The 57,671-nt window shown below is 37.4% G+C and carries 55 protein-coding genes and 8 tRNA genes (2 of these 63 cut by a window edge); 48 read left to right on the forward strand and 15 right to left on the reverse strand.

Translation table 11 applies throughout. The annotated features are described in order from the left end of the window. The 14 genes from IGM04_RS01145 to IGM04_RS01210 all read left to right on the forward strand — a co-directional run. Positions 1–35: transfer RNA gene (locus tag IGM04_RS01145), tRNA-Ser, on the forward strand (it extends 55 nt beyond the left edge of the window). Between the two features lie 33 nt (positions 36–68). Continuing rightward, positions 69–142: transfer RNA gene (locus tag IGM04_RS01150), tRNA-Met, on the forward strand. Between the two features lie 48 nt (positions 143–190). Further along, positions 191–264, forward strand: a tRNA-Asp gene (locus IGM04_RS01155). A 5-nt stretch (positions 265–269) separates the two neighbouring features. Then, positions 270–342 (forward strand) — tRNA-Phe (locus IGM04_RS01160). Between the two features lie 14 nt (positions 343–356). Further along, positions 357–427: transfer RNA gene (locus IGM04_RS01165), tRNA-Gly, on the forward strand. 13 nt (positions 428–440) lie between these two features. After that, positions 441–514, forward strand: a tRNA-Ile gene (locus IGM04_RS01170). Positions 515–524: 10 nt separating this feature from the next. After that, a tRNA-Ser gene (locus tag IGM04_RS01175) sits at positions 525–612 on the forward strand. Positions 613–628: 16 nt separating this feature from the next. Then, positions 629–700, forward strand: a tRNA-Glu gene (locus IGM04_RS01180). Positions 701–942: 242 nt separating this feature from the next. Next, complete coding sequence (licT, locus tag IGM04_RS01185; protein WP_086317590.1) at positions 943–1,785, forward strand: BglG family transcription antiterminator LicT; 843 nt, start codon at positions 943–945, stop codon at positions 1,783–1,785. A 73-nt stretch (positions 1,786–1,858) separates the two neighbouring features. Further along, on the forward strand, positions 1,859–3,757 hold the full coding sequence (locus IGM04_RS01190) for a beta-glucoside-specific PTS transporter subunit IIABC (RefSeq protein ID WP_002361131.1): 1,899 nt from the start codon (positions 1,859–1,861) through the stop codon (positions 3,755–3,757). 23 nt (positions 3,758–3,780) lie between these two features. Next, positions 3,781–5,211, forward strand: a complete 1,431-nt coding sequence (locus IGM04_RS01195; protein WP_002355183.1) for a 6-phospho-beta-glucosidase — start codon at positions 3,781–3,783, stop codon at positions 5,209–5,211. 122 nt (positions 5,212–5,333) lie between these two features. Then, a complete protein-coding gene (locus IGM04_RS01200) occupies positions 5,334–6,800 on the forward strand; it encodes a glycoside hydrolase family 1 protein (protein ID WP_010711916.1) in 1,467 nt (488 codons plus the stop codon). Positions 6,801–6,820: 20 nt separating this feature from the next. After that, positions 6,821–7,639: a histidine phosphatase family protein gene (locus tag IGM04_RS01205; RefSeq protein WP_002358330.1), complete on the forward strand. Its 819-nt coding sequence runs from the start codon at positions 6,821–6,823 to the stop codon at positions 7,637–7,639. A 137-nt stretch (positions 7,640–7,776) separates the two neighbouring features. Further along, positions 7,777–8,520, forward strand: a complete 744-nt coding sequence (locus IGM04_RS01210) for an alpha/beta hydrolase (RefSeq protein ID WP_002385408.1) — start codon at positions 7,777–7,779, stop codon at positions 8,518–8,520. A gap of 17 nt (positions 8,521–8,537) precedes the next feature. Here IGM04_RS01210 and IGM04_RS01215 read toward each other — a convergent pair whose 3' ends face one another. Further along, complete coding sequence (locus IGM04_RS01215) at positions 8,538–9,131, reverse strand: bifunctional transcriptional activator/DNA repair enzyme AdaA (protein ID WP_002379037.1); 594 nt, start codon at positions 9,129–9,131, stop codon at positions 8,538–8,540. A 111-nt stretch (positions 9,132–9,242) separates the two neighbouring features. Between IGM04_RS01215 and IGM04_RS01220 the strand changes: the two genes are divergently transcribed. From IGM04_RS01220 to IGM04_RS01240, 5 genes are all read left to right on the forward strand, one after another. Continuing rightward, entirely contained in the window at positions 9,243–9,734 is a 492-nt protein-coding gene (locus IGM04_RS01220) for a methylated-DNA--[protein]-cysteine S-methyltransferase (protein WP_002389531.1), read from the forward strand. 12 nt (positions 9,735–9,746) lie between these two features. Next, positions 9,747–10,259, forward strand: a complete 513-nt coding sequence (locus IGM04_RS01225; RefSeq protein WP_002355189.1) for a DNA-3-methyladenine glycosylase I — start codon at positions 9,747–9,749, stop codon at positions 10,257–10,259. 12 nt (positions 10,260–10,271) lie between these two features. Then, positions 10,272–10,946, forward strand: a complete 675-nt coding sequence (locus IGM04_RS01230; protein WP_002389606.1) for an HD domain-containing protein — start codon at positions 10,272–10,274, stop codon at positions 10,944–10,946. A 142-nt stretch (positions 10,947–11,088) separates the two neighbouring features. Next, entirely contained in the window at positions 11,089–12,024 is a 936-nt protein-coding gene (locus IGM04_RS01235) for a cation diffusion facilitator family transporter (RefSeq protein WP_002355191.1), read from the forward strand. A 29-nt stretch (positions 12,025–12,053) separates the two neighbouring features. Then, on the forward strand, positions 12,054–12,467 hold the full coding sequence (locus IGM04_RS01240) for a DUF4809 family protein (protein WP_002389555.1): 414 nt from the start codon (positions 12,054–12,056) through the stop codon (positions 12,465–12,467). A 97-nt stretch (positions 12,468–12,564) separates the two neighbouring features. Here the strand turns inward: IGM04_RS01240 and fabI are convergent, their stop codons facing one another. Beyond that, entirely contained in the window at positions 12,565–13,317 is a 753-nt protein-coding gene (gene fabI, locus IGM04_RS01245) for an enoyl-ACP reductase FabI (RefSeq protein WP_002358338.1), read from the reverse strand. Positions 13,318–13,614: 297 nt separating this feature from the next. Between fabI and fabF the strand changes: the two genes are divergently transcribed. From fabF to IGM04_RS01260, 3 genes are all read left to right on the forward strand, one after another. Beyond that, complete coding sequence (fabF, locus tag IGM04_RS01250; RefSeq protein WP_002358339.1) at positions 13,615–14,853, forward strand: beta-ketoacyl-ACP synthase II; 1,239 nt, start codon at positions 13,615–13,617, stop codon at positions 14,851–14,853. 1 nt (position 14,854) lies between these two features. Further along, entirely contained in the window at positions 14,855–15,289 is a 435-nt protein-coding gene (gene fabZ, locus IGM04_RS01255) for a 3-hydroxyacyl-ACP dehydratase FabZ (protein WP_002355197.1), read from the forward strand. Between the two features lie 144 nt (positions 15,290–15,433). Further along, complete coding sequence (locus tag IGM04_RS01260; protein ID WP_002386045.1) at positions 15,434–16,402, forward strand: dihydroorotate oxidase; 969 nt, start codon at positions 15,434–15,436, stop codon at positions 16,400–16,402. A 38-nt stretch (positions 16,403–16,440) separates the two neighbouring features. On the opposite strand, the gene IGM04_RS01265 is transcribed toward IGM04_RS01260, so the two are convergent. Beyond that, positions 16,441–17,088, reverse strand: coding sequence for a FusB/FusC family EF-G-binding protein (locus IGM04_RS01265; RefSeq protein ID WP_002355200.1), 648 nt, complete (start codon positions 17,086–17,088; stop codon positions 16,441–16,443). 354 nt (positions 17,089–17,442) lie between these two features. On the opposite strand from IGM04_RS01265, the gene efp reads away from it, so the two are divergent. The 4 genes from efp (at position 17,443) to IGM04_RS01285 (ending at position 20,466) form a co-directional block, all read left to right on the forward strand. Further along, positions 17,443–18,003 carry an elongation factor P gene (gene efp / locus IGM04_RS01270; RefSeq protein ID WP_002355202.1) on the forward strand — a complete coding sequence of 187 codons (561 nt, stop codon included), beginning with the start codon at positions 17,443–17,445 and terminating at the stop codon, positions 18,001–18,003. A 168-nt stretch (positions 18,004–18,171) separates the two neighbouring features. Continuing rightward, complete coding sequence (locus tag IGM04_RS01275) at positions 18,172–18,309, forward strand: hypothetical protein (protein WP_002355203.1); 138 nt, start codon at positions 18,172–18,174, stop codon at positions 18,307–18,309. Between the two features lie 89 nt (positions 18,310–18,398). Continuing rightward, positions 18,399–19,316 (forward strand): PLP-dependent cysteine synthase family protein, encoded by a 918-nt coding sequence (locus IGM04_RS01280; RefSeq protein ID WP_086317591.1) that lies wholly within the window; start codon positions 18,399–18,401, stop codon positions 19,314–19,316. A gap of 13 nt (positions 19,317–19,329) precedes the next feature. Beyond that, a complete protein-coding gene (locus IGM04_RS01285) occupies positions 19,330–20,466 on the forward strand; it encodes a cystathionine gamma-synthase (RefSeq protein ID WP_002358342.1) in 1,137 nt (378 codons plus the stop codon). Between the two features lie 36 nt (positions 20,467–20,502). Here IGM04_RS01285 and genA read toward each other — a convergent pair whose 3' ends face one another. After that, positions 20,503–21,933, reverse strand: a complete 1,431-nt coding sequence (gene genA / locus IGM04_RS01290; protein WP_086317592.1) for a 6-phospho-beta-glucosidase GenA — start codon at positions 21,931–21,933, stop codon at positions 20,503–20,505. 26 nt (positions 21,934–21,959) lie between these two features. Next, on the reverse strand, positions 21,960–23,294 hold the full coding sequence (gene genB, locus IGM04_RS01295; RefSeq protein ID WP_086317593.1) for a PTS sugar transporter subunit IIC: 1,335 nt from the start codon (positions 23,292–23,294) through the stop codon (positions 21,960–21,962). Between the two features lie 720 nt (positions 23,295–24,014). On the opposite strand from genB, the gene IGM04_RS01300 reads away from it, so the two are divergent. From IGM04_RS01300 to IGM04_RS01310, 3 genes are read left to right on the forward strand one after another with little or no spacing between them, the layout of a single operon-like run. After that, entirely contained in the window at positions 24,015–25,418 is a 1,404-nt protein-coding gene (locus IGM04_RS01300) for an ABC-three component system protein (RefSeq protein ID WP_002358348.1), read from the forward strand. Beyond that, a complete protein-coding gene (locus IGM04_RS01305) occupies positions 25,415–26,122 on the forward strand; it encodes an ABC-three component system middle component 1 (protein ID WP_002358350.1) in 708 nt (235 codons plus the stop codon). The genes IGM04_RS01300 and IGM04_RS01305 overlap by 4 nt, the downstream gene beginning before the upstream one ends. Further along, positions 26,115–28,472 (forward strand): AAA family ATPase, encoded by a 2,358-nt coding sequence (locus IGM04_RS01310; RefSeq protein WP_002358351.1) that lies wholly within the window; start codon positions 26,115–26,117, stop codon positions 28,470–28,472. The genes IGM04_RS01305 and IGM04_RS01310 overlap by 8 nt, the downstream gene beginning before the upstream one ends. A gap of 159 nt (positions 28,473–28,631) precedes the next feature. Here the strand turns inward: IGM04_RS01310 and genR are convergent, their stop codons facing one another. Continuing rightward, complete coding sequence (genR, locus tag IGM04_RS01315; protein WP_002355208.1) at positions 28,632–29,393, reverse strand: MurR/RpiR family transcriptional regulator; 762 nt, start codon at positions 29,391–29,393, stop codon at positions 28,632–28,634. 198 nt (positions 29,394–29,591) lie between these two features. On the opposite strand from genR, the gene IGM04_RS01320 reads away from it, so the two are divergent. The 6 genes from IGM04_RS01320 to IGM04_RS01345 all read left to right on the forward strand — a co-directional run bounded on the left by IGM04_RS01320 (position 29,592) and on the right by IGM04_RS01345 (position 36,164). Next, complete coding sequence (locus IGM04_RS01320; RefSeq protein WP_002386047.1) at positions 29,592–30,182, forward strand: dihydrofolate reductase family protein; 591 nt, start codon at positions 29,592–29,594, stop codon at positions 30,180–30,182. A 131-nt stretch (positions 30,183–30,313) separates the two neighbouring features. Beyond that, positions 30,314–31,681: a TrkH family potassium uptake protein gene (locus IGM04_RS01325; protein WP_002379039.1), complete on the forward strand. Its 1,368-nt coding sequence runs from the start codon at positions 30,314–30,316 to the stop codon at positions 31,679–31,681. Positions 31,682–31,701: 20 nt separating this feature from the next. After that, positions 31,702–32,865 carry a cation:proton antiporter gene (locus IGM04_RS01330; RefSeq protein ID WP_002355211.1) on the forward strand — a complete coding sequence of 388 codons (1,164 nt, stop codon included), beginning with the start codon at positions 31,702–31,704 and terminating at the stop codon, positions 32,863–32,865. A gap of 128 nt (positions 32,866–32,993) precedes the next feature. Beyond that, positions 32,994–33,434 carry a CopY/TcrY family copper transport repressor gene (locus IGM04_RS01335; RefSeq protein ID WP_002355212.1) on the forward strand — a complete coding sequence of 147 codons (441 nt, stop codon included), beginning with the start codon at positions 32,994–32,996 and terminating at the stop codon, positions 33,432–33,434. A 15-nt stretch (positions 33,435–33,449) separates the two neighbouring features. Further along, entirely contained in the window at positions 33,450–35,936 is a 2,487-nt protein-coding gene (locus tag IGM04_RS01340) for a heavy metal translocating P-type ATPase (protein ID WP_086317594.1), read from the forward strand. A 21-nt stretch (positions 35,937–35,957) separates the two neighbouring features. Then, on the forward strand, positions 35,958–36,164 hold the full coding sequence (locus IGM04_RS01345; protein WP_002355215.1) for a heavy-metal-associated domain-containing protein: 207 nt from the start codon (positions 35,958–35,960) through the stop codon (positions 36,162–36,164). Positions 36,165–36,207: 43 nt separating this feature from the next. Here the strand turns inward: IGM04_RS01345 and IGM04_RS01350 are convergent, their stop codons facing one another. Together IGM04_RS01350 and IGM04_RS01355 are read right to left on the reverse strand one after the other, a co-directional pair. Then, complete coding sequence (locus IGM04_RS01350; RefSeq protein ID WP_086317595.1) at positions 36,208–37,578, reverse strand: PH domain-containing protein; 1,371 nt, start codon at positions 37,576–37,578, stop codon at positions 36,208–36,210. Further along, a complete protein-coding gene (locus tag IGM04_RS01355; RefSeq protein ID WP_002358356.1) occupies positions 37,578–37,967 on the reverse strand; it encodes a GntR family transcriptional regulator in 390 nt (129 codons plus the stop codon). Before IGM04_RS01355 ends, IGM04_RS01350 begins: the two co-directional genes overlap by 1 nt. Before the next feature lie 149 nt (positions 37,968–38,116). Here IGM04_RS01355 and IGM04_RS01360 point away from each other — a divergent pair, with 149 nt between their 5' ends. Further along, the gene (locus IGM04_RS01360) at positions 38,117–39,445 is read left to right on the forward strand and encodes an aminopeptidase C (protein ID WP_002358357.1); all 1,329 of its coding nucleotides are present in this window, start codon (positions 38,117–38,119) and stop codon (positions 39,443–39,445) included. Positions 39,446–39,489: 44 nt separating this feature from the next. Here the strand turns inward: IGM04_RS01360 and IGM04_RS01365 are convergent, their stop codons facing one another. Both IGM04_RS01365 and IGM04_RS01370 read right to left on the reverse strand, forming a co-directional pair. Beyond that, positions 39,490–40,110, reverse strand: coding sequence for a flavin reductase family protein (locus IGM04_RS01365; protein ID WP_086317596.1), 621 nt, complete (start codon positions 40,108–40,110; stop codon positions 39,490–39,492). Positions 40,111–40,131: 21 nt separating this feature from the next. Further along, on the reverse strand, positions 40,132–41,106 hold the full coding sequence (locus IGM04_RS01370; protein WP_002355221.1) for a ring-cleaving dioxygenase: 975 nt from the start codon (positions 41,104–41,106) through the stop codon (positions 40,132–40,134). 265 nt (positions 41,107–41,371) lie between these two features. Between IGM04_RS01370 and IGM04_RS01375 the strand changes: the two genes are divergently transcribed. Both IGM04_RS01375 and IGM04_RS01380 read left to right on the forward strand, forming a co-directional pair. Further along, a complete protein-coding gene (locus IGM04_RS01375; protein ID WP_002386054.1) occupies positions 41,372–41,728 on the forward strand; it encodes a DMT family transporter in 357 nt (118 codons plus the stop codon). Further along, on the forward strand, positions 41,725–42,036 hold the full coding sequence (locus IGM04_RS01380) for a DMT family transporter (RefSeq protein WP_002361148.1): 312 nt from the start codon (positions 41,725–41,727) through the stop codon (positions 42,034–42,036). Before IGM04_RS01375 ends, IGM04_RS01380 begins: the two co-directional genes overlap by 4 nt. Before the next feature lie 95 nt (positions 42,037–42,131). Here IGM04_RS01380 and IGM04_RS01385 read toward each other — a convergent pair whose 3' ends face one another. After that, complete coding sequence (locus IGM04_RS01385; protein ID WP_002364979.1) at positions 42,132–43,178, reverse strand: chitinase; 1,047 nt, start codon at positions 43,176–43,178, stop codon at positions 42,132–42,134. Between the two features lie 43 nt (positions 43,179–43,221). Continuing rightward, positions 43,222–43,806: a lytic polysaccharide monooxygenase gene (locus tag IGM04_RS01390; RefSeq protein WP_002355225.1), complete on the reverse strand. Its 585-nt coding sequence runs from the start codon at positions 43,804–43,806 to the stop codon at positions 43,222–43,224. Between the two features lie 274 nt (positions 43,807–44,080). Here IGM04_RS01390 and IGM04_RS01395 point away from each other — a divergent pair, with 274 nt between their 5' ends. The 3 genes from IGM04_RS01395 to IGM04_RS01405 are packed head-to-tail and all read left to right on the forward strand — an operon-like array spanning position 44,081 to position 46,252. Then, positions 44,081–44,815 carry an acyl-ACP thioesterase domain-containing protein gene (locus IGM04_RS01395; protein WP_010822458.1) on the forward strand — a complete coding sequence of 245 codons (735 nt, stop codon included), beginning with the start codon at positions 44,081–44,083 and terminating at the stop codon, positions 44,813–44,815. A 50-nt stretch (positions 44,816–44,865) separates the two neighbouring features. Next, complete coding sequence (locus IGM04_RS01400; protein ID WP_002358361.1) at positions 44,866–45,699, forward strand: DUF72 domain-containing protein; 834 nt, start codon at positions 44,866–44,868, stop codon at positions 45,697–45,699. A 16-nt stretch (positions 45,700–45,715) separates the two neighbouring features. Further along, positions 45,716–46,252 (forward strand): haloacid dehalogenase, encoded by a 537-nt coding sequence (locus IGM04_RS01405; protein WP_002355230.1) that lies wholly within the window; start codon positions 45,716–45,718, stop codon positions 46,250–46,252. 22 nt (positions 46,253–46,274) lie between these two features. Here IGM04_RS01405 and IGM04_RS01410 read toward each other — a convergent pair whose 3' ends face one another. Continuing rightward, positions 46,275–47,627, reverse strand: coding sequence for an aspartate kinase (locus IGM04_RS01410; protein WP_086317597.1), 1,353 nt, complete (start codon positions 47,625–47,627; stop codon positions 46,275–46,277). Positions 47,628–47,813: 186 nt separating this feature from the next. Here IGM04_RS01410 and IGM04_RS01415 point away from each other — a divergent pair, with 186 nt between their 5' ends. The 3 genes from IGM04_RS01415 to IGM04_RS01425 all read left to right on the forward strand — a co-directional run bounded on the left by IGM04_RS01415 (position 47,814) and on the right by IGM04_RS01425 (position 51,693). Next, a complete protein-coding gene (locus IGM04_RS01415) occupies positions 47,814–48,500 on the forward strand; it encodes an HAD family hydrolase (protein ID WP_002355232.1) in 687 nt (228 codons plus the stop codon). A gap of 185 nt (positions 48,501–48,685) precedes the next feature. Next, positions 48,686–50,422 carry a septation ring formation regulator EzrA gene (gene ezrA, locus IGM04_RS01420; protein ID WP_002355233.1) on the forward strand — a complete coding sequence of 579 codons (1,737 nt, stop codon included), beginning with the start codon at positions 48,686–48,688 and terminating at the stop codon, positions 50,420–50,422. Positions 50,423–50,547: 125 nt separating this feature from the next. Beyond that, positions 50,548–51,693 (forward strand): cysteine desulfurase family protein, encoded by a 1,146-nt coding sequence (locus IGM04_RS01425; RefSeq protein ID WP_002358363.1) that lies wholly within the window; start codon positions 50,548–50,550, stop codon positions 51,691–51,693. A 52-nt stretch (positions 51,694–51,745) separates the two neighbouring features. Here IGM04_RS01425 and IGM04_RS01430 read toward each other — a convergent pair whose 3' ends face one another. Next, positions 51,746–52,438, reverse strand: coding sequence for a response regulator transcription factor (locus IGM04_RS01430; protein ID WP_002355236.1), 693 nt, complete (start codon positions 52,436–52,438; stop codon positions 51,746–51,748). Next, complete coding sequence (locus IGM04_RS01435; RefSeq protein ID WP_025190950.1) at positions 52,435–53,778, reverse strand: sensor histidine kinase; 1,344 nt, start codon at positions 53,776–53,778, stop codon at positions 52,435–52,437. Before IGM04_RS01435 ends, IGM04_RS01430 begins: the two co-directional genes overlap by 4 nt. A 323-nt stretch (positions 53,779–54,101) precedes the next feature. Between IGM04_RS01435 and IGM04_RS01440 the strand changes: the two genes are divergently transcribed. The 4 genes from IGM04_RS01440 to IGM04_RS01455 all read left to right on the forward strand — a co-directional run. Continuing rightward, a complete protein-coding gene (locus IGM04_RS01440; protein ID WP_002380015.1) occupies positions 54,102–55,079 on the forward strand; it encodes a DUF4822 domain-containing protein in 978 nt (325 codons plus the stop codon). A gap of 184 nt (positions 55,080–55,263) precedes the next feature. Beyond that, on the forward strand, positions 55,264–56,229 hold the full coding sequence (locus IGM04_RS01445; RefSeq protein ID WP_086317598.1) for a DUF4822 domain-containing protein: 966 nt from the start codon (positions 55,264–55,266) through the stop codon (positions 56,227–56,229). A gap of 218 nt (positions 56,230–56,447) precedes the next feature. Then, positions 56,448–57,491, forward strand: a complete 1,044-nt coding sequence (locus IGM04_RS01450; protein ID WP_002387660.1) for a DUF4822 domain-containing protein — start codon at positions 56,448–56,450, stop codon at positions 57,489–57,491. A gap of 173 nt (positions 57,492–57,664) precedes the next feature. Beyond that, on the forward strand, positions 57,665–57,671 hold the start of the coding sequence (locus IGM04_RS01455) for an ankyrin repeat domain-containing protein (RefSeq protein WP_002373191.1). The gene runs 797 nt beyond the window's last position; 7 of the gene's 804 nt are visible here — the first part of the coding sequence; its start codon is at positions 57,665–57,667; its stop codon lies off the right edge, out of view.

The following is a 57,671-nucleotide window of genomic DNA, read 5'->3' on the forward strand; positions in this document are numbered from 1 at the left end:
AAAACCGTGCAAGGGTTCGAATCCCTTATCCTCCTTTCTTAGGAATTAAATTTCCTTAGTCTAATTATCGCGGGGTGGAGCAGTCAGGTAGCTCGTCGGGCTCATAACCCGAAGGTCGTAGGTTCAAATCCTGCCCCCGCAATTGCTTTTATTTTTTAAAGCATACATTTGCATAAAGCAAAAACGAATTGGTTTGGTAGTTCAGCTGGTTAGAATGCCTGCCTGTCACGCAGGAGGTCGCGGGTTCGAGTCCCGTCCAGACCGTTTTTGGCTCGGTAGCTCAGTTGGTAGAGCAATGGATTGAAGCTCCATGTGTCGGCAGTTCGATTCTGTCCCGCGCCATCCAAGAAAAATTTGCGGGTGTAGTTTAGTGGTAAAACCACAGCCTTCCAAGCTGTTGTCGCGAGTTCGATTCTCGTCACCCGCTTTTTTCTTATTTGGGGCCTATAGCTCAGCTGGTTAGAGCGCACGCCTGATAAGCGTGAGGTCGATGGTTCGAGTCCATTTAGGCCCATTTATTTCTTGGGGAAGTACTCAAGTGGCTGAAGAGGCGCCCCTGCTAAGGGTGTAGGTCGGGAAACCGGCGCGAGGGTTCAAATCCCTCCTTCTCCGTTTTTTCTTTTTTAATGGCCCGTTGGTCAAGCGGTTAAGACACCGCCCTTTCACGGCGGTAACACGGGTTCGAGTCCCGTACGGGTCATAGTGAAGCATACAAACAATGTTTGTATGCTTTTTTTATTTTTATTACAAAAAAATGTCGTTGAAAGCGTTGACATTTGTTGTAAATATGTTATTCTTTGGATGTAGGGATAAGTAAATAGATGGATAGTGATTGTTTAAAGACAAGCTAAACCTAATTTTTTCATGAAGCGACAGGTGTGTCGTTCTTTTTGAAGAAATTGGGTTTTTCTTTTTTCAACGAAACACAAAGGAGGTGGGGCATTGATTATTCACAAAATTTTAAACAATAATGTGGTTATTACATTAGATGATGATAAACGAGAGCAAATTGTTATGGGCAAAGGAATTGCTTTTAAGAAACGCATTGGGGATTGGGTTCCTGATGAAAGTATCGATCAAGTTTTTTATTTAGCCAATCAAGAAACATCACTTAAGTTTCAAGAATTGTTAGGAAATATTCCTTTAGAGATGATGAAACTCTCGGATGACATTATTGTTTATGCAAAATCAACGTTGAAAAAGAGTTTGAATGATACCATTTATATTTCTCTGACGGATCATTTGTACACAGCTTTAGAAAGAAAAAAACAAGGAATTGCAATTAAGAATTTATTATTATGGGATATTAAACGTTTTTTTCCTGAAGAGTACGAAGTAGGAATAAATGCTTTAAAAATGGTACAAAAGCGCGTAGGAATGGAATTGTCAACGGATGAGGCAGGTTTTATCGCATTGCACTTGGTGAATGCGGAGATGGAGGAAGAAGTCGGTAATATTTACGAATTGACAAAGTTGATGCAAGAGATTACAAATATCGTCAAATACTATTTTAAGGTAAGTTTTGATGAAGACTCTGTTTACTTTTATCGATTTAGCACACATTTAAAATTTTTCTGTTATCGCTTATTACACCAACGTGAAGTTGTCGAAAATGATGATGAAGAACTGTATGCGGTAATTAAAAAGAAATATCTCAACGCCTATCGTTGCGTGGAAAAGATCAGCTTGTATTTAAATGAGAACTATGACTATCAAGTTTCAAATGAAGAACGCTTGTACCTAACGATTCACATTGCACGAATTGTACAAACAACGGAACAATAAACGCACCACTTTGGATAGTGACATTCAGTTGGCTAAACCTTCAAATGAAAATAAATTTTTGGAGGAAAAAAAGATGGGAAAATATCATGAACTAGCAGAAAAAATTGTAAAAAATGTCGGTGGGCAAGAGAATATTAATAGTTTGACACATTGTATCACACGTCTTCGCTTCAAATTAAAAGATGAGAGTCAAGCGAATGATGATGTCTTAAAAAATATGGACGGTGTGGTAACTGTTATGAAAAGCGGTGGACAATACCAAGTCGTTATTGGAAATCATGTCCCAGCCGTTTATGAAGAAGTAGTTAGTATTGCAGGCTTGTCAGGAGAACGTGAAGAAGAAGCTTCCAGTGGGAATTTATTTGATCGCTTAATAGATATTTTAAGTGGTTGTTTCCAACCCTTTTTAGGGGCGTTAGCAGCGGCTGGGATGGTCAAAGGGTTAAATGCCTTATTGGTTTTCTTAAAGCTCTATACGGCTACGTCAGGGACTTATACCATGTTAAATGGGATTGGCGATGCAATTTTCTACTTTATGCCAGTTATTTTAGGTTATACAGCAGCTAAAAAATTCCGGTTGCATCCAATGGTAGGGATCGTGATTGGCGCAGCTTTATGTTACCCAACGATTCAAGGAAGTGCATTACAAACGGCCTTTGAAACAACAGCGGGTGCGGGAGCCGCAGCACCGTATAATTTATTCGGCTTACCTGCCTATGATACATTTATGGGGATTCCTTGGGTCGGTGCGAACTATACAAGTAGTGTCGTACCAATCATCTTCATTATTGCTTTTGCGGCACAAGTTCAAAAAGTGTTTAAACGGATTATTCCAGAAGTTGTTCAAACGTTCTTAGTACCGTTTTTCGTCTTGTTGATTGCCTTACCAATTGGTTTCTTAGTGATTGGGCCAATCGTTAGCATGCTAACAGATTTATTAAGCGCTGGCTTTACAGCATTAATGAGTTTCTCACCAGCTTTGTATGGTTTGATTCTTGGTTTCTTCTGGCAAGTCTTAGTTATTTTTGGTTTACATTGGAGCGTTGTGCCATTAGCTATTATGCAAGTGACACAAGAAGGTTCAAGCCAAGTATTAACGGGATCATTTGCAGCTAGTTTTGCGCAAACAGCGGTTGTTTTAGCGATGTTCTTCAAATTGAAAGATAAAAAGTTAAAAGCTTTGTGTCCGCCAGCAATTATCTCTGGTATTTTTGGTGTAACAGAGCCAGCAATTTATGGAATCACTTTACCAAAAAAATGGCCATTTATTTATTCAATGATTGGTGGCGCTGTCGGTGGTTTATATTTGATGATCAACAATGTGACAGCTTATACAATGGGTGGTTTAGGAATTTTCGGTGTGCTAAACTTTATCAATGGTGATGATGCAAGTGGGATGATTCAGTCCTTTATTGCAATTGCCATTGCAGCGGTCGTTGGTTTTGGTCTAACATTCTTCTTCTGGAAAGACAATACAGTTGAGGAAGAAGAAGTGATTATTGATAAAACAACGATAAAAAAAGAAAATATTACAAGTCCAGTCAAAGGACGAGTGTTATCTTTAAAAAATGCAGAGGATCCTGCTTTTGCAAATGGAGCATTAGGAAATGGGGTCGTGATTGAACCAACGGAAGGCAAAGTGGTTGCACCCTTTGATGGAACGATTGTCACACTATTCCCAACAAAACATGCATTAGGCTTGATTTCAGATAACGGCACAGAATTATTGATTCATATTGGGATTGATACAGTTCAATTAGAAGGTGAAGGCTTTGAAGCTTTTGTAAAACAAGGTGACCGCGTGAAAAAAGGTCAAACATTAGTAACCTTTGATTTAGAAGGAATTAAAAAAGCTGGGTTTAGTACACAAATCCCAATTGTTGTGACGAATACAGCGGATTATTTAGATATTTTGGAAGTCGGCAGTAATGAAGTTTCAACAAGCGATGATTTGCTGACCGCTTTAATATAAAAAGATGTGGAGGAAGAGAATTTATGGCATTTAGAAAAGACTTTTTATGGGGTGGCGCAACAGCAGCCAATCAATGTGAAGGTGGCTATAACGAAGGTGGACGCGGTTTGGCAAACGTCGATTTAGCGCCAACTGGTCCAGATCGTTTTCCAGTAATCACTGGTGAAAAGAAAATGTTTAACTTTGATGAAGAACATTTCTATCCTGCACAAGAGGCGATTGATATGTATCATCGCTATAAAGAAGACATCGCCTTGTTTGGTGAAATGGGTTTTAAAACATACCGTTTATCCATTGCTTGGAGTCGAATTTTTCCAATGGGAGATGAAACAGAGCCAAATGAAGAAGGCTTGAAGTTCTATGAAGACTTATTCAAAGAATGTCATAAATATGGGATTGAGCCACTAGTAACGATTACACACTTTGACTGCCCAATGCACTTAGTGGAAGAATATGGCGCTTGGCGTAGTCGTAAGTTAGTAGGTTTCTATGAAAATCTTTGCCGTGTAATTTTCAACCGATATAAAGGATTAGTCAAATATTGGTTAACATTTAACGAAATTAATATGATTTTACATGCACCATTTATGGGAGCAGGTCTATACTTTGAAGAAGGCGAAAACAAAGAACAAGTGAAATACCAAGCGGCTCATCATGAACTACTAGCAAGTGCAATTGCGACAAAAATTGCTCATGAGGTAGATCCTGAAAACCAAGTAGGTTGTATGTTAGCGGCTGGTTCCAACTACGCTTATACTTGTAAACCAGAAGATGTTTTCGCTGCTCGACAAGCAGATCGTGAAAATTATTTCTTTATTGATGTCCAATCACGTGGGGAATACCCTGCGTATGCTTTAAAAGAAATGGCCCGTAAAGGTATTCAAATTGAAATGGAAGAAGGCGACGAAGAACTTTTAAAAGAACATACGGTGGACTTCATTTCGTTCTCTTATTATTCTTCTCGTGTCACATCAACAGATCCAGAAATTAATGAACAAACAGCTGGTAACATCTTTGCCTCTGTGAAAAATCCTTATCTAAAAGCCAGTGAATGGGGTTGGCAAATTGATCCACTTGGTTTGAGAATTACGATGAATGACTTATATGATCGTTATCAAAAACCACTATTTATTGTTGAAAATGGCTTAGGAGCGGTAGACACACCAGACGAAAATGGTTATGTAGTCGATGATTATCGTATCGATTATTTGGCGGCGCATATTCAAGCGATGAAAGATGCCGTTGAACAAGATGGTGTCGACTTGTTAGGCTATACGACTTGGGGCTGTATTGATTTAGTATCAGCTGGAACAGGTGAAATGAAAAAACGCTATGGCTTTATCTATGTGGATCGCGATAACGAAGGAAATGGTACGTTAAAACGAAGCAAGAAGAAATCGTTTGATTGGTACAAAAAAGTAATCGCAACAAATGGTGAAGATTTAAGTAATTAATAAAATTAGCAACTATTAAAGGGCGTTTGACGTTGGCAGAAAAAACAAGGACTCTTCTACCAGCGTCAATTACCTTGATGGTTTCTTTGTGATGCCTAAAAACAGAGGAAAAGAGGGATTTTATGGGATTTCCAGAAAATTTTTTATGGGGCGGTGCAACAGCTGCTAACCAATATGAAGGTGGCTATCTTTCAGGAGGCAAAGGTCTGAGTACATTAGATGCAATTACTGGTGGTAGTCAAACAGAACCGCGACGGATTACGTATTTAACTAAAGAGGGCCAAAAAGCTTCGTGTACGCGCGATCAAGCATTACCCGAAGGAGCGATTGGCTATATCGATGAAGAGTTATACTATCCTAGTCATGTAGCGACGGACTTTTACCATCATTACGAAGAAGATATCGCCTTATTTGCAGAAATGGGTTTCAAATGTTTTCGGCTGTCTATCGCCTGGAGCCGGATTTGCCCAAATGGAACAAAAGAGATTAATGAAGAAGGCTTAGCCTTTTATGATAAAGTTTTTGATACTTTGCTGCGCCATGGAATTGAGCCTGTTGTGACGATTAACCATTTTGATATTCCAATGTATTTGGCCGATGAATATGATGGTTGGAAAAATCGTGAAGTGATTGATTTCTTTGTTTTCTTTTGCGAAACCATTTTTACACGTTATCAGGATAAAGTGAAGTATTGGATGACTTTTAATGAAATTAATTTTTTAAGAAGTTGGACGCAAATTGGGATTCACAATAATGATAAACAAAGTAAATATCAAGCAGCGCATCATCTATTTGTAGCAAGTGCGAAAGCAGTTGAATTAGGACATTCCATCAATCCAGATTTCCAAATTGGTATGATGGTGGCTTATATTCCAAGTTATCCTTTGTCCTGCAAACCTGAGGACGTGATGGCAGCTGTTCAATTTAACCGAGAGCAAGAATTTTATATGGATGTCCAGGCTAAGGGATATTATCCAGCGCATAAGCTCAAAGAATTTGAGCGTGAAGGAATGACAATTCAAATGGAGTCAGAGGATTTAGCGATTATTCAAAAAGGAACAGTTGATTATATCGGGTTTAGTTATTATATGTCGACTGTTTCGACTGCTTATCCCGAAGAAGTAAAATATGTCGGAGGCAACCAAATGCCTGCGGTTAAAAATCCTTATTTGCAAGAATCTGAATGGGGCTGGGCTGTCGATCCTTTAGGGTTAAGAATTTCATTGTGTCAGTTGTCAGATCGTTACAATATGCCATTGTTTGTGGTTGAAAACGGGTTTGGTGCGGTGGATACATTGCAAGAGGATGGCTCGATTGTCGACGATTACCGCATTGATTATTTTAAACAACATATTGAAGCCATGAGAACCGCAGTAGAAGAAGACGGGGTTAACTTAATTGGTTATACGCCATGGGGTTGTATTGACTTAGTTTCAGCAGGGACTGGCGAAATGAAAAAACGTTACGGCTTTATCTATGTAGACATGGATGACCAAGGTCAGGGAACCTTGAAACGAACTAAGAAAAAATCATTTAATTGGTACAAACAAGTTATCGCTAGTAATGGTGAAAACTTAACAACTGAGTAGAAAATGAGGGGAAATAAAAAATGAAAAAACGATTGACGATTGTGGGGATGCTTTTTCTGGCCATTTTAGTAATGGTTGGTTGTGGTAAAAATCAGCAAGCAACGACAAAAGAAAAAGAGACAAAACCTGAAGAACTAACTCTTTACATTGTGCGCCATGGAAAAACCATGTTAAATACGACGGACCGCGTACAAGGATGGTCAGATGCGGTCTTAACACCAGAAGGTGAAAAAGTTGTGACCGCAACTGGGATTGGTCTGAAAGATGTTGCCTTTCAAAATGCATATAGTAGTGATAGTGGCCGCGCCTTGCAAACTGCTCAACTTATTTTAGATCAAAATAAAGCAGGCAAAGACCTTGAAGTCGTGCGTGACCCAGATTTACGTGAATTTAATTTTGGTAGCTATGAAGGGGATTTAAACAAGACAATGTGGCAGGATATTGCTGATGATCAAGGTGTTTCCTTAGAAGAATTTATGAAAAACATGACCCCTGAATCTTTTGCCAACAGTGTAGCTAAACTGGATCAACAGCGCGAGGAAAGCAAGAATAACTGGCCTGCAGAAGACTATGCTACAATTACCAAACGTTTGAAAAAAGGCTTAGATAAAATTGTTGCCACAGAATCAGCCAATCCCGGAAATGGCAATGTTTTAGTGGTCTCTCATGGCTTGAGTATTTCAGCGTTGTTAGCAACTTTATTTGATGATTTTAAAGTCCCAGAAGGCGGGTTGAAGAATGCTAGTGTCACAACAATTCATTACAAAAATGGCGAATATACTTTGGATAAAGTCAATGATGTCAGCTACTTAGAAGCAGGCGAAAAAGAATCAAAATAATCCCTGGATTAGAGAAACAGTCTATTTAGGAGTTGGTGGAGCAAGAAAAGGGTTGCTTCACCAACTCCTATTGTTGTGTTCTTTTTTTATTAAAGGTAGAATCAGAAAGAAGAATTTTTTCATTGGGAGGAAATGAGATGAAAAATAGAACAAAATCACGCTGGAAAAAAATTGTCCTAGGACTTGGGCTTTTTTTAGTAATCTTAGTCATCGGTTTGACTATTTTTATTAAAAATAGTACGTATCAAGCAACCGATTCAGCCTTAAAAATAAGTCAAAGTGCCACGCAAGAAAAAAACTATGATTATTATACAAACGGGCAAAAAAATGATACAGCACTGATTTTTTATCCAGGTGCATTGGTTGCGCCCGCTAGTTATAGTGAATGGGCGCAAGAAGTTGCTACGAAAGGTTATGATGTCTATGTTGTTCATTTTCCTTTGAATTTAGCGGTTCTTGCACCAAATGCTGCAGAACAAATTATAAAGGATCATCCACAACAAAACTTCGTTTTGGCTGGGCATTCTCTGGGTGGTGTGATGGCTAGTCGTTTTGTAGCGGAAAATGAGCAACGAATCAAAGGCATGATTTATTTAGCCAGCTATCCTGACGAAAAAGGTGCACTAAACAAGCAAGATCTGCCGGTTCTGTCAATAACAGCCACAAACGATGGTGTTTTAAATTGGACTAGCTACCAAAAAGCCAAACAGTTTTTGCCAAAAGATACGCAGTATGTATCTATCGAAGGTGGGAATCATGCAGGGTTTGGTAATTACGGTGTCCAAAAAGGAGACAACAAAGCGACAATTTCTAACGAGCAACAGCAAACAGAAATCAGTCAATTGATTGTAGCGTGGCTACAATCACGCCCCAATAAATAATCCGATGAGCCGAAATGTTATTTTTTCGGCTCATTTTTACTGCGATAAACAGAGGGGGTTACGCCTGTTTCTTTTTTAAAAGTGGTGGCAAAATATGCTGCGGTTTGGAAGCCAACTTTTTTCGCGATTTGTTGAATCGTAAGGGGTGAATGGAGAAGCAATTCTTGGGCTTGCCTAATTCGGATACTTGTTAAATAAGCTAATGGGGTTTGTTTTGTCTGTTCCTTAAAGGTTCGCTGCAAATGAAAGGGACTACCGTGGCAGGCTTGCGCTAAATAGTCTAAACTTAATGGTTCCGCTGAATGCCGATCAATAAATTGCTTAATTTGAGCAACCCATTCCTCGTTAGGAACGACTTGCCCGGTTGGTTGACATCTTTTACATGGACGAAAACCAAGTGTTAAAGCTTCCTGAGCCGTTTTGAAGATCAGAACGTGGTTCTTGTTGGGCACACGGGAAGGGCACGAAGGACGACAAAAAATTTTAGTTGTGGTCACACCATAAAAAAAATCACCATCAAATTGCGTATTATTATTTTGAATGGCTTCCCAACGTTTCTGAGTAAGTCGATACGTTGTTTTCATTGTAAGCACACCTCCCGTTTTCTTCATTGTAAAAGAATCCCTAATAAAAACAAGTAAAAAGTGATAGGAGCGCAAGATTTTGAAAGCCAAAAGAATTATAATGAAGATAAGAAAAACACGAGAAAGAAGTGTAGAAATATGGCAAAAAAGATTTATTATGCGCAACAAGAATGGCAGAACGATCACTATTATCTTGGTGTGACAGACGCTGGACTAGCTTTTGTAGGTTCAGCCAATCAATCGATAGAAGAGCTGAAAAACTGGTATCCTCAAGCACAATTAGAAGCTTCTGAAAAGAAAACTGCGCCTTATAAAGAAGCATTAATAAGTTATCTTAACCAACATTCGACAACGTTTGCTTGCCCCATAGACATCAAAGGAACGCCCTTTCAAAAAGAAGTTTGGCAGGCGTTGCAAGAAATACCTTATGGTGAGACAATGACCTATCAAGAAATTTCAGAAAAAATTGGGCGTCCACGTGCGGTTCGAGCAGTTGGCACAGCGATTGGGAAAAATCCTTTATTAATGGTCATTCCTTGCCATCGAGTCATCGGCAGCAAGGGACAATTAACCGGTTACCGTGGTGGTTTAGCAATGAAACAAGCATTATTAACATTTGAACAGTCTTAAAAGGAGGCGGCGATGAACAACTATCAATGGTATACAGAACAATGGGGAAAACCTACAAGAGAGGATGATTTGCTGTTTTTATTGTTGACGGTGGGTGTTTTTCAAGTTGGTTTAAGTTGGAAAGCAGCCGCAGGGAAAAAAGTAGCATTCATGAAAAATTTTTGCCAAATGAAGCCGGAAAAAGTTGCCGCGCTGTTGCCTGACGAAGTCGATCGAATAGTAGCTGATCCAGATATGATTCGCAATCGGCGCAAAATTGAAGCAACCATTAAAAATGCGCAAGCAATTTTAAAAGTACAAGAAGAATTTGGCAGTTTTGCCAATTATCTATGGCAATTTGTAAAAAACGTCCCCGTTTTATCTATTTATGAAGAAGCATACCAAGTCCCGCGCACACAGCTTTTGTCAGATAACGTAGCAAAAGACTTAAAAAAAAGAGGATTTTCTTTTGTAGGTCCGATTGTCACCAATATGTTTCTGAAAGCTAGCGGGATTATCCAGGTGGAAATTTTAAATCCAGAATAAAGGAGTGTTAGGATGTTTGAAAATGAATCTCTCAGTTTTGAAGAACAAACAATTATTCAAGCAGCAGAGCGTTATGTTCAACAAGAATTAGCCAACGAAGCAAGTGGCCATGACTGGTGGCATATTTATCGAGTGACACAATTAGCAAAAACAATTGCAGAGAAAGAACAAGCAAATTTATTTTTATGTATATTAACAGCATTGTTACATGATATTGGCGATGAAAAATTTAACGAAAGTGAAGAGGCTGGCTTGCTAAAGGTGCAACAATGGTTGGAAGCAAATAACGTATCAACAGAGCAAACGAATCACATCCTTTCCATTATTGCTAATATGTCCTTTAAAGGAGGAAATACTGGGAAAACAGTTACTACATTAGAAGGAAAAGTGATCCAGGATGCGGATCGACTAGATGCCATCGGCGCAATTGGAATTGCACGGGTGATGGCTTATTCGGGAAATAAAGGCCGTTTAATTCACGATCCTCACAAACAACCTCGTGAACAGTTAACCCAAGAAGAATACCGGAATGGGGAAGATACTGCTATTATGCATTTTTATGAGAAACTTTTAAAGTTAAAGGAACAAATGAATACAAATTATGGTCGCTTATTGGCGGAAAAGCGTCATCAATTTATGGAACTTTATCTGGAGGAATTTTATCAAGAGTGGGACGGACACCGATAAATGAGGGCCAACTAAAACAGTCAGTACATTTCTTTTTGAATTTTAAGAGAACTCTTTTTTACAAATACCTCAGAAGTGGTAAAATGATGGATGAATAAACGGGTGGTTTATCTTAGTTTTACGTTACATATAGGAGGTAATTATGGAGACAAAAAAATCGAGCGGCATGTTTGCAGTTATTGCCGCACTGATTGCGAATATTTTAGTAGCGATTAGTAAATTTGTTGGTTTTGCTTTAAGTGGTAGTACCGCTATGATGAATGAAAGTATCCACAGTGTCGTGGACTGTAGTAATCAGGTGTTATTGCTTTTTGGGAATAAGCGCGCTTCTCGTGGACAAAGTGCGTTACATCAATTTGGAGAAGGCCGTGCAAAATACTTTTTTAGTACAATTGTTGCAACGATGCTCTTTTTTGGTGGGGGCGCGTTAGGCGTAATGGAGGCTATTCAGAAGTTACTGCATCCCTCTCATGAAGTAGAAAATGTGGCTATTGTCATTGGTATTTTAATTTTTGGTTTGCTTGTGGAAGGTAGCTCTTTGCGTGTAGCGATGAAAGAAATCAAAGAATTGAATACAGAGAAGTTATCGCTCTTAAAATTTTTGCGAGAAAGTCGTCACAGTGAAATTTTAATTATTTTTACGGAAGACTTTTGTGCGGTTATTGGTTTGTGTTTAGCTTTGGTGGGAACCCTTTTAACAATGGTAACTGGGATTGCTGCATTTGATGCTATCAGTGGTTTACTGATTGGTTTACTATTAATGTGTGCAGCCATTTTCTTAGCGAAAGAATTTTATAGTTTGATTATAGGAGAAAGTGTGACCGCTACAGATTTAGCAAAAATTAAAACCGCATTTGATCGGGCGGATGTTGAAAAACTAATTGATGTAAAGACCGTTCATTTAGGTCCAACTGAAATTTTAGTAGCGGCAAAAATTGATGTGGTAGAACCAATGGAAGAAGATGCACCTGATGTTGTGAATGCGATTGAACGAGACATTCGCAGTAAAATGCCTGATAAAAAAATCTATATCTATATTGAAGTTGACGATTATGATGTGAATTACGTTCGTAAATAACAAATGAAAGAATAACTTTAAAAAACAATATGGGGGAAGAAACGATGCAAGAGGCAATTATAACAAGTACAGTAGATTTAACCAGTGGTGGTTGCAACGCCTGTGGCTTAGTGGAAGATACCGTCTACACATTAGCAATGAATGGAGTGGACATTCCGTTAGATGGCTTGACTGTTGCTCATCTAGTTTCTGCTGTTGTTGCCAGAAATGGATTTAAACAGGAGCTGCAAATGGATATGCTAGATGACGAATATATCCTTTATCGAAAAGAAGACACAGCAGTAACTTTTAAAGAAACGTACAATCATTTAAGCTACGATAACGGTTCTGAAAAAATCCAATCTAAAAATAAACTGGAAGATTTACCAAAACTTTTTGAACAAGTCAATCAAATCCTAACAACTGTTTTTGGAATTGAAACTGTCAATTTTATTATAGAATAAAGTAAAAAATAGAACAGAAATTGGACAATCAATGAGTGAAAGAGATTGTCCAATCTCTGTTTTTTAATGTATAAATAGAAATAAAGACAAAAAATGATTAAGTTAAGTGAACGCCTTTATCGACATAAATGATGTCACCGACCACACCACTAGCTAGTTCACTGACTAAAAAGGCACAAGTGTTTCCGACTTCTTCAATGGTTACACCTGTTTTATCTGGTGTCCGCTCATTAGAAATACTAATCAATTGATCGTAGTCTTTTACACCAGTCACAGCCAATGTTTTAATCGCTCCTGCGGAGATTCCGTTGACACGAATTTTATCTGCAGCTAATTCAAAAGCTAAATATTTCACGGCAGTTTCTAAAGATGCTTTAGCAATCCCCATCATATTATAGTTAGGAATCGCACGTTCGGAACCTAAATACGTCAATGTGACAATTCCTGAACCAGGATTTAACAAAGGTTTCGCATAATGAGTGACTGCTAAAAGAGAGTAGCTACTAATATCTTGTGCTAATAGGAAACCATCACGAGTGATGTCACTAACGTTTCCAGACAATTCTTCTTTTTTGGCAAAAGCAATCGCATGGACTAGTCCATCGATCGTGCCCACTTCATTTTTAATTGTTTCAAAGGCTGCTTGAATGGACGCATCAGAAGCAACATCGCACTCCACCAACAAATCATTTTCATCTGCTAATTTAACCACTTGCTTTTTCATGCGTTCGTTTTGATACGTATAAATAACATTGGCCCCTTGATCTTTTAATGCTTTTGCACAGCCCCAAGCAATACTTTTTTTGTTGGCAACACCCATTACGACGACATTCTTATTTTGTAAAAACATATAAAATCTCCTTTAATAAAAAATTTTTGTTGATAGAATAGGCTTTTCTTCATCAAAATGTAAAAGTTACATTTATTGAGTTGACGAATAAAATTTCAACTGGTATTATCTGTGTGAGAATGATAACAAAATCTTCTCAATTTTCTAATCTTGAAAAAAACAGACATTTTTCCTGATGTCTGAATTATTAACCAAAATACTTTGAAAGTCAAACTATTTTTCTTATTTTTTGAGAAAAAGTGCTGGAAACCGCATGAAATAATAGTTTGATAATCAAAATAAACTCGGAGGTACAGTATGAAAAGAGTGGTCATAACCGGCATGGGTGCCGTAACACCATTAGGCAATACCGTAAAAGAATTTTGGCATAATCTAGTGGATGGCAAGCTAGGAATTGGCAAAATTACTAAATTTGATTCTGAAGATACTGGGGTGGCTTTGGCTGGTGAAGTGAAAGAGTTTGACCCAAGTGCTGTTTTAGAACGCAAAGAGCAAAAAAGAATGGACTTATTTTCTCAATATGGCTTGGTCGCTGCTTTAGAAGCGTGGGAAATGAGTGGTTTAACAGAAGCAACGATTGACCCGACTCGTTTAGGTGTGATTGTCGGTAGTGGGATTGGCGGGATGACTACCTTACAAGACCAAGTACGGGTAATGGATAAAAAAGGCGCAAAACGCGTAACACCATTTTTCGTGCCCATGGTAATTGCTAATATGGCAGCGGGAAATATTTCGATTCGTTTAGGTGCAAAAGGACCTTCTCAAACTATCGTGACTGCTTGTGCTTCTGCGACGAATGCGATTGGTGAAGCTTTTCGCACGATTAAATATGGTTTAGCGGACATGATGGTAACTGGTGGGACAGAAGCCACAGTATGTGAAATTGGGATTGCAGGCTTTGCAGCATTGAATGCTTTAAATACAACAGAAGATGCGACTCGGGCTTCGATTCCTTTTGATAAAGAACGAAAAGGTTTTGTGATGGGTGAAGGCGCAGGAATGCTGGTTTTAGAAGAACTCGAGCATGCACAGAAACGTGGCGCAACTATCTACGGCGAAATTGTTGGATATGGCAGCAACTGTGATGCTAGCCACATGACCGCTCCTTTAAAAGACGGTAGTGGCGCGGCGGCTGCGATGGAAATGGCGATTGCGGAAGCAGGGATTACGCCAGAACAAATTGGGTATATCAATGCTCATGGTACGTCAACCCCAGCGAATGACGCTGCGGAAACAACGGCCATCAAACGTGTCTTTGGTGAGCGAGCATCGCAAATTCCAATTTCAAGTACAAAGAGTATGACTGGACATTTATTGGGCGCGGCTGGCGGTATCGAAGCGATTGCTTGTGTACAAACATTGCAAGAAGGAAAAGCTCATCCGACAGTAGGCTACCAAGTTGCTGATCCAGATTGTGATTTAGATTATGTCACAGAAGGTGCACGTGACATTACAGCGGACTATACAATTAGTAATTCGTTTGGCTTTGGTGGCCATAATGGTGTAATTTGCTTGAAGAAATGGGAGGAAAACTAGTATGAAAAAAGTAATGACTGCAACAGAAATTATGGAAATGATTCCTAATCGCTATCCGATTTGTTATATTGATTATGTGGATGAAATTATTCCAAATGAAAAGATTATTGCAACAAAAAATGTAACAATTAACGAAGAATTTTTCCAAGGACATTTCCCTGGAAATCCAACAATGCCAGGCGTTTTGATTATTGAAGCATTGGCACAAGTAGGTTCGATTTTAATCTTAAAAATGGATCAATTTGAAGGTGAAACAGCCTATATTGGCGGTATCAACAAAGCCAAATTCCGTCAAAAAGTGGTCCCTGGTGATGTCTTGAAATTACATTTTGAAATCGTCAAATTACGTGACTTTGTCGGCATCGGCAAAGCGACTGCTTACGTGGAAGATAAAAAGGTCTGCGAATGTGAATTGACGTTTATTGTGGGACGATAAGAATCAATCAATTTTGGATACGTTAGTTTCCCTAAGAAAAGGAATAAGTCACAATGGCTTATTCCTTTTTAAATTTATATAAATAACACTAACGCAAAAAAACATGTTATAATCATAAAAAGCTTATGTGAAGGTGGTAAGCTTATGAGTAAAACAATTTACAGGAGGGTTTTTCTTTTGGATATTTCAGTAGAGTTTTCGGGACATAAATTGGCGAATGTGTTAATGAACGCATCAGGTATTCATTGTATGACAATTAAGGAAATGGACGAGTTAGCGGCTTCTCAAGCAGGTGCTTTTGTCGCTAAGACGGCAACACCTAATCCTCGTCAGGGCAATGAGGAACCACGGTATTTTGATACACCATTAGGAAGTATTAACTCAATGGGCTTGCCTAATTTAGGGATTGATTATTATTTAGATTATCAGATTGCACGTCAAAAGGAATTTCCTGAGGAGTTACGCTTTTTATCTGTATCTGGTATGAATTATGAGGAAAATATCGCTATTTTAAAAAAAGTGCAAGAAAGTGAATACACAGGAGTGACAGAATTTAATTTGTCTTGTCCCAATTTGCCTGGTAAACCGCAAATTGCTTATGATTTTGAATTAACAGAAAAGCTTTTAACAGAAGTTTTCCAATTTTTTACTAAACCATTAGGTGTAAAATTACCCCCATTTTTTGATATTGCGCATTTTGACGCAATGGCTGAAATTTTAAATAAATTCCCTTTAGTATACGTGAATAGTATTAATAGCATCGGTAATGGTTTATATATTGACAGTGACAAGGAAGAAGTGGTCATTAAACCAAAAGGAGGTTTCGGTGGGCTGGGCGGCGAATATGTCAAACCAACAGCGTTAGCCAATGTTCGTGCGTTTGCGCAACGTTTGAAACCAGAAATCAAAATTATTGGAACCGGCGGTATTACATGTGGAAAAGATGTTTTTGAGCATCTTTTATGCGGTGCGACATTAGTACAAGTTGGCACACAATTGCATCAAGAAGGTCCACAAGTTTTTGAGCGTCTAGCCAAAGAATTACAAGAAATCATGGCAGCAAAAGGTTATGAAAGTATTGAAGAATTTCGTGGGAAATTGAAAGAGATGTAACAAAAAAAACGTCAAGAAATTTTCTTGACGGTTTTTTGTTATTTCACAGCCTTAACATTTTCCATAAAGGCTTCCAAATATTCAGGTTGTGTTAATTGTTGGTTACAGGTGTCGCTATCATGGCAAATGTAATTGCCTTTTTTCGTGTAGGTTCCGTCGCCGCCTGATTTGGTGGTAGCTAGGAACATAGACACATTCGTGATTGTTTGACAGATGGAGCAAACACCTTTAACAATGGTGGGTGAAAGGGTGCCGTGGACGCCGATTAATTTATTTTCTCGATAAGCTAAGATAAATTTTTTCTGAGTCCCAGCGTCGTTCCAACCGACATAGGTATTGTTCCGTAAATCCATGTTTTCCCACTCAGGAATCTTTAACTTTTTCACTTTGCGAAAGACTTTCGTGACTTGTGGTGTTGAAGGTTCCTTAAAGGGCAGCACGGTTTCTTTTAATTCGTCTAAATATTTTTCAGCACGCGCGCGTGTTAAACGACGATCCATCACTTTGTCCAACAAAATCGTAACAGCAGGGTGTTCTTCTGGAAATAACCCATTGATTTTTTCGGCACATAAGGCCTGGACAGTTTTGACAGTCGTAGCATCGTTAACAGACGTATAGGTATTTAGTAACACAGCGACTTGTTCTTTAATTATGTTAAATTGGTAAGGTTGAATAGTTGGGTTCATGATTTTAAATTCCTTTCAAATAGACCGAGTACATACGCTGAAAGGCAATTTGTCTCACCAACGTATGTTTAGTGACAGACAACCTCATGTGTTTTTGATAAAGATAGCGTTTGACGTATCATATCATCACCCCCTTTAATGATTGATTTTTTCTATGTAAAAAGTGAAAATAATTGATGAAAGCTTGGTAATTCTAACGCAATTCAAGAAAAAAGGCAAGTTAAACTCGTTTTATTTCCCAATTCAATGTCTGGGGAGTGATAAACTTCTAAAAAAGATACGTGATTTCCTAGATTAATCCTAGGTTATTTGCTACAATAATGAAGAATTAACCAGAGAAAAGGAGAAATTACAATGATTGCAGCAAGCGATTTAAAAGCCGGTATGACTTTTGAGCAAGACGGCAAATTAATTAAAGTAATGGAAGCTAGCCACCACAAACCAGGTAAAGGTAACACGGTTATGCGTATGAAATTAAAAGATGTTCGTACGGGTTCTACAACAGATACAACAATGCGCCCAGATGAAAAAGTGAAAAAAGCGCACATCGATACAAAACCGGTTCAATATTTATACAGCCAAGATGATATGGCTATTTTCATGGATTTAGAAACATATGAACAATATGAAGTACCAACTGCTTTAATTGAAGAAGAATTAAAATATTTACTAGAAAATATGGAAGTAAAAATTCAATTTTATGGTGAAGAAGTCATTGGTTTAACTTTACCAACAACGGTAATCTTACGTGTTGCTGAAACACAACCTTCAATCAAAGGCGCAACAGTAACTGGTTCTGGTAAACCCGCTACAATGGAAACAGGATTAGTTGTTAACGTTCCAGATTTTGTTGAAGCAGACGAATTATTAGAAATCAATACTGCGGAAGGTACGTATTTAAAACGTGCTAAATAAGTAGCAGAAAAACAGAAGGCTAGCCTTCTGTTTTTTTTGGTCTATTAATTCTTTTGCCTATAAGAAAACCATTGGTGTGATAGGAAATAGCAATCGTTAGAATCGTTGACACTAGAAAATGGGAAATGGTATAGTTTGGTCAACACATGACGAAGGAGGAAATCAACCATGACGAAAAAACAAGCTAGCCCTTTTTTAGAAACGGAAAGCTGTTGTTGTATGGTGCAAAATAGTGCAGCATACTCTTTTGTGATGGGGAAAACCTCCGTTATTTCTGAAAAATTGCCTAACACGATTCCTCTCTGAATCTAGACAACCAGAAATAAACAAAAAAGGTGCTGATGCGATCAGCACCTTTTTGTTTTATGTACATGTATTAGAAGGAGGAATTCGCTATGATTGTTCAGTCAATTTTAGACACAATCGGAGCAACACCATTATTTGAATTTACAAGTGAACAATATCCTATGCCAGAAGGCACTAAAATTTATGCGAAACTAGAATATTTGAATCCAGGTGGCAGCGTCAAAGATCGGCTTGGTGTGCATCTTCTCAAAGAAGCAATGAAAACGGGAAAGATAAATCAAGCCACAACAATTATTGAACCGACAGCGGGGAATACAGGGATTGGCCTGGCATTAGCTGCCAGTCAACTGGGCCTCAAGACAATCTTTGTTGTGCCAGGAAAATTTAGTCAGGAAAAACAACAGCTGATGCAAGCGTTAGGTGCTAAAATTGTCCCTTCGCCAACAGAGCAAGGGATTGTCGGAGCGATAACTAGTGCCAAAGACTTAGCCAAGGAAATTCCTAATAGTTACGTGCCGTTACAATTTGAAAATCCGGATAATCCTGCTGCTTACTACGAAGGATTAGGACCTGAAATTGTTCAAGACCTAGGCGGGAAGATTACTAGCTTTGTCGCAGGTTTAGGCAGTGGTGGAACGTTTGCAGGTGTTGGCAGATATCTCAAAGAACAAAATAGTAAGACGCAATTATGGGGTGTGGAGCCAGAAGGTTCAATTTTAAATGGCGGACCTGCACACGGACATGAAATCGAAGGTATTGGCGTGGAGTTCGTGCCGCCTTTTCTTAAACAGATTCCTGTGGACGGCTTTTATACCATTTCAGACGAGGATGGTTTTTTCTGGGTCAAACAATTAGCCAAGAAAAGCGCTTTGCTGGTGGGAAGCTCCAGCGGCGCAGCGTTTGCGGCGGCATTAAGAGAGGCGCGCCGCTTACCAGCAGGTAGCACAATTGTAACTATTTTTCCTGACGGTAGTGACCGTTATTTATCAAAAAATATTTATTCTTAGGAGGAAAACTTTTATGAAATTCAATACCAAATTAATTCATGGCGGCATTAGTAAAGATACAACAACAGGTGCAGTGAGTGTTCCTATTTATCAAACGTCAACCTTTGAACAAAACGGCGTGGGCCAGCCAAAAGAATATGAATATTCTCGTTCAGGTAATCCCACACGTCACGCGTTAGAAACCTTAATCGCTGAGTTAGAAGGTGGGAGCCATGGCTTTGCGTTCAGCTCAGGCTTAGCTGGTATTCATGCAATCATTTCTATGTTTGGACCCGAAGATCATATTTTATTAGGTGACGATGTCTATGGGGGGAGTTTCCGTTTATTGGATAAAGTATTTGTAGCAAATGGGTTAAGCTACACGATTGTAAACGCCAGCGACTTATCAACAATTGAAGCCGCAATTCAGCCAAATACAAAAGCCTTGTTTTTGGAAACACCAAGTAATCCACTGTTAAAAATTACAGATATTGAAGCGGCGGCTAAGCTTGCTAAAAAACATCAGTTGTTAACTATTGTCGATAATACATTTGCGACGCCTTATTTTCAACGGCCGTTAGCGTTAGGTGCTGATATTGTCGTTCACAGCGGGACAAAATATTTAGGGGGCCATAGTGATGTAGTCTCTGGTTTAGTCGTAACGAATCATCCAGAAAGCGCAGAAAAGATTGCCTTTTTACAAAATGCGATTGGTGCTGTTCTAGGACCACATGATAGTTGGCTGGTCCAACGTAGTTTAAAAACATTAGGTGTCCGGATGGCAGCGCATGCCCAAAATGCTCAAAAAATCGCAGAATTTTTAGAAGCGCATCCAGCGGTAGCAACGGTGTATTATCCAGGACTAGCGAGTCATCCTGGTCACGAAATTGCGCAAAAACAGATGTCGGGATTTAGTGGCATGATTTCTTTTGAATTAGCCAAGGATGAGCAAGTCGTTCCTTTCGTAGAAGCGTTGGAAATTTTTACTTTAGCGGAAAGTTTAGGTGGCGTAGAAAGTTTAATTGAAGTACCTGCCATTATGACTCACGCATCTATTCCCAAAGAAAATCGTGAAGCTGTGGGAATTAAAGATGGACTCATTCGTTTATCTGTAGGAATTGAAGCAGTCGAAGATTTATTGGCTGATTTAGAAAAGGGATTACAAGCATAAACAAAAGGCCCTCGTCTTTAGACGAAGGCCTTTTGTTTATAATTCTTCCCCATTCGTAGCAATCACTTGTTGATACCAAGCAAACGATTTTTTCTTTCGCCGCTCCAACGTTCCGTGACCATCGTTGTCTTTATCTACATAAATGAAGCCATACCGTTTCTTCATTTCGCCTGTACTAGCGCTCACTAAATCGATGAATCCCCAAGGTGTGTAGCCCATCAAATCAATGCCGTCATACGCAACGGCTTCTTTCATCATCTCAATATGTTCACGTAAATAAGCGATTCGGTAAGTGTCGTTAATCGTTCCGTCTGATTCTAGCTCATCAATAGCACCAAAGCCATTTTCGACAATAAAAAGTGGTAATTCATACCGATCATTGAACCAATTCATTGCATAGCGTAAGCCCATAGGATCGATTTGCCAGCCCCAATCAGATGTTGCTACATAAGGATTTCGCACCAAGTCTTTTGCTTCATTGTAGTCAAAAGTAGGGGCCTTTTCTGCACCTTTCACAGCAAATGACATGTAATAGCTAAAGCCAATATAATCAACACAGCCATTAGCTAAATCAGTTAAATCTTCTTCTGTGACATCTAATGAAATGTTTTTTCGTTTCAAATAGCATTGAATTGCACTTGGATAATGACCGCGGACATGAACATCGGTAAACCAATAACGTTTTTGCATTGCGCTAACACTCATCATCATATCCTCAGGATTACAAGAATAAGGATAAATAGGCACCATCGCAATCATACAGCCAATTTGGAAGTCGGGATTGATAGCGTGGCCAATTTTCACTGCACGTGCGCTAGCGACTAGTTCATAATGAGCAGCCTGATACATAATTGCTTCGCGGTCTTCTCCTTCCTGGTAAGCAATACCAGAGTTAGTAAAAGGTGCAAAATCTTCTTCATAATTGGCTTGGTTGTTAATTTCGTTAAAGGTCATCCAATATTTGACTTTTTTCTGGTAACGAGTGAAACAGACTTCAGCAAATTTGACAAAAAAATCAATGACCTGGCGATTGCGAAAGCCGCCATATTTTGTGACTAAATGATAAGGCATTTCAAAGTGAGACAGTGTCACAACTGGCTCAATACCATTTTTCAAACACTCGTCAAAAAGTGCATCATAAAAACGAAGACCTTCTTCATTGGGCGTTTCTTCATCTCCGTTAGGAAAAATTCGTGTCCAAGCAATAGAGGTTCGGAAACAATTTAAACCAAGTTCTTTGAATAGTTGAATATCTTCTTGATAGCGATGGTAAAAATCAATCGCTTTATGGTTAGGATAGTGTTCATCTGGCAAAACGCCTGCGGTAATTTTACGAGGGACGCCATGTGCACCGGCAGTCATTACATCCGCCACGCTCACCCCTTTACCGCCTTGGTCCCAGCCTCCTTCTAATTGATGAGCAGCGACAGCGCCGCCCCAAAGAAAATCATTTTTCAAAATTGACATATCGTTTCAGTCCTTTGTTCAAATTTTTATACGTTTTGTGCTTCGACTTTTTCAAGGGTTTCTTCAGTAATCGGTTGATTGGTTTCTTCTGCGTAGTTAAGTGCATCCATTTTTTTAGCAAACGGTAAATAGATAAAGAAACTCATCGTCAGTACCACTACTTGAAGCAACGCTGCTTGCCAACCACCAACTAAAAGTCCAGAAATGATTGGAGGAGTAGTCCAGGGAACTTGTACCGCCGTAAAGAGAGGAACCAGTCCTGTGTACAAGGCAAAATATGTCACAACAGAAGAAACAATCGGTGTGATAATGAATGGCACAGCCATGATTGGGTTCATCACGATAGGTGTAGCAAAGACAATTGGCTCGTTAATATTGAAAACAGCTGGCCCAATTGAAAGCCGACCTAATTGCTTAAACTGAGCTGATTTGGCAAAGAAAACCATGAACACGACTAACCCGATTGTCATGCCCGCACCAGTGACCGTTAAAAATTGATCTAAAAATTGTTGTGTAACAATATGGCCGCCATTAGCCAGTGTTAAGTCTTTTCCAGATTTTAAAATTTCGGTGTTTTCTAAAGAGTTTGCTTGTAAAATAGGGCCCATGATGCCGCCAACGATTGTTGACCCGTGAACACCGAAAAACCAAAAGAGCGGAATGACAAAACCTAATAGTAATGCGCCACCTAGTGAATCTGTGACTCCTTGAAGTGGTGATTGTAGCACTTCGTAAATAAAGTCAAAGAATGTCGTATTGAAGACTTTATCTAGAAGAATGAAAATTAGCATTGCACCAGTTACAATGACGCTGGCAGGAATTAACGCAGTAAAGGAATTGGCCACATTTTCTGGTACAGCTTCTGGTAATTTGATACGAATATCATGACGTAAAAACCAACTATATACAACACCGACTAACAAACCAACAATAATAGCTGTAATCATCCCTTTGCCAGCTGTCCAATCTTTGTTGATGACATTGCCAACTACTGCGCCAGAAACCGCATCTTTGACTTCAGATGACATAAACAAAATGAAAACCACCATGGCAATCATGCCCGCTGGGAGTCCTTCAAATCCCTCGCTTTTTACATACGAGTAGGCAATACCGATGACCGCAAATAAAGACATAATCGCAAAAGATGCACCATATGCTTGATTGAAATAAACAGCCAGGCCACTTGCGTTAACCCATTCAGAAATAGCTATAACTGGGAAATTCGCTAATAGAAGAAACACGGAACCAACAATGGTAAAAGGCATCGTGTAAAGCATCCCGTTCCGTAAGGCAGTAATTGCTTTGGTATTGACGAATTTTAGTACTGGAGGTAATAATTTCTCGTTAATCCATTCGTTCATAAAAATCTCTCCTTTGAAGAATAATATAAATGCAAATGTATCCGTTTACATATTTACTATATAAGCTTATTTGAAGAAAAAATAGACTTTTGCTTGAATGAGAAACATGTACCAAGAAAAAAAACAAAAACATAATAAGTTGCCTTTTTATTTACGTTCTGCTTTGTCGTGTAGCGAGTTATTGACTTGATCATTGTCAATAACTCGCTACACATGTTAAGAAGCCAGAAAAGATGTTAATTTTCATTTGCTCTTTTTAACCCGATGGCTTTTTTTGCGAATAAATTGAGCTTTCTAAAACAATTCTTCTGAAATAATAGGTTCATGGGTGTTTTTGACAGTAATCCATTCGGCGTCTAGAATGGATTCGTTAGTATGCCTTATTAAGAGGTCTCGCCGTTTACTCGCATTTCCACACCTGTAGTAAGTGAGATATTGTTTACATTTACGAACTACACGCTTAGGGCATTGTGTCGACTAATCTATTTCGTAAAAAATGAAATCTTCCTTTTCATCATCTATGGCGAAAAGGAAGATTATTTATTGCTGTGTATCGATTGTTCTTTTTAGAATTCAAAATCCATGATAAGATTAAAGATGAAAAAACACTTTGCTTATTATAAAATACAGCACTGGTTTTAATTGAACACTAGAAGGATAAGATAACTAGGAAATTAGTTTTAATAATTCAATGATAAAGAATAAAGAGGAGGAACTTTCATGGCGGAGGAAATTGATGTTACTTTGTATTCTACTGATGCTAGTTTTAGTTGGAATGGGTACAACTATCAGGGAAAAGTAGCTTTATTTATGGCTTTAAATAAAATCGAAGTACTTAACGACACAAATGAAGACTTAAATGAGTATTTTTTAGAATTAGAGTGGCTTGAGGATTTTTCAATTAAAAAGAACAGTGAATATATTACTATTCATCAAGTCAAAACTTACAACACATCAGCAATGTCTAGTTACAAGGAGGCCATATGGAGTCTATTATTGAAAATATTAGAGTTCACCACTCTTGAGAAAGCTTATTTGCATACCACGAATGGCTTGAATATACCAGAAGATTTCTTAGAAAAACATGGTATCAAAGAACCTGTTAATCCTGTAAAAAATCCTAGAATTAAATCACCATATGAAAGTTATAAAGCAGTCGTTGATTCGGGACAATATGATAGTCTTGTTGAAAAGCTTGAACTGTATAATTATGGAGATCAAGATAATGAAATGCGCTTTTGCTCATTTGATGATATTGAGACAAAAATAAAAGAGAAGATTCTAGCCTTTACAGGGAATAATGCTAGTGCAGAACGAATTGATAGGGCGTATCTTTGCCTACTGGGTCTAGTGGATTCGAATATCAAAGAACGACATAAGGATATTCAAGAAGGGATAGAGAAAGAGAAGGTTACTATAAAATTTGTTGACATCAAAAAAGTTGTTGAACAGAATCATGATCTGCCCAGTAGAAAATATACAATATATTACATGAAGGATGAGTTTCAACGAATGGCTTCACAGTATGTAGTCGAAGTTCTTGAAAACGAATACAATATGGGATATATATCTAGACATAATTATGATTTGTTTAAGATGACACTTGATGAAGTATACGCCTTAGATGACAATGAATTCTACGAATTTTGTTTAAAAATTTCACCTGACAACGAAGTAACCGATGAAGACGCAAATAATGCGATGAAATTTTTGACTAGCTGTCTTCCTAAGCAAGGATTGGAGAATTGTTTTTTTGAGATAATAAAACAGATACAAGAGAAAGTTCATAGAAAAAAATGGGTTTTCCACAAAAGGATGAGTGATTATAAAAATGTTGTGTATTTACCTTCTACTATTCTTGATGATGATTCTCCCATTAGAAATGATTTACTGATAAAAAGGATACATAATAACGATAATCCAGATTTGTTAAGAGAAGTAGAAAAAATAATCACTAAGAATATTACAATAAGCTCTATAGACGAAAATAGAATATATAAAAATATTCCTGAGCCGGACAATAGTAATAACACAGGACAAAATGAAGAATATCATAATCGGATTACAATAATGAAAAAAATTGGTTTAATTAAGCTTGATGAAGCTAAGGAGGAATTAGAGTGAACGAAGTCATTGATAAAATTTTTTCTAATAATGGTTTTGAAAACATACCAATACCCAACCCTTTTAGCGATGAGATATCTTTTTGGGGAAATTATTCTAAAACAGCAACGAATTTCTATTTAATTGTGTATATGAATGAAATTACGGAAGACTTTATAACAAAACAAGTTTCAGAATATTTTAATATCATTAAGACAATTGAGAGAGGTTACGATGAGAGGATAGATAAGAATTTATCCATGTTAATTTGTCTAAAGAATAATCATATTGAAAGTTTGTCTAAGTATAAAAAAATTTTTGAAATTGAAGAAGATCCTTATTTTTTTAAAAAATATTTACTTAGCTATAATGAGGATTTTGAAAAAACAAAAAAATATATTCTGAACGGAGAAAATATCAACATTACAATCAATAATATTATTAATGATGTAGAAAAATTTAATCAGTATAAGCTAGGGACGGATACTGATGATGCGAAATTATATGAGATTTGTACAAAGTTAATGACTAAAATTCCTTTTATTAGTTTGAATCACAAACAAAGTGATTTAGTTGACCTGTCTAAAACAATTGGGCTATGTTTGGAAAAGGATAATCTCATGGAAAGTAGAGATAAAATTTTGCAATACTTCGAGTTAGAGGATGAAGAATTTATTGACAAAATAGTTGAAAGTATTGACTTGGAGAATGTTGACTATGAATAAACTAAGAATTAATAAAATATATTTGAAGAATTTTAAACATGTTAATGAAGCTGAAATCAACTTTAATAACAATGACTTGATTGTTCTTGATGGTCCAAATGGATTCGGGAAAACTACTATTTTTGATGCAATAGAGCTAGTAATGACTGGAAAAATCAGTCGAATAACAAATACTATCGACCGTAGGCTGGGATATGAATATAACTTATTCTCAAATAAGAGTGAGATCGATACAGAAGTACGAATAGAATTTGAAAATAATGAAAATAGAATTGTAATAGCTAAAAGGATAGACTCAGAAAGGCGATTTACTCAAAGTGATAAGAAACCTGATAATTGGAATGTTTTTCAAACTTATCTATTACCAGAATTTATGTCTATTTTCGAAGATGAGCAGCAAATCCCTGCTAAAGAAGTAGAAAACATCTTGGATATTCCTGATTTAGAAAGATTTTTCACTTTATTTTATTATGTACAACAAGAGGAAAATACGCTATTTTTGAAAAAAAATGGAAGAGAACGTATGGAAGCTATATCTTCATTGTTTGATACTAAAGAAGAAGAGAGAGAGTTATCAAACATCAAAAATGCAAAAAAAAGGATATCTAATAAAAAAAGAGCTGTTAGCGAACAGATTAAAATCACTAGACCTCGTTTAGAGGATTTAGCGAATGAGTTAGGTAAAATCAAGAGAGACGACAATGGAAATACATCGTATTTCAAACTTTTGGATAGAACTCCAGTGTTAGAATGGGATAGAGAAAATATAACTGTCGACATAACAACAAGAGAGAAGTATCTGAATGAGCTCAGATCAATATATAAATTAAGAAAGGATGTTGAAGATTTTCTTGGTACTCAATTCAATAATCAAATAGATGATTACCTCAAAAAAAACGAGCTACTTCTAAATACAATCAATTACTCTAATTTTCTTGAAAAATATGATGAATATACTGCTTTAAAAATAAAAGAAAGATCATTAAAACGTTTAGAAAAGGCATTCTCAAAATCAGAAATTGAAAAAAATATAAATATATCCACTTTTAAGGATATAGATAAAATTTTACACTTATCTCTAAACATTCCAGAGATACAAAGTTATATAGAGGATTTAAAGTTAACAAAATCAAAAATGAGTAATTTTTCAAAAACAGTCCAGGAATTTAAGAACACTAGAGAAGATTTATTGAAGAGTTTTGATAAGATTAAGCGATCAGAAGATACCGATTGCCCTTTGTGCGGTGAGCCGTTTGATTCATATAGTGATTTATTAGAGTCAATTCGAGAAAAAGAAAATAAATTTGAGGAGTTGACTGATAAAGAAGGTAAGCTATACGAACAGAAACTAGACAATATAAATTTAAAATATATTGTAAGTATCAAACAAGAAATTGAAAATTATTTTTCTGAGAGTAAGAATATCGTATCTGAAGGATTTTATGATTCATTAACATCAGCAGTAAAAATGAAAGCTCAGATATTGGAATTTATTAAATGGTGTAAAAAGAATAATTTACAGCTCGATAAGTTTCTAAATATTGACAACATTGAAATTACTAACAGTGAAACTCAATTTCAAGAATTGACCCAATATATATTGTCGAAAAAGAAAACTATTAGTACTAACTACAAAGAACATGGAAACAAAAAGTTTATGTTTGAGAATATTTTTAATTCTAATGAGGCGGAGTTAAGAAGTGTTGAGCTAGAAAATATTCGAAAGAAAGCAGAATATATTAATCTTCTCTTTTACAGTAGTGGATCAAAAAAAGTAAAAGAATTAAGCGAAGGTTTAAAGAAAGATGAAGAACAAGAAAGAAAGTTGATTATATCTGAAAAAAAAATAAGCAAGATTATTGGTATTTACGAAAATAAGATTGCTAGTCATTGGAGAAAAATTATTAGAGATATTGAGATTCCGTTCTATATATACAGTGGAAAAATTATCCAAAACTATCAATTAGGATGTGGGTTATTCATACGTGAAAAAGATAATTATGAAAAAAGTATCATGTTTGTGTCTGGTTTGGAAAATGATCATGATGTAATTAATTATTTATCATCTGGTCAGCTTTCTGGATTAGTGATAGCTTTCACGCTAGCATTGAATAAAGTATACGAGCAGAAAGCATTAAGTGTTCTATTAATAGATGACCCTGTTCAAACTATGGATGAAATAAATATTGCATCGTTTGTAGAGCTGCTAAGAAATGATTTTAGGCATAAACAAATAATTTTATCTACTCATGAAGAAGAGATTTCTAAATACATTCGTTATAAGTTTTCAAAATATAATTTGAGCACAAAGAGAATCAATGTAAAGAATGAATTAAATGATATAGAATAGAGAGAATGTGTCAACTTTACTTATGACATTAGAGCGAGAGCCCACAATCTTAGTGATTGTGGGTTCTCTTTAGATATGGGTGAGTCCATCTAATTAATATTTTTTATTTGTCTTTAAGAAAGTTAACGCTTCTGTCCCGACCCCTTTTGTGAAAAACAACTAGAAAGGTGTTTCATCTAGTTCCTTTAAAAGTTGACTTGCTTGATGAGCTAGGAGTTCAATTAAAGCAATGACAGGGATTTGAGTGGTTGTATTGACTGATTTATCTGCAAATGGAGAACGTTCGTCGGGCATATAATAGGAGATGTTGTAGTCAGCCAAGCGGGCAATAGTTGAATGTTGATTGTTGGTAATGCTTAGCACTTTGGCGCCAGCTGTTTTAAAATCGGTCATTTGTTTAATCATTTCATTGGTTTCCCCAGATACAGACAGAATCAAGGCTAATGTATTTTCAAATCCGCGCTTGGGGATAGGCGTAAAGGGGTCAGCAATACTGTAAGAATTGATATTTAAGTTGGCAAAATAACGACTGCCATAACTACCTAAAATTCCGCTAGTACCAATGCCAGTAAAGGCAACGTGACGTGCTTGAACAATCATTTGAATTGCTGGACGAAGCATTTCGTAATAGGTTTCTTGGTTTAATTTTTTCAAAAAAGCATCGACGTGAACCGTGGCATCATAAAAATTTTCAAACGTTTGTGTTTGTTTGGCTTCTTCTTTCACTGCATATTTTAATTCAGAAAAACCAGCATAGCCCATTTTGTTACAAAATCGTAGAATCGTTGAGGTGGAGACATGACAGGAAGTAGCCAGTTGGCGAATGGTCTGTTGAGGGATTTGGTGCAGGTGTTCCAATACATAATGGTAAACGAGCATTTCTAATTCATTCAAGGTCTGAACCTTCTCTAAATCAAACAAAGTAATCCTCCTTTATATAAAAACTGAATATGTTATTTTTTTGTGTAAATCAAATAAACCAATTCTTATTTTTCTTGAAAAAAATGTAAAATAACTCAATAAAAAGTTTCTTATTTCCTATTTTACAAAAAGTAGCCCAATTATCCTAGTTTTTCTCTTTTTTCTTTTAAAAATAACAATGCGCACCCCTAGAGTTTTTTGAGAAAACAAGCTAAAATAGATAAGAAGAGAAAAGGAGGCGTTGATGTGGCACGGGAAGTAATTTTATTTATTGCAGCGAGTATTGATGGTTTCATTGCGGACAAAGCGGGCGGTGTTGCTTGGTTAGAAGAGAATATTCGTGGCGATGAAGAAGATCGTAGTTACGATGAAATGTATGAAAAAATAGACACTGTGGTAATGGGGCGGACTACTTATGATCAAGTGACACAAGAATTGTCCCCAGATGTGTATTTTTATGAAGACAAGCATTCTTATATCATTACCTCTCATCCAGAACCATCAACTGCTTCAAGAACTTTTACCAAGGAAGATCCAGTCACATTAATTCGTCGTCTCAAAGAAGAAGACGGCGCGGGAATTTGGATTGTTGGAGGCCCAAAAGTGGTTCAACCGCTTTTGGCAGCTGATTTAATTGATACCTTCATTTTGACGACAATACCACTGTTTCTGGGTGAGGGCATTGCTCTATACGAGACAATGGCTCAATCAATCCCAGTTCGTTTAAAACAGGTTTATCAAAAAAATGAGTTGGTTTATTCGATTTATCAACGTGAAAACAAAAATTAAAAAATAATTATTCGGTTGGGCAAGTTGCTTTCAAGGTTTTGAGTTTCTCATAGGGCGAGAGGAACAAAGCAACAGTTGTCTAGCCGTTTGTGTTGTTTTTGATTGACAAAGAAATGGTAGAGGAGAAAAAAATGAAACATCAGATCAAAAGAAGGTTGTATATTTCACCTGTTCAAACAATTGTCTTAGGCTTTTTTCTATTAATTGTTGTAGGCACGATCTTATTAATGATGCCTTTTTCTGCACAAGCTGGACAAAAAACGCAATGGATTGATGCTTTTTTCGTGGCAACTTCCGCCGTCTGTGTTACAGGGCTTTCGCCTTTGAATACGGCGGAACATTGGAGTCCTATCGGGCAAGTTATTATTATGATTTTGATTGAATTAGGAGGCTTAGGCTTTTTAACCGTTGCCACGATTTTCTTTAGTTTGCTGCGGAAAAAAGCGTCACTAAGTGTACGGATGTTGTATCAAGAAGCGTTAAATGTTAGTGAAGTTTCCGGAGTTTTTCGTTTAATGAAATATATTATGAAGTTTGCGGCCATTATTCAATTACTTGGAGCCTTCTTGTTGTCCTTTCAATTTGTGCCAACATTTGGGTGGAAAAAAGGGTTGTTTTTTAGTCTCTTCCATGCCGTTTCGGCATTTTGTAATGCTGGCTTTGATTTGCTAGGGGATAGTATGGTTCCTTATCAAAATTCGCCTTATCTTTTACTAGTCATTAGCTTTTTAATTATAGCTGGCGGTTTAGGATTTATTGTGTGGCGCGATATTTTTGCAATGATTAAAGGCTATAAAAATAAAATTAAGCACCGTGTTAGTATTCATACACGCCTTGCTTTAACGGTGACCGCCACCTTTTTAGTCTTAGGGACCGTTATTTTTTACATTTCAGAATATCGCCATTTTCCAGCTGACATGTCTTTTTGGCAGCGTCTTGTCAACAGTTGGTTCTTGTCGGTTACACCAAGAACGGCTGGCTTTTATTCGGTTGATTATTTGAAAATGAGTAATCCAGGCCTGATTGTCACGATTTTGTGGATGTTTATTGGTGGCACTTCAGGATCAACCGCTGGCGGCTTGAAAACCACTACGTTTGGTGTGCTATTTTTACAATTTCGTGCAATTTTTAAAGGGAAACAGCGAGTGGAATTCCATGAACGCACAATTCCTGAGCGAGTAGTGCTCCAAGCGTTTACTTTGTTCTTCTTGGCAACTTTTTTATGTGTAACTGCTTCGGTTATTCTCTCGTTTACAGAAACATTACCTTTAAAAAACGGGATTGAGTATATCGTTTTTGAAGTGATTTCTGCATTTGGAACGGTCGGTTTAACAATGGGGTTAACACCAGATTTAACTGTTTTTGGTAAACTGGTGATTATTTTTCTAATGTTCGTCGGTCGTGTGGGTGTGTACACGGTGTTATTGTCATTAATTAAGAAAGGCTTGGAAAGTCAGTCGAAAGTTCAATATCCAAAAGAATCAGTGATGATTGGTTAATAGAGAAAGAGGGAAATAGAATGGAATTTTTAGGTATTTTATGTTTGATTTTAATTACAACGACTTTAGCAGGTGTTGCTTGTAAAAGAGTAGGAATTCCTGCAGTAATTGGGCAATTGCTAGTAGGGATTGTGTTAGGTCCAGCGATGTTAAATATTGTGCATCAAGATGTGTTTGTGCATGACTTTTCAGAAATTGGTGTCATTATGCTGATGTTTATTGCTGGAATGGAATGTGAATTGGAATTATTGAAAAAATATGCGAAACCTAGTGTCATGGTCGCTATTTTGGGCATCGTTTTACCGGTTGGTTTTACTATGTTGATTGGTCAGCTGTTTGCTTTTTCTTGGAAAGAAGCTTTTTTCCTTGGGTTAGTTTTAGCAGCAACGTCGGTCAGCATTTCAGTAGAAGTATTAAGAGAGTTGAATGTTTTAAGTAGTAAAGAAGGTGCAACGATTCTTGGGGCTTCCGTCGTTGACGATATCGTGGTCGTGATTATTTTAAGTGTCGCTGTCGGCATGATTGGTGCAAGTACAGGCGGCAATACAGAAGTCAGCTTTATTGTTAAGTTAATTGAACAAGGCTTATTCTTTATTGGGATTTTCTTTTTGGTCCGCTTTATCGCTCCCTATTTACTACGTTTAAGTCAAAAAATGAACATTGGGTCGTCTGTTATTATCATGTCATTGATTATCTGTTTGGGCATGGCTTATTTGGCTGATTTAGTTGGTTTAAGTTCTGTCGTAGGTGCCTTTTTTGCAGGGATTGCTGTGGGACAAACGGATGCAAAAACAGAAATTGATTTCAATATTGAAGCTATTGGCTATGCCGTGTTTATTCCCGTCTTCTTTGCCAGCATTGGCTTATCAGTGACATTTAACACGTTAGGAAAAGATTTACCTTTTATTTTGGTAATGACGATTATGGCGATTTTAACGAAATTACTGGGCGGTGCCTGGGGAGCGAAAATGGTTGGTTTCTCCAATACAAGTTCTTTAATGGTCGGTGCTGGGATGGTTTCGCGTGGGGAAATGGCATTAATCATTGCGCAAATTGGTTACCAATCTAAATTACTTTCAGAAGCGTATTATACGAGCATGATTGTGGTAATTATCTTAACGACCTTAGTTGCACCTTTCTTATTGAAATACTTTGTTAAAAAACAAGAATCTGCGTTGCAATAAAAAAAGATGAGCAGAAGTTGTTGACAAAAAAATAAAATAGCTATATGATGAGTTCAAGATAAACGACTACATTTGTAGTCGACAACCTTGAACTCTTTTTTTATTGATGAAGGAGGAATTTAACGAGTATGGCAAAAGATAAATTAGCGACAATTACTGATGCAGAGTGGGAAGTCATGCGGGTTATTTGGACCCAAGGCAAGACCACGAGTCGTGAAGTGCATACACTTTTAAATGAGAAAAAAGAATGGAAATCAACGACCGTCAAGACGTTACTAAGTCGTTTAACAGATAAAGGGTTAGTTGGAACGGAGAAAGTAGGCAATAAATATATTTATTATCCGCTAGTAGAAGAACGTCGGAGCGTTGAAACGGTGGCAGATGAACTTTTAGCCAAAGTGTGCAGCCGTAAAGTTGGTTCCGTGGTGGAAACAATTTTAACAGAGAGTCAGTTGAGTTATGACGATTTGGATCGATTAGAGGAACTCTTGAAAGAGAAGCGCAAGACGGCGGTTGAATCCGTCCCTTGCAACTGTATTCCTGGTCAATGCCAATGTCATTTAATTTAAAAAGGAGTGAAAAAAATGGAAAGTAAAACGTTTGATATTGAAGGGATGAGCTGTGCTTCCTGTGCCCAAACGATTGAAAAGGCTACGGCGAAGTTACCTGGGATGGCAAAGGCAAGTGTCAATTTAGCTACGGAAAAATTAAGTGTCACGTATGATCAGACGGAAGTCACAGAAGAAGAAATTAAGGAAGCTGTGTCAGATGCTGGCTACAAGGCGATTAGCCCAGCCAAGCAACGAACGTTTACGATTGAAGGAATGAGTTGTGCTTCCTGTGCCCAAACGATTGAAAAAGCTGTGAACCAATTATCTGGTGTTCAACAAGCGATTGTTAATTTAGCCACGGAAAAACTGGTGGTTAGTTATGACGACCATCAAGTAACGAGTGCTGAAATTATCAAAGCAGTTACGGATGCAGGTTATCAGGCGACAGAAGAAGTCGCTGCCGGTGCAACAGCGGACCAAGATCGTGAAAAGAAACAAAAACATATTGCTGAGATGTGGCAACGTTTTTGGATCTCAGCTGTGTTTACAGTACCACTTCTTTATATTGCGATGGGACACATGGTAGGCTTACCATTGCCGGATTTTTTGAATCCAATGACACATGCGACGACCTTTGCAATGGTTCAATTGATTTTGACGTTACCCGTTCTATATGTCGGCAGAGAATTTTTCACAGTTGGTTTTAAAGCGTTATTTAAAGGGCATCCGAATATGTTTTCTTTGGTAGCTTTAGGAACCAGTGCCGCTTTTGTGTATAGTTTATATGGCACAGTCATGATATTCTTAGGAGATACAAGTTTTACAATGGCTCTTTATTATGAATCAGCGGGTGTTATTTTAACCTTAATTACATTAGGAAAATATTTCGAAGCTGTTTCAAAAGGGAAAACCTCAGATGCGATAAAAAAATTAATGGGTTTAGCGCCGAAAACTGCTCATATTTTACGTGATGGTGCAGAAATTGAAGTGCCAGTTGATGCTGTTCAGTTGGATGACATTGTGATTGTTCGCCCAGGAGATAAAATCCCTGTTGATGGAGTGATTGTTTCAGGCAGTAGTTCTGTGGATGAAGCCATGTTAACGGGCGAAAGTTTGCCTGTTGAAAAGAAAGTCGGTGATGCAGTAATTGGTGCTAGCATCAATAAAAATGGCAGCTTTCAATTCAAGGCGACAAAAGTGGGAAAAGAGACGGCCCTTGCCCAAATCATTCAATTAGTGGAAGATGCGCAAGGCTCAAAAGCGCCGATTGCACAATTAGCTGATAAAATTTCGGGTGTTTTTGTCCCAATCGTCATTGGTTTGGCTGTTCTTTCTGGCTTGGCTTGGTTCTTTTTAGGACAAGAGTCATGGATTTTCGCTTTGACAATTACCATTTCTGTGTTAGTGATTGCTTGTCCTTGTGCGCTCGGCTTGGCAACGCCGACTGCGATTATGGTGGGGACAGGTAAGGGTGCTGAAAATGGCGTTTTAATTAAAAGTGGGGATGCTTTAGAAACCACTCACAAAATTCAAACAATCGTGTTTGATAAAACAGGGACTATTACAGAAGGCAAACCGGTGGTTACAGATATTTTAGTTGCTGATTCAGCACTTTCAGAAGCTGAGTTACTAACATTAGCAGCTTCTGCAGAACAAGGATCAGAACACCCCCTAGGTGAAGCAATTGTGGGAGCGGCTAAAGAACGTCAATTGCCATTAGTAGAAGGAAGCGATTTTTCAGCGATTCCAGGTTACGGCATCCGTGTGACAGTCAACGAACGAGTCCTACTTTTGGGCAATATAAAATTAATGAAAGAAGAAGCCATTGAGCTATCAACGTTTGTTCAACAAGCGGATCGTTTGGCAGAAGAAGGGAAAACCCCAATGTTTGTGGCAAAAGATGGTTCGTTTGCGGGTATCATTGCGGTAGCAGATACTGTGAAAGATAGCAGTCAAACAGCCATTGCACGTTTGCATAAAATGGGGATCGAAGCCGTGATGATTACGGGAGACAACAAGCGTACTGCAGAGGCGATTGCGAAACAAGTAGGTATCGATCGTGTCTTAAGTGAAGTTTTACCAGAAGATAAAGCGTTAGAAGTGAAAAAACTACAAGCAGAAGGCAAAAAAGTTGCGATGGTGGGTGACGGTATTAATGATGCACCAGCACTTGCCCAAGCAGATGTGGGGATTGCTATTGGTTCAGGCACAGATGTTGCAATGGAATCGGCCGACATTGTGCTAATGCGTAGTGATTTAATGGATGTGCCTACAGCAGTTGAATTAAGTAAAGCGACCATCAAAAACATCAAAGAAAATCTTTTCTGGGCATTTGCCTATAATACATTAGGTATTCCAGTGGCTATGGGTGTGTTACACTTATTTGGTGGACCTTTGTTAAGTCCGATGATTGCAGCAGCAGCTATGAGTTTTAGTTCAGTCTCTGTCTTACTAAACGCCTTACGATTGAAAGGATTTAAACCTTCGACGGTGAAAAGAACTAGTGGAAGTCAAAAATAAAATTGAAAAGGATGAAGTGAAATGGAAAAAACAGTAAAAATTGATGGGATGAAATGTGATGGCTGTGTTCAAGCGGTCACTGAAAAATTTAGTGGAATTGACGGCGTAACGAATGTTGCGGTTCACTTGGCAGATCAAACAGCCGTTGTGACAGCAGATCGTGAAGTAAGCCAGGATGAACTGAATACCACGTTGGCAGATACAAAATTCAAGGTTGTCAGCGAATAACAAAAAACAGGGCCTACCATCATGAGTAGGCCCTGTTTTTTTGTTATGGAAGTTTTGCTTTGATTTCCTGATAAATCTTAGTCGTTTCTTGACCATCACGCGCAGTATAATAATAAACTTTTTCCCGCGTTTCTATTTTCAGAATCGGATGACTTTTTGTATAAATTAGTAAATAAGCAGGTTTTCCAGCGACTTTAAATTCTCCTGTTAAGTAACTATCTGTCGCAGCACCCATTGTGCGGATGCGTTCTTGAGGTAAGTCATCAATCAAAGAAACAGCAGTGATTTGGTTAAAAGGAATTGACCTTGTTTTTGCTAATGGGGCAGATAATTCAATTTGGTTCTTTTCAATAGTTGCTTGAAAGGCATGACTAGAAAAATCATTTATAAACATTGGTACTGTGGCAAAGAACAGCACCGCAATCGTTAAAATCCCAGTAGCGGCTAGAATAATTTTCCCAGCAGGCCGTCCTAGGTTAATAGATAAATTCATACCAATGCGATCAGGAACCATGATTTTGGGGTCCTTTGGATTGATATAAATCCCATACCGCCAATATTGATCATCATCCCCATAGCGATAATCGCCAGCCTGTAAAACGAATTGATCTTGTTTTTTGCGCATTGAAAATAGGTAGTAGAAGAGAAAGCCTACATAAACAAACAAAAGAATAAAATAACAAAAAGTAAGGGCCATCGCAACCGTATAATCAATTACAATTGTGAAAGTTGGTAAAATGGTTAGCGGTGCAAAAACTAAGGCGGATAAAACCATTAAAACAGACCAATGATGCCGAAATAAATCATTGATTTGCTGATTAATTTTTGAGTCACTAGTTAGCGGTTTGACAGGTAAGCGCGCAATAAAATAATAACCGCCAATGAACAAACTTAACATCAAAACAGTAATTAAGAAAAGAATCCAGGAACCAATCGCCGTTTGCAAGGAATAAAAGCCCCCAGCAAAAGTAAGAATAATTGCGGGTAAAAACCACCAAAATGAAATAAGTTTCTGGTTTTTATTTAAAACTAATTGCGTATCGATTAAGAGAGGACGCTTAGGTAACAACCAGCCGTTTTGCATTTTTAAAGCGGCCATTTTGCGAATATAAACGATTTGCAGATAGTAGCCACTGCCAATAAAACTAAATAAAAGTAACAGAAAAAGAAACAACAAAATCGAATCATAAGGAATAAATAACAAAGGTAAACTAAGAACACTAAAAACGGCTGCTAGTTGAACCAAGCGTTTTTTATAACGTTTTCGGATTGCTTGAATGCTGGGATCTTGTAGTTTATCTTCTGGTAAAGTATTTTCCAAAATAATATTTTTGTGAGGATTTGCATAAATCCCCATAGTAAATGCCATAAAAAAAGCGACAGAAACTAGGATGAAATAAAAGAATACCGCCATTATAATGCACGCCCTTTCGAATCAAAATTTTGATAAATTTTCTGAATAAGTGCTTGGATTTCTGCTTCGGATTGCTGATGTAAAAAACTTTCAGCCAACAGAAGTTCTAAACGCTCATGCAATTGCTGTTGCCAAACAGCGGTAGCAGGTAACTTTGCGGCAATTTTGGTGCCGTTACGACGGTCAGTCACAATATAACCTGATTGCTTTAACTTATTATAAGCTTTTGAAACAGTCATCATATTGACCCCGATTTCGTCCGCCAATTGTCGGATAGAAGGCAAACTTTCATTGGGAACCAGTTCACCTTTGGCAATGCCTACAATGATTTGATCAATGAGTTGCTGATAGATGGGCTGTTCGCTTTGTTCATCTATTTCTAAAAGCATCGAATCACTCCTGTCTTATTTGTGCTATCTGTATTATATATAATAATACAAAAAGAGTTGGAAAGCAAGGAATTTAGAGTAAATGGTTGTTTCTGTTTAAAGAGAAGCATATAATGAAGAAGAACGTAAAATGAAAGGACGATGAAAATATGACAGCAATTGAACCAAAATTAACAGAGAAATTCCATCAAGATTTCTTGAACAATAATAAACAAAATGCCTTACAACGTAGTGTAGTAAAAAATGGTATCAGCGCTTCAGGTGAATCTGTACAAGGAGCCGTGAATAACGTACCCGTCTTTTCAGTCGACTTAGCTACTGGAAAAGTGGCCAATCAAAAACAAAGCGGTCGCTGCTGGATGTTTGCGGCATTAAATACATTTAGACATAGAATGTTAAATGCGTTTCAATTAAAAGATTTTGAATTATCACAAAACTATACATTTTTCTGGGATAAATATGAAAAATCAAACTATTTCTATGAAAATATTATTGCAACAGCCGATCAACCGTTGACTAGTCGTAAAGTGGCCTTTTTATTAGCTACACCACAACAAGATGGTGGGCAATGGGATATGATCGTTTCAATTTTTGATAAATATGGCGTAGTGCCTAAAACGGCAATGCCTGAAAGCAGCAACAGTTCCAATTCACGTGATTTAAACAACTATTTAAATAAAAAATTACGCAAAGATGCAACAATTTTACGTAGTTTAATTGAAAAAGGCGCTTCTGCTGAAGAAGTCCAAAAAAACAAAGAAGCAATGTTACAAGAAATTTATAATTTCTTAGCAATCTCTTTAGGAACGCCGCCAGAAACCTTTGATTTTGAATACCGTGACGAAGAAAAAAATTATCATTTGGATCAAAATCTAACACCGCAAACATTCTTTGAAAAATACGTTGGCGTTAATTTACATGATTATGTAAGTATTATTAATGCTCCTACAGAAGATAAACCCTTCAACAAAACATACACTGTTGAAATGTTAGGGAATGTTGTCGGCGGCAAAGAAGTTAAATATTTAAATGTAGAAATGGCTGCTTTCAAAAAATTAGCTGCTGCACAATTGGAACAAGGCGAATCTGTTTGGTTTGGTTGTGATGTCGGACAATCTTCAACACGTGACACAGGAATTATGGCATTAGACGTTTACGATATGAACGATCTTTTTGATATTGATTTTACGATGACTAAAGCAGAACGTTTAGACTTTGGTGAAAGCTTAATGACACACGCCATGGTTTTAACAGGTGTTGATATCGTTGATGGTCAAACAACAAAATGGAAAGTGGAAAATAGCTGGGGCGAAAAAGTCGGTGAAAATGGCTTCTTCGTTATGAGCGATGCGTGGATGGACGAATACACTTATCAAATCGTTGTGCACAAAGATTTATTAACTGATGAACAGAAAAAAGCTTGGGAACAAGCGCCAACTGTTTTGGCACCTTGGGATCCAATGGGAGCATTAGCATAAAACAGAAAAAGAAGGCCCCCGCCGTCATGGCGGGGGCCTTCTTTTTACGTTGGGCGGCGAACTTCACGGATTTCGCCCAATGTTGTATAATCATTGCCTGCTAAACGAGCAATCGGTTGGAGTTTTTCAGGTAAAATGTACTGATGTTCTTCATCAAAAACGGCTGAATCAAAATAGAAATCGGTAATTTCTACAATGAATAAATCCGTAATAATTTGACCTTCATGGTTAGCAATAGGTACATATTGATGTAAGCGAGCTTCCATCCGAATCGGCGCGGCTTTGATTGCTGGAACAGCAACAGTCTGGCTGGCAATGGTTTCAATACCAAATGTGTCAATTTCACTGATCTCTGCTGCTAAAGACGCCGAAGTCTGATTCATTTGAGTAAGAACGTCTTCGTTAACGAAATGGATGACAAGTTCTTTAGTAGCCAAGATATTTCGTGCCGTATCTTTAGGCTCTTTGTCTGGTCGTAAAATGGACAACGTTGCTAAAGGAATTTCAGCTGCCGCCGCATTAAAGAAACTAAAGGGAGCAGCGTTGACGATACCTGTGGCTGTATCTTGTGTCGTAACCCAAGCGATTGGCCGAGGAATAATACTTCCTGATAAAAATTTATACGCTGTTTTTGCAGATAACTCGTTACTATTGTAATGAATCATAGGAGCCTCCTAGAAAAAATACTAATTTCGTTGAACATTCGCATCTGAAGTATCGAAAGGACGCACAAATTCTTCAATCCCTGCCCGTTTTGGTTCTAAAAATGGCGGTAATGATAATTTTTCGCCAGCGTGTTCGTAGGTTTCATCCTCTAAAAACCCAGGACCATCGGTTGCCAGTTCAAATAAAACATGTGTTGCTGCCAAGAAATATTCAGATTTAAAGTAAAAACGTTCCACAAAGCCAGAATTAGGAAATTCCAAACGATTAATTTTTTCAATCCAGAAACGTAGTGCTTCCTCATCGGCAACGCGCAAGGCTAAGTGATGGACATTGCCGTAGCCTTCTTGAGCCGCTGGCAAATCTTCCCGATGCTCTACGATGATGCTGGCACCATTTCCACCTTCGCCAACTTCAAATAAATGGAAACTACCTTCAGCATCAATCAATTTGAATCCTAAAACTTCAGTTAAAACTAGTTGCAGATGTTCGTAATTTTCGACAGTTACAAAGGCTGGACCTAAGCCGATTAAAGCATGTTCACTAGGGACGTTAGATTTTTTCCAAGGCGTGCCAGCTGCAACACCTTGGTTCTTTTCATCAGAAATAAGTTGGTAACGTTGATTGTCAAAATCTTCAAATTCTAAATACTTTTTACCAAAACGTTCTTGAATTTCTCCATGATCAATTGCATATTCATTAAAGCGTGATACCCAGTAATCCAAAGCAGCATCATCTTTTACACGGAAGGAAGTACGAGAAATTGTATTGGTTCCTTTGGTTCCTTTAGGTAAGCCTGGAAAGTCAAAGAAAGTCATATCTGTTCCGGGAGAGCCGGCATCATCAGCAAAAAATAAATGATATGTTTCAATATCGTCTTGGTTGACAGTCTTCTTAATTAAACGTAGACCTAAAATATCGGTGAAAAAGTGATAAATTTTTTCAGCACTTGAAGTCATGGCAGTGACGTGGTGTAAACCTAAAATTTGTGTATTCATAATAAAAATCCTCCTAAAAGAAAAATAATTTTTTAATTAATTAACTTACTAAAAGTAAGTTTAAATGATTAGTCCTAAAAATGCAAAAGAAATGTCTCGAATTCGAACTATTATTTTTTAGTTGATTTTTTAAAAAAATAAGAATATAATAGCCTGAGATATTTTAATACATAAACTTTCGTAAACATCGCCGGATGCTTGCGACTAAAGTGTTAATGAACAGTTCTTAGGCCATAGCTGAACTGTTTGTTGGCACTTTTTTTGTTTGGAAGGGAAGGAAAACAAGATGAGTAAAGCTTGGTTAAAAGTTATTTTTGGCGCTTTTTGTGAAGTGATTTGGGTCATTGGCATGAAGCATAGCACAACATGGTGGGAGATTTTAGGGACAGTAATCGCAATCTTTATCAGTTTCTATGCGCTGATTAAAGCAGGAGAGGAATTGCCAGTCGGCACAGCCTATGCTGTATTTGTCGGCTTAGGTAGTGCTGGAACTATTGTAACAGATCATTTTTTATTCCACACACCATTGGGCATAGGAAAAGTTCTTTTTCTGTTGCTGTTATTAATAGGTGTAATTGGCTTAAAAATGGTAACTGGAAATAAAGAGGAGGAAACAAGATGAGTTGGTTATACTTAGTTATTGCAGGCTGTTTTGAAATCTTTGGCGTAGGTTCAATTAAATTATTTACAACAAAAAAAGACTTACGTTCATTGTTAATTTTAATTCTAGCGTTTAGTGGTAGTTTCTTATTCTTATATTTAGGGATGAGACAATTGCCGATGGGCGTTTCTTATGCAGTTTGGACAGGAATTGGTACAGCAGGAGGCGCTATTTTAGGAATGCTATTAGGTGAATCAAAGGACCCACGCCGGATATTTTTTATTTTTTTAATCATTGTTTCTGTGATTGGTTTAAAATTAATTGGTTAGAAAGCGAGAGAACATTGTTTGGATTATTGAAAGACAGGTGAGTAAAATTTAAAAAGAGACAGAACCAAATGCGGTGTTCTGTCTCAAAATAGCTTTTATTTTACGAGGTTACTATAACGTGTCGCAAATTCATTGTTGTAGGACTTGCCGTTGACATCTTGACCAACGTCCCAATTTGCAGACCAAGTCATTAAGCCGCGGATAGGATTACCGTCTTTTGCTAACTGATCAAAAGTTTTGGCTACAGGGGTAGCCTCAACAACATAGCCACTACCAGCAGCATCCCGATTTGCTGGTAAACCAAGGACTAATTTATCGTTTGGTATCTGTAGATAGCCGCGTGTGCCATGGATTAATGAATCAGACATATAATAGAGGAACTCGTATTTTAGAGCATCGTTGCTTTGAGCAACCCAAGTCATAATTTCATCAACCCAGACACCGTCGCCGCCTTGGTTATATAATTGTGGGGCAATGTAATCATAATAACCATTTAGGGAAGTAATGTATGTTTCATAAGCGGCACCAGGTTTTAAATAAGGGAATTCTGGCGCCATCGTAATGATGAAATTTTTTCCTTGTGCTCGATAATGGTCTTTGACTATTTTCAATGCAGCAGGGATGACGGTTTGGTTGTCGCCAGCAGTAATCGCCAATTGCTCTAAGTCGATGTCTAAACCATCAAAGCCGTATGTTTCCACTTGACGAATGATTTCATTCGCAAAGGCTTGTTCATCGCCTTTGACTAATTGGATATGTGCATCTGCTCCACCAAGTGCCAATAAAACTGCGCGACCTTGACTATTTAATTGTGCGACTTCTTGTCGGAAGGCAGTGTCCGTTTGGTTATAAGGCTTGAACGTAGGAATCCGTGTTGTACCATCGCTTTTCATGAAGGAAACCGGTACGACATTGTAGGCTTGATTTACTTCTGAAAGGTTCAGCGATGCTGATGTTCCTTGTTTGTAACCATCGCGTCCTTTTGAGGCCCAGTTATGCCAATATCCAACCAACACTTTTTTGCCAGAGATATCTACCATCGTATCCGCAGCATCTGCAGAAGCTTGAGTAGGCGTTAACCACAAGCCAACTGCTACGGTTGAAAGAAGGAGAAAAGCAGGGATTATTTTTTTTAGCTTCATTTTTTTGAGAACTCCTTTAATTTAGTTTAAGATGTGAGTATTTTTACTGAATGTTCACATCAATCGCTTGGTAAAAGGCGTTCACCGTATCACCAATGCCCCAAACAGCGTAAATGACATGATAACCTTTGCGGTCTGTCGGAATATTAATTGTTTGTTTAACAACTTTATTAGGAACTTCTTGTTTGCCGTCAATTGAAGCAATTTTGTCGAAGTTTTTAATGTCTAATGGTTGATTGGGATTCCAGCCATTTTTAGTAATATAGTAATCCCAAGAAGCAGTTCTATGTTGGGCAGTTAAGTTCCAAGTGATGTCAAGGGGACCTGTGGTAATGTTTGTTTTGTGCCAACGAGTAGCTGTTTGTTCATCCAAAGGTTCAAAACCTGAGACACCTGCACTGGCTAATTTACCAGTAATAAACGTATTTTTGGGCGCTTCGATACTTTGAGGTTCCCATTGTGCACGACCAACATTTGTATTTAAGTTACCACCAGCAGAACTACCAAAGAAAGCACGACTTCCAGGACTTGCTACGTAACCATGAGCCTCCGAAACAGTAGGGGCCAATGCAGCGCCACCTAAAACAAAACTAAAAGCCAGGACGATTGTTAATAAACTCTTTTTCACGAAAAAAACCTCCTAAAAAATTATTTTGTATGCGCTTACAGATAGGAATATAACATAATAATCTTTCGGATACAAATAATAAGAAATGTTATTTTTAAAAATAAAACAATATTTTTTAAGTAATATTAAGAATGTTTTTAAATAATATAAATAATAGTGTTTTTCAAAGTTTTGTTAATTTTTCATTCGGAATCGCAATTGAAGAAATCACGTGGTATACTTTTAAGAAGAAACAATGACACGAAAGTAGCCATTGGAAAAAGGAGATTATTTCGTGGGAAAAAAACATACATCCTCTTATGAAGTTGCCTACTATGACGGCGATTTTACTGGTGCAATGAAAATACCGGCTTTGTTAGCGGTTGTCATTAAAGTATCAGAAGAACAAACAGAATTACTAGGAAGAAATGCAGCTTATGTCGCCCAATTTGGCCTAGGCTGGGTCATCACCAACTATGAAATAGAGATTCACCGTTTACCAAAAGTTGGTGAAAAAGTAGCAATTACAACGCAAGCTATGAGTTATAACAAATATTTTTGTTATCGTAACTTTTGGGTTCATGATGAAGAAGGCAATGAATGTGTCTTTGTGAAATCAACCTTTGTCTTAATGGATCAAAAAAATCGGAAAATCAGTAGTGTGCTACCAGAAATTATTGCACCTTTTGATTCTGAAAAAATCACTAAAATTTATCGCCATGAAAAAATTGAAAAGGTCACAGAGGGGAACTTTTTACCTTATCGTGTTCGTTTTTTTGATATTGATGGCAATCAACATGTTAATAATGCGATTTACTTTAATTGGTTATTGGATGTGTTAGGTTATGACTTTTTAACAACGCATCAACCGAAAAAAATTCTTGTGAAATTTGATAAAGAAGTAGAATATGGCCAAGAAGTCGAAAGTCATTACGAAATTGTCGAACAAGAAAATCAGTTGAAAACGCGCCATGAGATTCGGATTGATGGTCAAACCTATTGTGAAGCGAATATCGATTGGACCAACTAAGTTGAGATAACGGTTTAGAAAAATAAAAAGTTACGCAGAGGAGGAAGGACATGATTCGCTTAGGATTAACATCTTTTAGTGAGCACGACTATTTAACTGGAAAAAAACGGGCCACGCTTTATGAATATGCCAGTCATTTACCGCTAGTTGAAATGGACACGGCGTATTACGGGATTCCTCCCAAAGAACGAGTAGCTGAATGGGTCAAAGCAGTTCCCGAAAACTTTCGCTTTGTCATGAAAGTTTATAGTGGAATCAGTTGTCAAGGTGAGTGGCAAACCTATTATGCAAGTGAAGAAGAAATGATCACCGCTTTTTTAGAAAGTATGGCCCCATTAATTGAAAGTAAAAAATTATTTGCCTTTCTGGTACAATTTTCAGGAACATTTGGTTGTACGAAAGAAAATGTCGCTTACTTGCAAAAAATTCGTCACTGGTTTAAAGACCTACCCATCGCCATTGAATTACGAAATAATTCATGGTATCAACCAAACTTTGTAAAACAAATGTTGCAATTTATGAAAGAAAATCAATTTTCCCTTGTGATTGTAGATGAACCGCAGATTCCTACGAATCCAGTGCCCTTTTATCCGTATGTAACGAATCCTAATCTCGTGCTCTTCCGGTTTCACGGACGTAATGCGGCTGGCTGGTTAGCCAATGATGCAGAGTGGCGAAAAAAAAGAACCCTTTATCATTATAATACGCAGGAAATCGCTGATTTAAGCGAAGCTGTTTTAAAAATGTCGCAAGAAGCCAAAGAAGTGGGCGTAATTTTTAATAATAATTCTGGCGGCGATGCCGCAGAAAACGCTCTACAGATGCAAAAAGTCTTGAATTTGAGTTACGATGATTTGAATCCAAAACAATTAGATTTATTTTGAGAAAGAAGGTAGCTGAATGTCTGAAAAGCAATCACCTTATGAAATGGCTTGTGCCTTCCACGAGGTTTTTAATCCACAACAGCCAGAGCAACCAACTGCTTTTTCGCCAGAGCTAGCCAGTCGACGAGCAGAGTTTAAAGTCGAAGAACTTGTAGAATTTTTATATAGTGCTGCTGATAATGACCAAGTGCTTTTTCAACAATTGGTCAACGGATTAAAAAAATCTGTCGATAAAGCAGAGCAGAAAGTCTTGGCGAAAGGCAAACCAGTATCTGATCCTTTAGTGGAGGAAGTGGATGCACTAGTTGATTTATTGTATTTTACTTATGGTTCGTTTTGCTTAATGGGCGTCAATCCAACAAAAATTATTGAAATCGTTCATCAAGCCAATATGGGGAAATTATTTCCAGATGGGCAGCCACATTATGATCCAGAAACAAATAAAGTATTAAAACCTGAAAATTGGGAACAAGATTTTGCGCCAGAAGCTAAAATTAAAGCGGAAATTCAACGCCAATTGAAAATTACTGAAACCAATGAAAAAGACGAATGAGAAAACTCATTCGTCTTTTTCATTAATCATGGAAGAACGTCCGATATAAGGCTTTGATGGCTTTTTCCTCTTGTTCTTTTTTGATACCAAACATAATACTTACTTCCGAAGATCCTTGGTTAATCATTTCTAAGTTGATTTTTTCTTTGGCTAACGCCATTGTACTTTCAGCAGTAACCCCAATTCGTTGGCGCATGCCTTCCCCGACAATCATAATCATAGAAAGGTGATGCGTGATGCGTAACTCATCAGGCGCTAAAACTTCTTGGAGTTGAGACATCAGTCGATTTTCAATTTCAGTTGTTAACTGGTCTTCTCTTAAAACAATCGTGATGTCATCAATTCCTGAGGGCATATGCTCATAGCTTAAGGCTAATTTTTCTAGTACTTCTAAAAGCCGTCGCCCAAAACCTAACTCTCTATTCATTAAATACTTACTAATGTAAATACTTGCGAACCCTTGATCACTAGCAATTCCTACAACAGGAGCATGCTTCACTTTGCGAGAGGTGGTAATTAGGGTGCCAGGATGATGTGGGTTGTTGGTATTTTTGATAACGACTGGAATATTTGCGCGATAGGCAGGCATTAAGGCTTCGTCGTGGAGGACGGCAAATCCTGCATAAGCTAACTCCCGCATTTCTCTGTAGGTCAATTCTTGAATCGTTTGAGGCTGTTCAATAATTCCAGGATGGGCGACATAAATTCCGTCCACATCGGTAAAGTTTTCATACAAATCTGCTTGAACACCTGCGGCAACAATGGACCCTGTGATATCGGAACCGCCACGAGAAAAAGTACAAATTTCGCCGGCTTCTGTATAACCAAAGAAACCTGGAATAACCAAGATTTGTTGAGTCTCACGATAGGCACTAATTTTCTCTAAAGCTTTTGGTAAAATGCGAGCATTGCCTGGTTCAGGTGTCACCAGGAGACCTAATTCTTTCGGACTAATGTAGCGAGCATCTAAGCCATTTTGCTTGAAAAAACTGGCAACAACTTTTGCATTATTGTCCTCGCCGCTAGCTAAAAAATAGTCAAATAAAAAAGCATTGTTTTCTTTTGGTAAAGTGGCTAATTGGCGAATCGAAATAGCAATATCAGCTAAAACTGCTTTATCCAAGTGTAATTCATCGAAAAGATCTTCATAACGACGAATGATGGCAGAGATTGTCGATTCAATGTCCTCATTATTTAAGTAGCGCTGATAGTATTGAATCAATAAATCAGTCACTTTAATATCTTGCGGGGTTCGCTTTCCAGGAGCGGATACAACGACAAACGTTCGGCGCGGCTCTTCCTTGACGATTTGTAAGACTTTCTGTAACTGTGGTGCTGATGCTAGCGAGCTACCGCCGAATTTAACTACGTTCACGTTTATCACTCCTGTTTTTAATTATTTTCTCATTTGTAGATTAGTAAAAGGATACCGAAAAACATTTAGAAAAGCAACCACTTATTTTCAGAAAGTTAGGAAATCATGAAAATATTTGTTCTTCATTTTTCCTTAAAATTTTGTTAAACTGTAAAGATATGAGTCGTAACGAAGGAGTTAAATAGTATGACAGAATCCAAAACTGCCATTATTTTTGATATGGACGGTGTCCTAGTAGATAGCGAAGCTTATTATTATGAGCGACGTAAAGCATTTTTAGCGGAATTTGATTTGACCATTGAGGGCCTAACCTTGCCGGAATTAGTCGGTGCGGATATGCGTTCATTATGGCAAAAGATTGAACAAGTCAACAAAAAAGAGCTAGATATTGCTTTTTTAAATGAACAATACATAGCCTATAAAAAAGCGCATCCGATAGATTATTTAGCTGTGCTTGATGAAAACGCGAAACGTGTTTTACAATTTTTAAAAAGACAAGGTTATAAAATCGGATTAGCTTCTTCTTCCACAAAAGACGCAATTGAAGAGGTTTTGACAGTGGGGCAATTAAGTAGTTATTTTGATGCGGTCGTGAGTGGGGAAGATTTCGAAGAAAGTAAACCGGCGCCGGATATTTATCTGCACACGTTACAAGAATTAGCTGTTGCGCCACAGGAATGTATAGCCATTGAAGATTCAGAAAAAGGCATTGCCTCTGCCAAAGAAGCTGGGCTAGAAGTTTGGGCTATGCGCGATGAACACTTTGGGATGGATCAAAGTCAAGCGGATGCCTTCTTAACACAACTAAGTGATATTTGTAAAAAAATTAGTGAAAATCGGATCGATGAAAGCAGTGAATCAACCCCTTCGTAAGAAGATCGCGGGTTTTCTTAAAAAAGTTTGTTATAACTAGTGAATGAATATACAGTTTGTGCTATAATTTTCTATAGGTATTTCTGCAAGAATGCCCTTTTTCAAGGGTCAGGAACAATAGATAACCGTGTGAAGAGAACAAACAACCTTTCTTTTATTATAGAAAAATTATCGGAGGAGCCAAAATGAAGAATAATTGGATTATCATTTTAGTACTAGTAATCGTTATTATTGCTGCGGTGCTATACTTAATTGGTTATTTTATGCGCAAAAAAAATCAAGAACAATTAGATGAATTAGAAGTTCGTAAAGAAGCCCTGTTTGACTTGCCAGTCTTTGAAGAAATCGATGACATTAAAAAAATGCATCTAGTTGGACAGAGTCAAAATAGTTTCCGTGAATGGAATCAACGTTGGGTAGAACTATCGACACGTTCTTTCGCCGAACTAGAGAGTCAAATTTATGAAGTCGAAAATCAAAATGAAATTTTCCGTTTCATGAAAGCGAAGAAAGCAGTCGTGGAAGCGAATGAAACGATGACCGAAATGGAAGCCGAAGTGGAAGTCATTCGTAATGGCTTGAAAGAATTACGTGAAAGTGAAGAGCGCAATTCATTAGAAGTTCAAAAAGCTTTGGATGTCTATGAAGAATTAAGTAAATCACTAAAAGATGATAAAGCTAGCTTTGGTCCAGCTTACTCCGAAATCCAAAAACAATTAAGAAACGTCGAAATTGAATTCACACAATTTGTCACACTAAATACATCGGGGGACCCAATCGAGGCTCGAGAAGTCCTAGAAGATGCGGAACGTCATACGTATGAATTGGAAGACTTAATGAAACGGATTCCACCAATGTATGAAGAATTAAATGAAACTTTCCCAGATCAATTAAAAGAAATCGAAGAAGGCTACAACCAATTATTAGCTGACGATTACGTGTTTCCTGAACAAAACTTTGCTGAAGAAATTCAACATGCGAAAAAACGTGTCGAGAATTCAATGGCTGATTTAGAGAAAACAGAGATTGCTGCAGTAGAGGTCGCAAATCGCGACACAGCAACGGCGATTGATGCATTATATGAAGTGATGGAACGTGAAATTGAAGCGAAGAAATATGTCGTAACCAATCAAAAAATTATTGACGATTATATTTCTCATTCCTTAAAAAATAACCGTCAATTAATGATTGAATTGGACCATGTATCACAAAGCTACACCTTAAACAACAACGAGTTAGGACGTAGTCGTGGTTTCCAAACGGAAATTGAAGAAATTATCCGCCGTCAAAAAGACTTAGAACCTCGAATGAAAGAACATACCGTTCCTTACTCTGAAATTCAAGCGTTCTATAAAGAATGCTATAAGATTTTAGATGATATTGAAAATCAACAATTAGAAATTGATGCTTCATTGAAAGAACTAAGAAAAGGCGAAAAAGTCGCCCAAGAAAAAGTCGACGAATACGAATTCCGTTTACGGAGTATCAAACGGTATGTTGAAAAGCAACGATTACCAGGTTTGTCTGCTGATTACTTAGAATTTTTCTATGTGGCAACGGATCGAATTGAAGATTTAAGCCGAGCCTTAAATAAAATGCGCATTAATATGGATGAAATCAATCGTTTGTGTGACTTATGCGAAGATGATTTAGAGTTATTAGATAAGAAAACAAAAGATTTAGTCAATGCAGCAGCTCTGACAGAACAAATGATGCAATATGCAAACCGCTATCGTCATACTCACGAGAACATCCGAGCGGCTTTAGATAAAAGCATGTATTTATTCTCGACAGAATTCCGTTATCAAGATGCATTAGATGAAATTGGAACGGCATTGGAAGCTGTTGAGCCAGGGGCGTTCAAACGAATCGAAGATTTTTATTTTAAAAATATCAATAACCCTAATTTAACAGCAATTTAATTAAACAATCACTAAACAGAGGTTTGTCGACAGACAAGCCTCTGTTTTTATGGCGTGGTGGTGACTTGAAGTGATACTTTAGAAAGTATATAATGGGAAAGAATTTTAAAAAAGAAGGGTGACAAATGATTTATTTTGATAATAGTGCAACTACACCGATTTACCCCCAGGCTTTAGATACATATGTAAAAACCAGTCAGCGGATTATTGGCAATCCGTCTAGTCTGCATGACTTAGGCAGCCAAGCGAATCGGCTCTTACAACAAGCACGGAAGCAGATTGCGGAGCTAATCAATGTTTCAGCAAATGAAATCTATTTTACAAGTGGCGGAACTGAAGGAGATAACTGGGTTTTAAAAGGAACGGCAATCGAAAAACGAGAATTTGGTAATCATATTATTATTTCTGCAGTGGAACATCCAGCAGTTACAGAAACAGCGGAACAATTAGTCGAACTAGGTTTTGAACTTTCTTATGCGCCAGTGGATAAAGAAGGTCGTGTGAAAGTCGAGGAACTACAGAAATTAATTAGAAAAGAAACGATTTTGGTTTCTGTTATGGCAGTGAACAATGAAGTGGGAACGATTCAACCAATTAAAGAAATCAGCGAGGTTTTAGCAGAGTTTCCTAAAATTCATTTTCATGTAGACGCGGTTCAAGCAATTGGGAAAGTTAATTACTCAGAGTGGTTAACGGATCGGGTGGATTTTGCAACGTTTTCTGCACATAAATTTCATGGACCACGAGGCATTGGTTTTATGTATTGGAAACAAGGAAAACGTTTAGCGCCGCTTTTAACAGGAGGCGGGCAAGAAAACAACCAACGCAGTGGGACAGAAAACGTACCAGCAATTGTGGCAATGGCCAAAGCGTTGCGTTTGCATTTAGAGAACGAACAACAACGGCCGCAACATGTGGCGACATTACGGAGTTATTTATTAAAGGCGCTAGAAGAATTTCAAAATGTGACTGTTTTTTCACAAGATAATGAACATTTTGCGCCACACATTTTATGTTTTGCTTTGAAAGGGATCCGCGGCGAAGTGCTAGTCCATGCATTGGAAGAAAAACAGATTTATATTTCGACCACGAGTGCTTGTTCTAGCCGGAAAAAAATGGCTAGCAGCACCTTATATGCCATGCATGTGCCAGGGGAATTAGCGACTTCCGCTGTGCGCATTAGTTTAGATGAAAGCAATACAATGGCAGAAATTGAACAATTTATGATTGTTTTCAACCAACTTTATCAAAAATTTTCTCGTGTAAATTAATAAAAAAATAAGTCGGAGCCTAGAAATAGGCTCCGACTTATTTTTGCTCTCTTTATCGATTGAAGCGGTAGCCACTTCCCCAGAGTGTTTCAATTGGAGAGTCAGAAAGATTGGCTTTTTTTAATTTTTCCCGAATCCGTTTAATGTGAACAACGACAGTCGAAACCTCAGTATCTAAGGCATCAAACCCCCAGACACTTTCAAAAAGTTCTTCTTTATTCCACACACGGTTAGGATGTTCCATCAAGAAAACCAACAATTTGTATTCTTTGCTTGTAAAAATAACTTCATTTTCTAAAACAAACACTTTGTGGGCGGCAGTGTCGACAGCGATTTCATTGATTTTTAGTAATTGTGGTGGTTGTTCTGCTTTGCTTAACAATTGATAACGGTTCATATGGGCTTTTGCTCGGGCGACTAATTCATTGGGACTAAACGGCTTGATTATATAATCATCCGCACCTAAGCCAAGCCCACGAATTTTATCAATATCTTCTTTTTTAGCCGAAACAATCATGATCGGTGTTTGCTTTTTTTTCCGAATTGCACGACAGATTTCAAAACCATCCATAGTTGGCAGCATCACATCTAAAATAATTAAATCAAAGGGCTCATTTAAAGCTGCTTCCAATCCTTTTTTTCCATCATGTTCAATTGTGACAGTCATATCGTTAATTTCTAAATAATCTTTTTGCAAATCAGCAATGCTTGGATCATCTTCAATAATTAATACATGTGGTTTCATTTTTCATCCTCCAACAACGGCAGCGTAATTATCACGTTGGTGCCGTCTCCTTTTTTACTTGTGACAGTGATTGTTCCCTGATGATAGTCAATAATTTGTTTGACAATACTTAATCCCAAGCCGCTTCCTTTAACTGTTGGGGTTCGAGATTTGTCTACACGATAGAAGCGTTCGAATAAATAAGGTAATTCTTTTTTATCGATACCAATGCCGTTATCTGTAATGGTTAAAACTAAGTCTGTTTGATTATGCGTTAAAGAAATCGTAAAGGCTAGTTGTTCTTTAGTGGGATCCGCAAATTTAATGCTATTTTGAATTAGATTGGTAATCACGCGATTCATCTGCGTGGGATCCATTTGAACGTATAAAGCTTCGGTGGGAAGTACAGAAGTGATCACGAGTTCTTGTTCCAAACGGTATTCTTCAAGAATATGTGCAATAAAACGAGTGAAATTGGTCTTTTCCATTGTAAAGACAGCACGGTCTAGGTCTAATTTAGAATACAAAAATAATTCTTCAATTAAATCATTGAGGCCTAAACTTTTTTCATGAATGACCGTTAAATAGCGCTGTTTTTTTTCTTCAGTATTGGCAACGCCATCCATCAAACCTTCAACGTAACCAATAATAGAAGTAATTGGTGTTTTTAAGTCATGAGAAATATTTGCAATTAATTCTTTCCGATTAGCTTCATATTTTTCGCGTTCCGCATTGGCTTCTTCTAAATCTTGCCACATTTGTTCAAAACTAAGTTGGAGCTGTTTGACTTCTGTTGAGACGGTTTGGTGGCTAGTTGGTGTAAATGGATTTTCTTTTTGGGCATCCTTACCCAATGTTTTAGTCGCTTTTTCTAATGCTTCTAATGGCTCGATAGTGGTTTTGGTTAAGCGCTTATTGATGAGCCAAGCTGCCGCAATTGCTATAAGGATAATTAACAAAATCATCCAGATAATCCAGCGTGTGAAGAATTCAAAAAGGCTGCTTTCGCGTTTCAAGACAATAAAGCTCCCGTTAGAACCATCTAAATAATGAAAATCGGATTTGACATAATGATATAGACGCCCTGCATTATCCAGTGTGCCAGTTGGCATAATATTATTCATTTCGTAGTTTGGAATATGTACAGACAAAGATTTTTCTACTAAATTATCCGAATAATAAGGAAACCGTGCATTCTTTCGAATAATCACACTTAATCCTTTTGCCTCAATTGTTTGAATCGTTTCCTTTAATTCTTTACTTAAAGGCGTATCTAGTAATTTCGGTGACTTTTTTAACAATTGATCTAAGGCCAAATAACTTTCTTCTTCGTTAGCGGTCAATGGTCGTTGCTTATTCATCATTCGGTAAGCTTGGGGCAAGCTGGGAACAGTTCCTAACGTGATGTAAGAAGCTAAGGATAAAACAGCTAAAACAGAGGCTAAAGTAATAATGATGGCACTAATATAAGAAATAAAAAAGCGGCGTTTAATGGTCAAAAGCGTCCCTCCTAGTGGTTTTAATCTATTTCTTACTTATAGTGTATTACAAGTGAACAAAAAAAAGCTAGTATTGTTATTAACTTTTTTTCATTTGTTTATAATTTGTTCATTTTTCGGCAAGTAGGAGTTTATAAGGCTTTGCTATTCTAAATATATCAAAAAGAAAAAGGGGATTACCAACCATGAAAAAGAAAAAAATTTTTAGTGCGCTTACCTTATTAACCTTTAGTACGTTGTTGATTGCAGGCTGTGCTGGCGGAGCCAACTCTGCAACAGATAAATCAAGTGCAGCTAGCTCAAGCACTGCAGTTTCTAGTTCAGAAGAAGCAGCTAAAGAGCAATCAAAAGGACAAGAATTAACAGAAATTTTATCCAGTACTGATTGGCAAGGCACAAAAGTTTACGACAAAAATAATAATGATTTAACAGCAGAAAATGCTAATTTTATTGGTTTAGCAAAATATGATGGTGAAACAGGTTTTTATGAATTTTTCGACAAAGAAACAGGTGAAACCCGTGGCGATGAAGGCACATTCTTTGTGACAGACGATGGCGAAAAGCGTATCTTAATTTCGGATACACAAAACTATCAAGCGGTGGTCGATTTAACGGAAGTGACGAAAGATAAATTTACCTATAAGCGAATGGGTAAAGATAAAGACGGGAAAGATGTAGAAGTCTTTGTAGAACATATCCCTTATTCTGACGAGAAATTAACCTTTACGAATGGCCGTAAAGATTTAGAAACAGAAACTGGCAAGATTGTTACCAGTGAACCTGGGGATGACATTTTAGGGGCTACATTATGGAATGGCACGAAAGTTTTAGATGAAGACGGTAACGATGTTACTGAAGCAAATAAAATGTTTATTAGTTTAGCGAAATTTGATAATAAAACAAGTAAATATGAATTCTTTGATTTAGAAACGGGTAAAACACGTGGAGATTTTGGTTACTTCCAAGTAATTGATAATAACAAAATCCGTGCTCACGTTTCAATTGGTGACAATAAATATGGAGCTGCATTAGAATTAACAGAATTAAATGATAAACGTTTTACGTATACACGAATGGGTAAAGACAACAATGGCAAAGAAATTAAAGTCTTTGTAGAACATGAACCATATGAAGGAGACTTTACGCCAGACTTCACGTTCTAATTAGTCAATCACGAGTGGATGAAGCGTTCAAAAGGAAGTAAAGGATTCTTTTGACCGCTTCATTTTTAACAAAAAAATAGTTTATAGTTGTTTTTAATCGTTTATAAATTGTTCATTTTTCTGACAGTGGTAGTTTAGAATCGTTTGTTAAGATAGGTTTATCAAAGAAAAGGAGCGATGCTTTATGAAAAAGAAAGTATTAAGTTCGATTACTTTAGTAACATTAAGTACGTTACTGATAGCAGGTTATGCAAGTCCAGCATTTGCAGATCATGCAGCCAATCCAAATAGTGCTACAGCAAATTTAGGCAAACATCAAAACAATGGCCAAACAAAAGGCGATAAGGCGACAAAGATTTTATCTGGCACGGACTGGCAAGGAACCCGTGTTTATGATGCTGCTGGTAATGATTTAACGGCAGAAAATGCTAATTTTATTGGTTTAGCAAAATATGATGGTGAAACCGGTTTTTACGAGTTTTTCGACAAAAATACTGGGGAAACCCGTGGTGACGAAGGAACATTTTTTGTGACAGGTGATGGCACAAAACGAATTTTAATTTCGCGGACACAAAATTATCAAGCCGTAGTGGATTTAACCGAAGTGAATAAAGACAAATTTACTTACAAGCGTTTAGGGAAAGATAAACTGGGGAATGATGTTGAAGTTTACGTGGAACACATCCCTTATCATGGGAAAAAATTAGCTTTTACAAATGGACGTGAAGCATTAACCAATCAAACTGGCAAAATTGTGACAAATAAATCAGGGGATAAAATTTTAGGAACAACCTTGTGGAATGGCACAAAAGTCGTAGATAAAAACGGTAATGATGTGACAGCGGCCAATCAAAATTTCATTAGTTTAGCGAAATTTGATCCAAACACAAGTAAATATGAATTTTTCAATTTACAAACAGGTGAAACCCGCGGCGATTTTGGGTACTTCCAAGTGGTGGACAATAACAAGATTCGGGCCCATGTATCTATTGGTACGAATCGTTACGGTGCGGCGCTAGAATTAACGGAACTAAACAATGATCGATTTACGTATACTCGAATGGGTAAAGATAATGCTGGGAATGATATTCAAGTGTTCGTGGAACATGAACCTTACCAAGGCACATATCACCCAGCCTTTACTTTCTAAAAGTCTCTTGTCTTCTCTCTTATTTAACAAAAGAACGTCCCCCAACGTTCTTTTGTTTTCTCTTCTTCTATAAATAAATTGTTATTAGTTATAATTAAATATTATTATTAAGATAATTATAATGATTATTATTTAATAATTTGTTCATATTATGGACAGGTGGAGTTAATAACTACTTGCTATCCTTAAATTATCAAAAGGAAAGGGAGTAGTCGTTTATGAAGAAAAAAATCGTTGGTACAATTACGTTGTTGGCTTTAAGTGCGTTATTAGTTGGTGGAGCAGGAGGGGCTTTGACGGCAGAAGCATACGTTCCTCAAAGCGTAGACAATCCCAATAATTTAGGGGATTTACCTGAGTATTTACGTTCAGTTGGTATTAGACAAGATGAAGGATTATCAGAAAAAGATTGGGCTGGAACACGCGTTTATGATCGAAACGGGAATGACTTAACAGATGAAAATCAAAACCTATTACATGCAATCAAATTTGATGCAACCACTAGTTTCTATGAATTTTTTGATAAAGAGACTGGAGAATCAACAGGAGATGAAGGAACCTTCTTTATGACCGCTGGTATTACAGATGTTTCCCGTCTTGTAATTATTTCTGAAACCAAAAATTATCAAGGTGTATACCCACTTAGAACTTTATACCAAGATACTTTTACGTATAGACAGATGGGGAAAGATAAAAACGGAAATGATATTGAAGTTTTCGTAGAAAACAAAGCAACCTCAGGACCAGTTTATGGTCGTCCGCAGCCATACCCCAATAATCGTCCCAGAACACTAGAATTCACGAATGGACGCCGTGCCATGACAGAACAAACAGGCCAGATTGATGTAAATCGACAAGGGGATGAAATTATTGGTAAAACTTCCTTTGATGGGACACCGCAACTTCTTTGGAATGGCACAAAAGTAGTGGATAAAGATGGCAATGACGTAACTTCGGCCAACCAAAACTTTATCAGCTTAGCGAAATTTGACCAAGATAGCAGCAAATATGAATTTTTCAATTTACAAACTGGTGAAACTCGTGGCGACTATGGCTACTTTAAAGTAGGAAATCAAAATAAATTCCGTGCCCATGTTTCCATTGGAACCAATCGCTATGGCGCTGTCTTAGAGTTAACAGAATTGAATGATAATCGTTTTACGTACACACGAATGGGTAAAGATAACGAAGGAAACGATATCCAAGTCTATGTGGAACATGAACCATACCAAGGAACTTTTAATCCTGAATTTACCTTTTAAGAACAAAACATACGAATGGAAACCAAAAAAAGTTTCGACTTCTTTTGGTTTCTCTCTTTTTAAAATAGAAAAACAGAGAAAGCGTTTTAATCGACAAATAAAAAAAGATTCGTTAGATTAGAACCACTGGAGAAAAATCTCATATTTCTCTCGAGGAAAGGAAGTTGAGCACAATGAACA

The sequence above is a fragment of the Enterococcus sp. DIV2385 genome, assembly GCF_051711925.1.
Lineage (GTDB): Bacteria > Bacillota > Bacilli > Lactobacillales > Enterococcaceae > Enterococcus > Enterococcus faecalis.

What these genes read in the sequence shown, in the direction of transcription:
- IGM04_RS01310 (WP_002358351.1), top strand. Translation starts at nt 26,115, where the DNA reads ATGAATAAACTAAGAATTAATAAAATATATTTGAAGAATTTTAAACAT.
- IGM04_RS01285 (WP_002358342.1), top strand. Translation starts at nt 19,330, where the DNA reads ATGAAATTCAATACCAAATTAATTCATGGCGGCATTAGTAAAGATACA.
- IGM04_RS01340 (WP_086317594.1), top strand. Translation starts at nt 33,450, where the DNA reads ATGGAAAGTAAAACGTTTGATATTGAAGGGATGAGCTGTGCTTCCTGT.
- fabF (WP_002358339.1), top strand. Translation starts at nt 13,615, where the DNA reads ATGAAAAGAGTGGTCATAACCGGCATGGGTGCCGTAACACCATTAGGC.
- efp (WP_002355202.1), top strand. Translation starts at nt 17,443, where the DNA reads ATGATTGCAGCAAGCGATTTAAAAGCCGGTATGACTTTTGAGCAAGAC.
- IGM04_RS01220 (WP_002389531.1), top strand. Translation starts at nt 9,243, where the DNA reads ATGGCAAAAAAGATTTATTATGCGCAACAAGAATGGCAGAACGATCAC.
- IGM04_RS01225 (WP_002355189.1), top strand. Translation starts at nt 9,747, where the DNA reads ATGAACAACTATCAATGGTATACAGAACAATGGGGAAAACCTACAAGA.
- IGM04_RS01405 (WP_002355230.1), top strand. Translation starts at nt 45,716, where the DNA reads ATGTCTGAAAAGCAATCACCTTATGAAATGGCTTGTGCCTTCCACGAG.
- IGM04_RS01440 (WP_002380015.1), top strand. Translation starts at nt 54,102, where the DNA reads ATGAAAAAGAAAAAAATTTTTAGTGCGCTTACCTTATTAACCTTTAGT.
- IGM04_RS01325 (WP_002379039.1), top strand. Translation starts at nt 30,314, where the DNA reads ATGAAACATCAGATCAAAAGAAGGTTGTATATTTCACCTGTTCAAACA.
- IGM04_RS01190 (WP_002361131.1), top strand. Translation starts at nt 1,859, where the DNA reads ATGGGAAAATATCATGAACTAGCAGAAAAAATTGTAAAAAATGTCGGT.
- IGM04_RS01300 (WP_002358348.1), top strand. Translation starts at nt 24,015, where the DNA reads ATGGCGGAGGAAATTGATGTTACTTTGTATTCTACTGATGCTAGTTTT.
- IGM04_RS01360 (WP_002358357.1), top strand. Translation starts at nt 38,117, where the DNA reads ATGACAGCAATTGAACCAAAATTAACAGAGAAATTCCATCAAGATTTC.
- IGM04_RS01195 (WP_002355183.1), top strand. Translation starts at nt 3,781, where the DNA reads ATGGCATTTAGAAAAGACTTTTTATGGGGTGGCGCAACAGCAGCCAAT.
- IGM04_RS01235 (WP_002355191.1), top strand. Translation starts at nt 11,089, where the DNA reads ATGGAGACAAAAAAATCGAGCGGCATGTTTGCAGTTATTGCCGCACTG.
- IGM04_RS01280 (WP_086317591.1), top strand. Translation starts at nt 18,399, where the DNA reads ATGATTGTTCAGTCAATTTTAGACACAATCGGAGCAACACCATTATTT.
- IGM04_RS01400 (WP_002358361.1), top strand. Translation starts at nt 44,866, where the DNA reads ATGATTCGCTTAGGATTAACATCTTTTAGTGAGCACGACTATTTAACT.
- IGM04_RS01435 (WP_025190950.1), bottom strand. Translation starts at nt 53,778, where the DNA reads ATGAATAAGCAACGACCATTGACCGCTAACGAAGAAGAAAGTTATTTG.
- fabZ (WP_002355197.1), top strand. Translation starts at nt 14,855, where the DNA reads ATGAAAAAAGTAATGACTGCAACAGAAATTATGGAAATGATTCCTAAT.
- genA (WP_086317592.1), bottom strand. Translation starts at nt 21,933, where the DNA reads ATGTCAATTTTGAAAAATGATTTTCTTTGGGGCGGCGCTGTCGCTGCT.
- IGM04_RS01425 (WP_002358363.1), top strand. Translation starts at nt 50,548, where the DNA reads ATGATTTATTTTGATAATAGTGCAACTACACCGATTTACCCCCAGGCT.
- IGM04_RS01380 (WP_002361148.1), top strand. Translation starts at nt 41,725, where the DNA reads ATGAGTTGGTTATACTTAGTTATTGCAGGCTGTTTTGAAATCTTTGGC.
- IGM04_RS01275 (WP_002355203.1), top strand. Translation starts at nt 18,172, where the DNA reads ATGACGAAAAAACAAGCTAGCCCTTTTTTAGAAACGGAAAGCTGTTGT.
- genB (WP_086317593.1), bottom strand. Translation starts at nt 23,294, where the DNA reads ATGAACGAATGGATTAACGAGAAATTATTACCTCCAGTACTAAAATTC.
- IGM04_RS01370 (WP_002355221.1), bottom strand. Translation starts at nt 41,106, where the DNA reads ATGAATACACAAATTTTAGGTTTACACCACGTCACTGCCATGACTTCA.
- IGM04_RS01385 (WP_002364979.1), bottom strand. Translation starts at nt 43,178, where the DNA reads ATGAAGCTAAAAAAAATAATCCCTGCTTTTCTCCTTCTTTCAACCGTA.
- IGM04_RS01230 (WP_002389606.1), top strand. Translation starts at nt 10,272, where the DNA reads ATGTTTGAAAATGAATCTCTCAGTTTTGAAGAACAAACAATTATTCAA.
- IGM04_RS01205 (WP_002358330.1), top strand. Translation starts at nt 6,821, where the DNA reads ATGAAAAAACGATTGACGATTGTGGGGATGCTTTTTCTGGCCATTTTA.
- IGM04_RS01200 (WP_010711916.1), top strand. Translation starts at nt 5,334, where the DNA reads ATGGGATTTCCAGAAAATTTTTTATGGGGCGGTGCAACAGCTGCTAAC.
- IGM04_RS01335 (WP_002355212.1), top strand. Translation starts at nt 32,994, where the DNA reads ATGGCAAAAGATAAATTAGCGACAATTACTGATGCAGAGTGGGAAGTC.
- IGM04_RS01260 (WP_002386045.1), top strand. Translation starts at nt 15,434, where the DNA reads ATGAGTAAAACAATTTACAGGAGGGTTTTTCTTTTGGATATTTCAGTA.
- IGM04_RS01350 (WP_086317595.1), bottom strand. Translation starts at nt 37,578, where the DNA reads ATGGCGGTATTCTTTTATTTCATCCTAGTTTCTGTCGCTTTTTTTATG.
- IGM04_RS01365 (WP_086317596.1), bottom strand. Translation starts at nt 40,110, where the DNA reads ATGATTCATTACAATAGTAACGAGTTATCTGCAAAAACAGCGTATAAA.
- ezrA (WP_002355233.1), top strand. Translation starts at nt 48,686, where the DNA reads ATGAAGAATAATTGGATTATCATTTTAGTACTAGTAATCGTTATTATT.
- IGM04_RS01210 (WP_002385408.1), top strand. Translation starts at nt 7,777, where the DNA reads ATGAAAAATAGAACAAAATCACGCTGGAAAAAAATTGTCCTAGGACTT.
- fabI (WP_002358338.1), bottom strand. Translation starts at nt 13,317, where the DNA reads ATGTTTTTACAAAATAAGAATGTCGTCGTAATGGGTGTTGCCAACAAA.
- IGM04_RS01215 (WP_002379037.1), bottom strand. Translation starts at nt 9,131, where the DNA reads ATGAAGAAAACGGGAGGTGTGCTTACAATGAAAACAACGTATCGACTT.
- IGM04_RS01415 (WP_002355232.1), top strand. Translation starts at nt 47,814, where the DNA reads ATGACAGAATCCAAAACTGCCATTATTTTTGATATGGACGGTGTCCTA.
- IGM04_RS01430 (WP_002355236.1), bottom strand. Translation starts at nt 52,438, where the DNA reads ATGAAACCACATGTATTAATTATTGAAGATGATCCAAGCATTGCTGAT.
- IGM04_RS01355 (WP_002358356.1), bottom strand. Translation starts at nt 37,967, where the DNA reads ATGCTTTTAGAAATAGATGAACAAAGCGAACAGCCCATCTATCAGCAA.
- IGM04_RS01450 (WP_002387660.1), top strand. Translation starts at nt 56,448, where the DNA reads ATGAAGAAAAAAATCGTTGGTACAATTACGTTGTTGGCTTTAAGTGCG.
- IGM04_RS01345 (WP_002355215.1), top strand. Translation starts at nt 35,958, where the DNA reads ATGGAAAAAACAGTAAAAATTGATGGGATGAAATGTGATGGCTGTGTT.
- IGM04_RS01240 (WP_002389555.1), top strand. Translation starts at nt 12,054, where the DNA reads ATGGGGGAAGAAACGATGCAAGAGGCAATTATAACAAGTACAGTAGAT.
- IGM04_RS01330 (WP_002355211.1), top strand. Translation starts at nt 31,702, where the DNA reads ATGGAATTTTTAGGTATTTTATGTTTGATTTTAATTACAACGACTTTA.
- IGM04_RS01265 (WP_002355200.1), bottom strand. Translation starts at nt 17,088, where the DNA reads ATGAACCCAACTATTCAACCTTACCAATTTAACATAATTAAAGAACAA.
- IGM04_RS01445 (WP_086317598.1), top strand. Translation starts at nt 55,264, where the DNA reads ATGAAAAAGAAAGTATTAAGTTCGATTACTTTAGTAACATTAAGTACG.